General features: G+C 74.3%; 42 protein-coding genes and 3 pseudogenes (2 of these 45 cut by a window edge). 28 read left to right on the forward strand and 17 right to left on the reverse strand.

Going from position 1 to position 48,789, the window contains the following annotated elements; genetic code table 11:
* Together cdgB and RLT57_RS17205 are read left to right on the forward strand one after the other, a co-directional pair.
* Positions 1-661, forward strand: the 3' portion of a protein-coding gene (gene cdgB, locus RLT57_RS17200; protein WP_311298285.1) for a diguanylate cyclase CdgB. It extends 1,010 nt beyond the left edge of the window; the window shows 661 of its 1,671 coding nt (coding positions 1,011-1,671); its start codon lies off the left edge, out of view; the stop codon is at positions 659-661.
* A gap of 259 nt (positions 662-920) precedes the next feature.
* The gene (locus tag RLT57_RS17205) at positions 921-2,072 is read left to right on the forward strand and encodes a threonine aldolase family protein (RefSeq protein WP_311298286.1); all 1,152 of its coding nucleotides are present in this window, start codon (positions 921-923) and stop codon (positions 2,070-2,072) included.
* Positions 2,073-2,292: 220 nt separating this feature from the next.
* Here RLT57_RS17205 and RLT57_RS17210 read toward each other — a convergent pair whose 3' ends face one another.
* Positions 2,293-3,264 carry a quinone oxidoreductase family protein gene (locus RLT57_RS17210; RefSeq protein WP_311298287.1) on the reverse strand — a complete coding sequence of 324 codons (972 nt, stop codon included), beginning with the start codon at positions 3,262-3,264 and terminating at the stop codon, positions 2,293-2,295.
* A 226-nt stretch (positions 3,265-3,490) separates the two neighbouring features.
* Here RLT57_RS17210 and RLT57_RS17215 point away from each other — a divergent pair, with 226 nt between their 5' ends.
* Positions 3,491-3,838 carry an ArsR/SmtB family transcription factor gene (locus RLT57_RS17215; protein ID WP_311298288.1) on the forward strand — a complete coding sequence of 116 codons (348 nt, stop codon included), beginning with the start codon at positions 3,491-3,493 and terminating at the stop codon, positions 3,836-3,838.
* A 3-nt stretch (positions 3,839-3,841) separates the two neighbouring features.
* Here RLT57_RS17215 and RLT57_RS17220 read toward each other — a convergent pair whose 3' ends face one another.
* On the reverse strand, positions 3,842-4,531 hold the full coding sequence (locus tag RLT57_RS17220; protein WP_311298289.1) for a response regulator transcription factor: 690 nt from the start codon (positions 4,529-4,531) through the stop codon (positions 3,842-3,844).
* A 113-nt stretch (positions 4,532-4,644) separates the two neighbouring features.
* On the reverse strand, positions 4,645-5,847 hold the full coding sequence (locus tag RLT57_RS17225) for a sensor histidine kinase (protein WP_311298290.1): 1,203 nt from the start codon (positions 5,845-5,847) through the stop codon (positions 4,645-4,647).
* 294 nt (positions 5,848-6,141) lie between these two features.
* On the opposite strand from RLT57_RS17225, the gene RLT57_RS17230 reads away from it, so the two are divergent.
* The 10 genes from RLT57_RS17230 (at position 6,142) to RLT57_RS17275 (ending at position 14,308) form a co-directional block, all read left to right on the forward strand.
* The gene (locus RLT57_RS17230) at positions 6,142-7,038 is read left to right on the forward strand and encodes a Rossmann-like and DUF2520 domain-containing protein (RefSeq protein ID WP_311298291.1); all 897 of its coding nucleotides are present in this window, start codon (positions 6,142-6,144) and stop codon (positions 7,036-7,038) included.
* A gap of 4 nt (positions 7,039-7,042) precedes the next feature.
* Complete coding sequence (gene panC, locus RLT57_RS17235; protein ID WP_311298292.1) at positions 7,043-7,885, forward strand: pantoate--beta-alanine ligase; 843 nt, start codon at positions 7,043-7,045, stop codon at positions 7,883-7,885.
* A complete protein-coding gene (locus RLT57_RS17240) occupies positions 7,882-9,588 on the forward strand; it encodes an L-aspartate oxidase (RefSeq protein ID WP_311298293.1) in 1,707 nt (568 codons plus the stop codon). Before panC ends, RLT57_RS17240 begins: the two co-directional genes overlap by 4 nt.
* Positions 9,585-10,610, forward strand: a complete 1,026-nt coding sequence (nadC, locus tag RLT57_RS17245; RefSeq protein ID WP_311298294.1) for a carboxylating nicotinate-nucleotide diphosphorylase — start codon at positions 9,585-9,587, stop codon at positions 10,608-10,610. Before RLT57_RS17240 ends, nadC begins: the two co-directional genes overlap by 4 nt.
* A 6-nt stretch (positions 10,611-10,616) precedes the next feature.
* A complete protein-coding gene (locus RLT57_RS17250) occupies positions 10,617-11,411 on the forward strand; it encodes a type III pantothenate kinase (protein WP_311298295.1) in 795 nt (264 codons plus the stop codon).
* Between the two features lie 348 nt (positions 11,412-11,759).
* Positions 11,760-12,482: a hypothetical protein gene (locus tag RLT57_RS17255; protein WP_311298296.1), complete on the forward strand. Its 723-nt coding sequence runs from the start codon at positions 11,760-11,762 to the stop codon at positions 12,480-12,482.
* A 214-nt stretch (positions 12,483-12,696) separates the two neighbouring features.
* Entirely contained in the window at positions 12,697-12,873 is a 177-nt protein-coding gene (locus RLT57_RS17260; protein WP_311298297.1) for a hypothetical protein, read from the forward strand.
* A 48-nt stretch (positions 12,874-12,921) separates the two neighbouring features.
* Positions 12,922-13,317 (forward strand): BlaI/MecI/CopY family transcriptional regulator, encoded by a 396-nt coding sequence (locus tag RLT57_RS17265; protein ID WP_311298298.1) that lies wholly within the window; start codon positions 12,922-12,924, stop codon positions 13,315-13,317.
* 9 nt (positions 13,318-13,326) lie between these two features.
* Positions 13,327-13,845 (forward strand): amino-acid N-acetyltransferase, encoded by a 519-nt coding sequence (locus tag RLT57_RS17270; protein WP_311298299.1) that lies wholly within the window; start codon positions 13,327-13,329, stop codon positions 13,843-13,845.
* A gap of 121 nt (positions 13,846-13,966) precedes the next feature.
* On the forward strand, positions 13,967-14,308 hold the full coding sequence (locus RLT57_RS17275; protein WP_311298300.1) for a histone-like nucleoid-structuring protein Lsr2: 342 nt from the start codon (positions 13,967-13,969) through the stop codon (positions 14,306-14,308).
* Here the strand turns inward: RLT57_RS17275 and RLT57_RS17280 are convergent.
* Entirely contained in the window at positions 14,239-14,823 is a 585-nt protein-coding gene (locus RLT57_RS17280) for an SCO3374 family protein (protein WP_311298301.1), read from the reverse strand. The genes RLT57_RS17275 and RLT57_RS17280 overlap by 70 nt on opposite strands.
* Positions 14,824-15,242: 419 nt before the next feature.
* Between RLT57_RS17280 and RLT57_RS17285 the strand changes: the two genes are divergently transcribed.
* Entirely contained in the window at positions 15,243-17,765 is a 2,523-nt protein-coding gene (locus tag RLT57_RS17285; protein ID WP_311298302.1) for an ATP-dependent Clp protease ATP-binding subunit, read from the forward strand.
* 440 nt (positions 17,766-18,205) lie between these two features.
* Positions 18,206-18,958: a M23 family metallopeptidase gene (locus RLT57_RS17290; protein WP_311298303.1), complete on the forward strand. Its 753-nt coding sequence runs from the start codon at positions 18,206-18,208 to the stop codon at positions 18,956-18,958.
* Positions 18,959-19,061: 103 nt separating this feature from the next.
* On the opposite strand, the gene RLT57_RS17295 is transcribed toward RLT57_RS17290, so the two are convergent.
* Positions 19,062-19,652, reverse strand: coding sequence for a TetR/AcrR family transcriptional regulator (locus RLT57_RS17295; protein WP_311298304.1), 591 nt, complete (start codon positions 19,650-19,652; stop codon positions 19,062-19,064).
* A gap of 245 nt (positions 19,653-19,897) precedes the next feature.
* Here RLT57_RS17295 and RLT57_RS17300 point away from each other — a divergent pair, with 245 nt between their 5' ends.
* Positions 19,898-21,478, forward strand: a complete 1,581-nt coding sequence (locus RLT57_RS17300) for an MDR family MFS transporter (RefSeq protein ID WP_399128858.1) — start codon at positions 19,898-19,900, stop codon at positions 21,476-21,478.
* Between the two features lie 259 nt (positions 21,479-21,737).
* On the opposite strand, the gene RLT57_RS17305 is transcribed toward RLT57_RS17300, so the two are convergent.
* Complete coding sequence (locus tag RLT57_RS17305) at positions 21,738-22,802, reverse strand: M4 family metallopeptidase (protein WP_311298305.1); 1,065 nt, start codon at positions 22,800-22,802, stop codon at positions 21,738-21,740.
* Between the two features lie 319 nt (positions 22,803-23,121).
* Between RLT57_RS17305 and RLT57_RS17310 the strand changes: the two genes are divergently transcribed.
* The gene (locus RLT57_RS17310) at positions 23,122-25,323 is read left to right on the forward strand and encodes a SpoIIE family protein phosphatase (RefSeq protein WP_311298306.1); all 2,202 of its coding nucleotides are present in this window, start codon (positions 23,122-23,124) and stop codon (positions 25,321-25,323) included.
* A gap of 506 nt (positions 25,324-25,829) precedes the next feature.
* Here the strand turns inward: RLT57_RS17310 and cseB are convergent.
* From cseB to RLT57_RS17330, 4 genes and pseudogenes are all read right to left on the reverse strand, one after another.
* A pseudogene (gene cseB, locus RLT57_RS17315) lies at positions 25,830-26,505 on the reverse strand (two-component system response regulator CseB).
* A 73-nt stretch (positions 26,506-26,578) separates the two neighbouring features.
* Complete coding sequence (locus RLT57_RS17320) at positions 26,579-27,388, reverse strand: hypothetical protein (protein ID WP_311298307.1); 810 nt, start codon at positions 27,386-27,388, stop codon at positions 26,579-26,581.
* Positions 27,376-27,810 (reverse strand): annotated as a pseudogene (locus tag RLT57_RS17325) (SigE family RNA polymerase sigma factor); the annotation flags it as partial. The gene RLT57_RS17320 and the pseudogene RLT57_RS17325, both read right to left, overlap by 13 nt.
* A 138-nt stretch (positions 27,811-27,948) precedes the next feature.
* On the reverse strand, positions 27,949-28,890 hold the full coding sequence (locus RLT57_RS17330) for an A/G-specific adenine glycosylase (protein ID WP_311298308.1): 942 nt from the start codon (positions 28,888-28,890) through the stop codon (positions 27,949-27,951).
* A 220-nt stretch (positions 28,891-29,110) separates the two neighbouring features.
* Here RLT57_RS17330 and RLT57_RS17335 point away from each other — a divergent pair, with 220 nt between their 5' ends.
* Positions 29,111-29,995, forward strand: a complete 885-nt coding sequence (locus tag RLT57_RS17335) for a hypothetical protein (protein WP_311300750.1) — start codon at positions 29,111-29,113, stop codon at positions 29,993-29,995.
* A gap of 256 nt (positions 29,996-30,251) precedes the next feature.
* Here RLT57_RS17335 and disA read toward each other — a convergent pair whose 3' ends face one another.
* The gene (gene disA, locus RLT57_RS17340; RefSeq protein WP_399128862.1) at positions 30,252-31,412 is read right to left on the reverse strand and encodes a DNA integrity scanning diadenylate cyclase DisA; all 1,161 of its coding nucleotides are present in this window, start codon (positions 31,410-31,412) and stop codon (positions 30,252-30,254) included.
* A 548-nt stretch (positions 31,413-31,960) separates the two neighbouring features.
* Positions 31,961-33,346: a DNA repair protein RadA gene (gene radA / locus RLT57_RS17345; RefSeq protein WP_311298310.1), complete on the reverse strand. Its 1,386-nt coding sequence runs from the start codon at positions 33,344-33,346 to the stop codon at positions 31,961-31,963.
* A 443-nt stretch (positions 33,347-33,789) separates the two neighbouring features.
* Between radA and RLT57_RS17350 the strand changes: the two genes are divergently transcribed.
* Positions 33,790-35,643 (forward strand): hypothetical protein, encoded by a 1,854-nt coding sequence (locus RLT57_RS17350; protein ID WP_311298311.1) that lies wholly within the window; start codon positions 33,790-33,792, stop codon positions 35,641-35,643.
* Between the two features lie 193 nt (positions 35,644-35,836).
* Here RLT57_RS17350 and RLT57_RS17355 read toward each other — a convergent pair whose 3' ends face one another.
* Positions 35,837-36,652 carry a hypothetical protein gene (locus RLT57_RS17355; protein ID WP_311298312.1) on the reverse strand — a complete coding sequence of 272 codons (816 nt, stop codon included), beginning with the start codon at positions 36,650-36,652 and terminating at the stop codon, positions 35,837-35,839.
* A 330-nt stretch (positions 36,653-36,982) separates the two neighbouring features.
* Between RLT57_RS17355 and RLT57_RS17360 the strand changes: the two are divergent.
* From RLT57_RS17360 to RLT57_RS17385, 6 genes and pseudogenes are all read left to right on the forward strand, one after another.
* Positions 36,983-37,903: pseudogene (locus RLT57_RS17360) on the forward strand (Ppx/GppA family phosphatase); the annotation flags it as partial.
* Between the two features lie 292 nt (positions 37,904-38,195).
* Entirely contained in the window at positions 38,196-39,056 is an 861-nt protein-coding gene (locus RLT57_RS17365) for a sugar phosphate isomerase/epimerase family protein (RefSeq protein ID WP_311298313.1), read from the forward strand.
* A gap of 110 nt (positions 39,057-39,166) precedes the next feature.
* Positions 39,167-39,832 carry a TetR family transcriptional regulator gene (locus RLT57_RS17370; protein WP_311298314.1) on the forward strand — a complete coding sequence of 222 codons (666 nt, stop codon included), beginning with the start codon at positions 39,167-39,169 and terminating at the stop codon, positions 39,830-39,832.
* 372 nt (positions 39,833-40,204) lie between these two features.
* A complete protein-coding gene (ilvD, locus tag RLT57_RS17375; protein WP_311298315.1) occupies positions 40,205-42,058 on the forward strand; it encodes a dihydroxy-acid dehydratase in 1,854 nt (617 codons plus the stop codon).
* 467 nt (positions 42,059-42,525) lie between these two features.
* Positions 42,526-43,449, forward strand: coding sequence for a universal stress protein (locus RLT57_RS17380; RefSeq protein ID WP_311298316.1), 924 nt, complete (start codon positions 42,526-42,528; stop codon positions 43,447-43,449).
* Positions 43,450-43,664: 215 nt separating this feature from the next.
* Positions 43,665-44,087, forward strand: a complete 423-nt coding sequence (locus RLT57_RS17385) for an SSI family serine proteinase inhibitor (protein ID WP_311298317.1) — start codon at positions 43,665-43,667, stop codon at positions 44,085-44,087.
* A 99-nt stretch (positions 44,088-44,186) separates the two neighbouring features.
* Here RLT57_RS17385 and RLT57_RS17390 read toward each other — a convergent pair whose 3' ends face one another.
* Both RLT57_RS17390 and RLT57_RS17395 read right to left on the reverse strand, forming a co-directional pair.
* Positions 44,187-44,807, reverse strand: coding sequence for a GOLPH3/VPS74 family protein (locus tag RLT57_RS17390; RefSeq protein ID WP_311298318.1), 621 nt, complete (start codon positions 44,805-44,807; stop codon positions 44,187-44,189).
* On the reverse strand, positions 44,804-45,172 hold the full coding sequence (locus RLT57_RS17395; RefSeq protein WP_311298319.1) for an ArsR/SmtB family transcription factor: 369 nt from the start codon (positions 45,170-45,172) through the stop codon (positions 44,804-44,806). Before RLT57_RS17395 ends, RLT57_RS17390 begins: the two co-directional genes overlap by 4 nt.
* 115 nt (positions 45,173-45,287) lie before the next feature.
* On the opposite strand from RLT57_RS17395, the gene RLT57_RS17400 reads away from it, so the two are divergent.
* Both RLT57_RS17400 and RLT57_RS17405 read left to right on the forward strand, forming a co-directional pair.
* The gene (locus tag RLT57_RS17400) at positions 45,288-45,785 is read left to right on the forward strand and encodes an EamA/RhaT family transporter (protein ID WP_399129870.1); all 498 of its coding nucleotides are present in this window, start codon (positions 45,288-45,290) and stop codon (positions 45,783-45,785) included.
* Between the two features lie 108 nt (positions 45,786-45,893).
* A complete protein-coding gene (locus tag RLT57_RS17405; RefSeq protein ID WP_311298321.1) occupies positions 45,894-46,154 on the forward strand; it encodes a GlsB/YeaQ/YmgE family stress response membrane protein in 261 nt (86 codons plus the stop codon).
* A gap of 122 nt (positions 46,155-46,276) precedes the next feature.
* Here RLT57_RS17405 and RLT57_RS17410 read toward each other — a convergent pair whose 3' ends face one another.
* Positions 46,277-46,717, reverse strand: coding sequence for a hypothetical protein (locus RLT57_RS17410; protein WP_311298322.1), 441 nt, complete (start codon positions 46,715-46,717; stop codon positions 46,277-46,279).
* 312 nt (positions 46,718-47,029) lie between these two features.
* On the opposite strand from RLT57_RS17410, the gene proC reads away from it, so the two are divergent.
* Complete coding sequence (proC, locus tag RLT57_RS17415) at positions 47,030-47,863, forward strand: pyrroline-5-carboxylate reductase (RefSeq protein ID WP_311298323.1); 834 nt, start codon at positions 47,030-47,032, stop codon at positions 47,861-47,863.
* Between the two features lie 270 nt (positions 47,864-48,133).
* On the opposite strand, the gene trpS is transcribed toward proC, so the two are convergent.
* On the reverse strand, positions 48,134-48,789 hold the 3' portion of the coding sequence (gene trpS / locus RLT57_RS17420) for a tryptophan--tRNA ligase (RefSeq protein ID WP_311300751.1). It continues 343 nt past the right edge of the window; 656 of the gene's 999 nt are visible here — the last part of the coding sequence; its start codon lies beyond the right edge, outside the window; it ends in the stop codon at positions 48,134-48,136.

The raw sequence follows: 48,789 nt of genomic DNA on the forward strand, positions 1-48,789 counted from the left end.
CCACGACTCGCTGACGGGTCTGCCCAACAGCGCGGAGCTGCGGTCCCGGCTGTCGTCCCGGCTGTGCTCCCGCCCGCACGACCGGGACGCCGGTGAAACGGCGGTGCCGGCCGCGCAGACCGGGGGGGTCGACGAGTTCGCGTTCAGCTACGGCTACGGGCCCGACGAACTCGCCGCGCCGCTCGACACGCTGGACTCCCATACACACACGGTGGCGCCGGACGAGTCCGACGAGGAGGGTGCGAGCAAGGGGCTCGCCGTCCTCTTCTGCGACCTCGACGGCTTCAAGTCCATCAACGACCGCTTCGGGCACCACACGGGCGACGCCGTCCTCATCGAGGTCGCCCGCCGGCTGACCGCCGCGGTCCGCGACGGCGACACGGTGGCGCGGCTCGGCGGTGACGAGTTCGTGGTTCTCGCCGACCATCTCGCCCCGGCCGACGCGGCCGACCTCGCGGTCCGGCTGCGCAACGCGATCATCCCGCCCATCCGCGTCGACGGCCGCGCGGTCCGCGTGGGCGCCAGCTTCGGCATCGGCTGGGCCGGCTGCGGCATGACCGCGGAGGAGATCCTGCACAGCGCCGACCAGCGCATGTACGTCGAAAAACGCAGCAGGTCGGCGTCCGCCGGCCCCCGCAACAACCACCGCCGGGCGGGCTAGGGTCGGTCGTCAGGATCTGCGGGGGCGGTGTGGCGGGATCCGGTGCGTCGCGGCCGCACGGCGCGGGAGGGGGCGGCGTGGCGTCTCGCCGGCCGAGGAGGACCCGGCAGGTGCGCGGTGCCGCGGCCCGCGACACCGCGCAGATCCACCCGGCAAGCCCCAGGCCCTCGGGCACCCCGCGCCCGGCGCCACAGCACGGCACGGCGGCGCCGGGGGACCCGGTGGCGGCGGGCGGGAGGGCGCGGGGGACGATCGGGGGATGGACGAGGGCGAGAAGGCGCGGCGGCAGGCGGCCGTTCGGGCGTGCGGGCCGGTGCTGACGGGCCGCTGGTCCGACACGGTGCGGGAGCGGGCCGGGTGGCTGGCCGCGGTCGCCGAGGAGCTCACGGAGGCGGACGAGGCACCGGACGTCTACGGCGACGGTGTGGTCCGCCGGCTGGAGGAGGAGGTCGCGCGGCTGCTCGGAGTCGCGGACGCCGCGTTCTTCCCGACGGGCACGATGGCCCAGCAGGTCGCGCTGCGGGCGTGGGCCGGGCGGACCGGCAACCACGTGGTCGCCCTGCACCCGCTGGCGCACCCCGAGGTGCACGAGCGGGGGGCGCTGCAGGCGGTGACGGGCCTGCGCACGGTGTACCCGACCCGGGAGCCCCGGCTCGCCACCGCAGAGGAGATACGGGGCTTCGAGGAGCCGTTCGGCACGCTGATGCTGGAACTCCCGCTGCGCGACGCCGGTTTCGTCCTGCCGACCTGGGACGAGCTGACGGAGACCGTCGCTGCGGCCCGCGGACGGGACGCCGTGGTGCACTTCGACGGCGCCCGGCTGTGGGAGTCCGCGCCGCACTTCGGCCGGTCGCTGCCCGAGATCGCCGCCCTCGCCGACAGCGTCTACGTCAGCTTCTACAAGTCGCTGCGCGGCCTATCCGGCGCCGCGCTGGGCGGCTCCGCCGAGCTGGTCGCGGAGGCCAAGGCCTGGCGGCACCGCTACGGCGGCCTGGTCCACCAGCAGTTCCCGGCGGCACTGGCCGCCCTCGCCGGCCTGCGGGACGAACTGCCGCGGCTGCCCTCGTACGTGGCGCACGCCGGACCCGTGGCCCGCGCTCTGCGCGAGGGCCTCGCCGCGGGGGGCCTGGACCGGCCCCGGATCCACCCGGCGGAGCCGCACACCCACCAGTTCCAGCTGTGGCTGCCCTACCCCGCCGCCGTACTCGACGAGGCGTCGCTGCGGCAGGCCGAGCAGACCCGGACCAGCCTCTTCGGCCGCGGGCGGTTCGCCGGGTCCGCCCTGCCGGGGATGTCGATGATCGAGGTGACGGTCTCGGCCGACGCGCTGGAGTGGACCGAGCAGGACGTGCGGGAGGCCGCCGCGTCCTTCGCCCGCCTCGTCACGGCCGTCGAGGCGGCGCCCGCCTGACACCGGCCCCGCGGACCGCCCGGCCCCGGAGTCCGGACCGGGCCGGACTCCGGGGCGTGTCCAGTCCCCGCCGGTCGGCGCCGGCCCGTACATACCCGTACCGACTCGCGCCGGCCCGTACATACCCGCGCCGACCCGCGCCGGCCCGTACATACCCGTGCCGGCCCGTTCCGGCGCCGGCCCCCCTCACGCCGGGCCCGCCCCCGGCCCGCCTCCTCGCTCAGACCCGCAGCAGCAGCTTGCCCGTGCCCGCCCGGGACTCGACCAGCCGGTGCGCCGCCGCCGCGTCCGCCAGCGCGAACTCCCCGCTCACCGGCAGCTCGACACCGCCCTCGGTGACGGTGTGGAACGCCCGCTCGGCGATCCCGCGCAGCCGCCGCGGGTCGGACGCTGCCATGCCGAGGATGGAGAACCTGGCGACGGAGATCCCGTGCGGGTACACGTCACCGGGACGGGTCGGACACGGTTCGGCGGCGCAGGCGTTGCCGAAGGACACCAGCCGGCCGAAGCAGGCGAGGACCGACAGCGTACGGCGGAACGTCTTGCCGCCCACCGGGTCCAGCGCGATGTCCACGCCCCGGCCGCCGGTCGCCTCGCGGACGTCCGCGTCGAAGCCGTCCGCCGTGAACACCTGGTCGTAGCCGGACTTGAGCGCGTGCTCGGCCTTGTCGAGCGAGGACACCACCCCGTAGACCGCCGACGCGCCGCCCATCCGGGCGAGCTGGCCGGCGACGGTGCCGACGCTGCCGACGGCGTTGTGGACCAGTACGGTGTCGCCCTCCCGCAGCCGGGCCACCTCGTGGAGCAGCGCGTAAGCGGTGGGCAGCGTGTTCGGCAGGGTCGCCCCGGTCCGCAGCGACAGCCCGTCGGGGACCGCGAAGACGGCGGCGGCGGGGGCGACGACCACTTCGGCGTAGCCGCCGCCGCTGATGAAGGCGGCCACCTCCTGGCCCGGGGTGAAGCCGGTGACGCCCTCGCCGACCGCCCGGATCAGCCCGGAGACCTCAAGGCCGGGCCGGAACGGCAGGGCCCGCACCTGGTAGCCGTCTGCGCGGGCCCGGACGTCGACGATGCTCACCCCGGCGTAGGCGACGCCTATGGTGACCTCCCCGGGTCCCGGCTCCGGCAGCGGTACGTCTACGCTCTTCAGTACTTCGGGACCGCCGAGCTCTTCGAAGACGATGGCGTGCATGTGGTGCTCCCCGTTGGCTGCTGCCCTGTTGCGCCGCTCGGGCCGTTCCGGCTGGTCCGGGCTGGTCCGGTCAACTCTGTTCAAAGAGAAACTAAGTTCAATGGAAACCGAACACCCGAGACTGTATGGTTTCGATCGAACGCTGTGCAATGAGTAATTTCCCCACAAGAAGCTGCAAGCGCTTGCGGCCCCACCGACCGCCCGCCCCAGCCCACGGGAGGACGTCATGACCCCGCCCCGCGCGCACCGGTCCGCCCCCGAGCACACCCACCCCGACGACGTGCCCCTGCTGACCGTGCTGGCGGCACTCGCCGATCCGGTACGGGTCCAACTCGTCCGCGATCTGGCCGGCTCGGCGGACTGGGAGCGTTCCTGCGGCTCGTTCGACGTCCCCGTCGGCAAGGCCGCGCTGAGCCACCACCTGAACACCCTGCGCGCGGCCGGCCTGGTCGAGCAGCGTGACATCGGGTCCAAGCGCCTCAACCGGCTGCGGCGGGCGGAGTTCGACGCGCGCTTCCCCGGACTGCTGGCGCTGGTCCTGGCGGACCGCCCGGCGGCCAAGGCGGCCTCCTGAGGGTCAGAACGGCCCGCCGCCCGCCCTGATCAGCCCCGACTCGTACGCCAGCACCACCGCCTGCACCCGGTCGCGCAGGCTCAGCTTGGTGAGGATGCGGCCCACGTGCGTCTTCACGGTCGCCTCCGACAGCACCAGCTTGCGGGCGATCTCGCCGTTCGACAGACCCTGCGCGACCAGCAGCAGCACCTCCCGCTCCCGCTCGGTGAGGCGGTCGATCTCCTTGTAGCGGTCCTCGGTCCCGGCATTCGGCAGCATCGGCGTGAAGCGGTCCAGCAGCCGCCGGGTGGTGGACGGGGCGACCACCGCGTCGCCGCTGTGCACGGCCCGGATCGCGGTCAGCAGCTCGTCCGGCGGCACGTCCTTGAGCATGAAGCCGCTCGCGCCCGCCTTGAGCCCGGTGAAGGCGTATTCGTCCAGGTCGAAGGTGGTCAGGATCAGCACCCGGGGGTCGCCGTCCTCGGGGGTGCGGTCGCCGCCGCAGATCCGCCGGGTCGCCTCCACCCCGTCCATCCGGGGCATCCGGACGTCCATCAGCACCACGTCCACCCGGGTGGACCGCAGCATCTCCAGCGCCTGCGCGCCGTCGCCCGCCTCGGCCACGACCTCCATGTCCGGCTGGGCGGCCAGCACCATCCGGAAGCCGGTACGCAGCAGTGCCTGGTCGTCGACGAGCATGACGCGGATCGCCATCTTCTGGGGAACCCCTCTGGTCGGGTCTGCAACGGTCCGGCCGGATCGGTGGGAAGCGGTCCGGCCGGCCGGGTCCGGGGCGGGCGCGGGTGTCGCGGGTGTCGCGGGGGCGTTCATCGGGCCGCCTTCAGCGGCAGGACCGCGCTGATCCGGAAGCCGCCGCCGGGGCGCGGGCCGGCGTCCAGGGTGCCGCCGACCATGCCGATGCGCTCCCGCATGCCGATCAGGCCCTGGCCGAGGCCGTCCCGGCCGCCCCGCTCGTACAGCTCGTGCCTGGCGCCGCGCCCGTCGTCCTCGATCAGCAGGTCCAGCGCGGCGTCGCCGAAGCCCAGCAGGACGTTGGCGCTGGCCCCGTCGCCGCCGTGCTTGCGGACGTTGGTCAGCGCCTCCTGCACGATGCGGTACGCGGTCAGCTCGACGCCGCTGGACAGCGGGCGGGCGTCGCCGGCCACCTCGAACCGTACGGGCAGGCCGGCGCCGCGCACCTGGTCGATCAGATCGCCGAGCTGGTCCACCCCGGGCTGCGGCACGTACTCGCCGCCCGCGTCGTCCCCGGCCCGGAGCAGGCCGAGCAGCCGGCGCATCTCGGCGAGGGCCTGCCGGCCGGTGGCGGAGATGGTGGCCAGTGCCTGCTTGGCCTGGTCGGGCGCGGCGTCCAGCACGTAGGCGGCGCCGTCGGCCTGGACCACCATCACCGAGACGTTGTGCGCGACGACGTCGTGCAGTTCCCGGGCGATCCGGGCCCGCTCGGCGGCGACGGCGGCCTTGGACTGCGCCTCGCGCTCCCGGTGCAGCCGCGCGTTGCGCTCCTCCAGCTCGGCGTAGTACGCGCGCCGGGTGCGCAGCCGGTCGCCGACGACCCAGGACAGCGCGAAGATCACGGCCAGGAAGAAGGTCTGGAGCAGGGTCGTCCAGATGGTGGAGTACTGGTCGTGCGGCGGCCAGCGGACCATCGCCACCGGGGCGGCGGCCAGACCCGCGGTGAGCGCGAGGCGGGAGGACCAGCGGCGGCCGTTCGACGCGCAGGTGTAGATGATCGCCAGGAAGGCGGCGTCGCCGGGGTTGGTCCTGACGTTCAGCGCGAGCTGGACCAGGCCGGTGCCGATCGCCACCAGCAGCATCCGTTCCGGGGCCCGGCGGCGCAGCGCCACGACGGTGGCCAGCGCGAACGACAGCGGTACGGCGGCGACCTGGGTCGCCGTGCTCAGACCCTGGTCCGCGACCACCCACACGGCGCACACGGCCAGCAGGACGACGGCCCAGAAGCTGTCGACCCACGTCGGGTGTCGCCGGAAGAAGTCGTAGACGCGCTGCACATCACCCAGCGTAGGCACGGGAGCCCGTCCCGGGGTCACCCCGCAGGGCGATCCCGCCTCGTCCCCAAGTCGGACGCCTCCCCTCCCCTCCCCTTCCCGGGAACCGGCCGCCGGGGCGGACCCGGTCCAGGGCCGCCCCCTCCGTCCCGGCGCCCCTTGTCCCCCCGGGCGCCCCCGCCCCGGTCCGGCCGCCCGGCCCGCCCGGGGCGGGGGACGTGCGCGGGGTCACCCTTGTCCGCCACAGTTGGCGGCAACGGGTTCGCGTAGGATTGACGAGAAGGCGTCGCGGGAGGCGTGGTGGTCGTGGAGGAGAAGCCGGCGAGGCTGGCGGTGGGGGTCGTGGGCGCCGGGCGGGTCGGGCCGGCGGTGGCCGCCGCGCTGCGCAATGCCGGCCACCGGGTGGTGGCCGCGTCCGGGGTGTCGGAGGCGTCGCGGCGGCGGGCCGGGACACTGCTGCCCGGGGTGCCGCTGATGGAGCCCGCGGCCGTCCTGCGGCGCAGCGACCTCGTCCTGCTGACCGTGCCGGACGACGCGCTGCCCGCTCTGGTCAACGGCCTGGCGGAGACCGGCGCCGTACGGCCGGGCCAGCTCGTCGTGCACACCTCCGGCCGCTACGGCGCCGCCGTCCTGAACCCCGCGCTGCGCGCCGGCGGCCTGCCGCTGGCGCTGCACCCGGCGATGACCTTCACCGGCACGCCCGTCGACGTCCAGCGCCTGGTCGGCTGCTCGTTCGGGGTCACTGCGCCGGGCGAGCTGCGGATGGCCGCCGAGGCGCTGGTCATCGAGATGGGCGGCGAGCCGGAGTGGATCGAGGAGGCCGCCCGCCCGCTCTACCACGCGGGCCTGGCCATCGGCGCCAACCACCTCGTCACCCTGGTGGCGCAGTCCATGGACCTGCTCAGGGCCGCCGGGGTCACCGAACCCGGCCGGATGCTCGGCCCGCTGCTCGGCGCCGCCCTCGACAACGCGCTGCGCTCCGGGGACGCCGCGCTGACCGGCCCGGTCGCCCGCGGCGACGCCGGCACCGTCACCGCCCACCTGCGGGAACTGCGGGCGCACGCCCCGGAGGCCGTCGCCTCCTACGTGGCGATGGCCCGCGCCACCGCGGACCGCGCGCTGGCCAACGGCATGCTGAAAGCGGAGTACGCGGCGGCGCTGCTCGGCGCCCTCGCCGACGATGGGACCCGATGAGCCGATGACGGAACTGGTGCACCACACCCGCGACCTCGCCCCCGCCGCGGCCGTGGTCATGACCATGGGCGCCCTCCACGAGGGCCACGCCGCGCTCATCCGGTCCGCCCGCGCCCGCGCGGGCGGCGGCCTGGTCACCGTCACCGTCTTCGTCAACCCGCTCCAGTTCGGGCCGAACGAGGACCTGGACCGCTACCCGCGCACCCTGGACGCCGACGTGGAACTCGCCGAGCAGGCCGGCGCCGACCTGGTCTTCGCCCCCGACGCGGCCGAGGTCTACCCGGGCGGACAGCCCCTGGTACGGGTCTCCGCCGGCCCGATGGGCGAGCGCTACGAGGGCGCCTCCCGGCCCGGCCACTTCGACGGCATGCTCACCGTCGTCGCCAAGCTGCTGCACCTCACCCGGCCGGGAGCCGCGTTCTTCGGCCAGAAGGACGCCCAGCAGCTCGCGCTGATCCGCCGGATGGTCACCGACCTGAACTTCCCCGCCGAGATCGTCGCCGTACCGACGGTACGGGAGCCCGACGGCCTGGCGCTGTCCAGCCGCAACCGCTATCTCGACGCCGAGGACCGCGCCCACGCCGTGGGCCTGTCCCGCGCGCTGTTCGCCGGCCGCGACGCGCTGGCGGGCGGCCCGGCGGCGGTCCGCGAGGCCGCCGCCGCGTCCCTGGCCGGCGCGAGCGGCCTGGCCGTCGACTACCTCGCGCTCATCGACCCCGCCGGCTTCACCGAAGCCGCGCCCGACCACACCGGCCCCGCCGTCCTCGCCGTCGCCGCCGCGGTCGGCGGCACCCGGCTGATCGACAACGTCCCACTGGAGTTCCCCGCACCCGGAGCCGCCCGATGACCAGTACCGGCATACGCCTGCACGCACCCGCGCCCGGCTGGGCGACCGCATCGGACGTGGTCGTGGTCGGCTCCGGAGTGGCGGGCCTGACCGTCGCGCTGCGCTGCGCGGCGGCCGGCGCGCAGGTCACCGTGGTGACCAAGGCGCAGCTGGACGACGGCTCCACCCGCTGGGCGCAGGGCGGGATCGCCGCCGCGCTCGGCGAGGGCGACACCCCGGAGCAGCACCTCGCCGACACCCTCGTCGCGGGCGCGGGACTGTGCGACCGGGACGCGGTACGCGCGCTGGTCACCGAGGGCCCGGACGCCGTCCGCCACCTGATCGCGACCGGCGCGCACTTCGACACCGGCGAGGACGGCGACATCCTGCTCACCCGCGAGGGCGGCCACCACCGCCGCCGGATCGCCCACGCGGGTGGTGACGCGACCGGCGCCGAGGTCTCCCGGGCGCTGATCGACGCGGTCCGGGCGGCCCGTATCGACGTCGTCGAGAACGCCCTCGTCCTGGACCTGCTGACCGACACCGAGGGCCGTACCGCCGGCGTCACCCTGCACGTGATGGGCGCCGGGCAGCGCGACGGCGTCGGCTCGGTCCGGGCCCGCGCGGTGGTGCTCGCCACCGGCGGCATGGGCCAGGTGTTCTCCGCCACCACCAACCCGGCCGTCTCCACCGGCGACGGCGTCGCGCTGGCGCTGCGCGCCGGGGCCGAGGTGAGCGACCTGGAGTTCGTGCAGTTCCACCCGACCGTGCTGTGGCTCGGCGCGGACGCCGAGGGCCAGCAGCCCCTGGTGTCGGAGGCGGTACGCGGCGAGGGCGCCCACCTGGTGGACGCCGACGGCGTGCGCTTCATGACCGGGCAGCACGAGCTGGCCGAACTGGCGCCGCGCGACATCGTGGCCAAGGCCATCATGCGGCGGATGCGGGAGACCGGCGCCGAGCACATGTTCCTCGACGCCCGGCACTTCGGCGCGGACATGTGGGAGCACCGCTTCCCGACGATCCTGGCCGCCTGCCGGGCGCACGGCATCGACCCGGTGACCCGTCCCGTCCCGGTCGCGCCCGCCGCCCACTACGCCTCCGGCGGGGTCGTCACGGACCTGCGCGGCCGAACCACCGTGCCCGGCCTGTACGCGTGCGGCGAGGTGGCCTGCACAGGCGTGCACGGCGCCAACCGGCTCGCCTCCAACTCGCTGCTGGAGGGCCTGGTCTTCGCCGAGCGGATCGCCGCCGACGTGCTCGCCGAGCGCCCGGCGCCCGGCGAGCCGGTCATCCCCGGCCCGGTGGCCGGCCCGCTGCTCGCCTCGGAGGCGCGGTTCGAGGTGCAGCGGATCATGACCGCGGGCGCCGGCGTGCTGCGCAGCGCGGACAGCCTGTCGGCCGCGGCCGGGGCGCTGGAGCGGCTGCACACCGCGGCGGCGGAGACGTACGACCGGGACGGCAAGACCGCCGAGCCGTGCGTGGAGACCTGGGAGGCCACCAACCTGGGCCTGGTCGCCCGGGTGCTGGTGGCCGCGGCCCGGCGCCGGGAGGAGACCCGCGGCTGCCACTGGCGCGAGGACCGCCCGGACCGTGACGACCAGCGGTGGGGCCGTCACCTGGTGGTACGGCTGACCCCCGGGCGCACCCTCGCCGTCCGTACCACCGACGGCCCCGGATTCGGGGATGATGGGGCCGCCGCCCCGAAAGTGAAGGAGCTTCAGTGACCACCCCCGACCGCCCTGGGCTTGTCTCCCTCCCCCTGCCGCAGTTCGGCCCACCCGCGGAAGCCGCCGGCGGCTGCGGTGCCGGCTGCGGCTGCGGTGACGCCCATGACGTGTACGACCTGGACCCGCTGGAGTGCGGCCTGGACCCCGACCTCGCGGAGCTGCTGGCGGCGGCGGGCCTGGACCCGGTCCAGGTGGAGGACGTCGCGCACCTGGCGATCGAGGAGGACCTCGACCAGGGCGTGGACGTCACCACGGTGGCGACCGTTCCCGAGGACGCCGTCGCGGTCGGCGACTTCACCGCCCGCCAGGCCGGTACGGTCGCGGGCCTGCGGGTCGCCGAGGCGGTGCTGTCGGTGGTGTGCACCGCCGAGTTCGAGGTCGAGCGGCACGTCGAGGACGGCGACCGGGTGGCCGCCGGGCAGAAGCTGCTCACCGTGCGCTCGCTGACCCGCGATCTGCTGACCGCCGAGCGCAGCGCGCTCAACCTGCTGTGCCGGCTGTCCGGCATCGCCACCGCCACCCGGGCCTGGGCCGACGTCCTGGAGGGCACGGGCACGCAGGTCCGCGACACCCGCAAGACCACCCCGGGCCTGCGGGCGCTGGAGAAGTACGCGGTCCGCTGCGGCGGCGGCGTCAACCACCGCATGTCGCTGTCCGACGCGGCGCTGGTCAAGGACAACCACGTGATCGCGGCCGGCGGCGTCGCCCAGGCGTTCAAGCTGGTCCGCGAGGAGTTCCCGGACGTGGCCATCGAGGTCGAGGTGGACACCCTGCCGCAGGTGCGGGAGGTGCTGGAGGCGGGCGCCGACCTGATCCTGCTGGACAACTTCACCCCGGAGCAGACCGCGCAGGCGGTGGCGGCCGTGGCCGGCCGGGCCGTCCTGGAGTCCTCCGGGCGGCTCACCCTGGACACCGCCCGCGCCTACGCCGAGACCGGCGTGGACTACCTGGCGGTGGGGGCGCTCACCCACTCCGCCCCGATCCTGGACATCGGCCTCGACCTGCGAGCGGAAGAGTAGACGCGGATGCTGCTCACCATCGACGTCGGCAACACCCACACGGTCCTCGGACTGTTCGACGGCGAGGAGATCGTCGAGCACTGGCGGATCTCCACCGACCCGCGGCGTACCGCCGACGAGCTGGCGGTGCTGCTCCGGGGCCTGATGGGCATGCATCCGCTGCTCGGCGACCTCGGGGACGGCATCGACGGGATCGCGATCTGCTCCACCGTGCCGTCGGTGCTGCACGAGCTGCGCGAGGTGACCCGCCGCTACTACGGCGACGTGCCCGCGGTGCTGGTCGAGCCGGGGGTGAAGACCGGGGTGCCGATCCTGGTCGACCACCCCAAGGAGGTCGGCTCGGACCGGATCATCAACTCGCTGGCCGCGGTGCACCTGTACGGCGGGCCGTGCATCGTGGTCGACTTCGGTACCGCCACCACCTTCGACGCGGTGTCGGCGCGCGGCGAGTACGTGGGCGGCGCCATCGCGCCGGGCATCGAGATCTCGGTGGACGCGCTGGGCGTGCGCGGGGCGCAGCTGCGGAAGATCGAGCTGGCCCGGCCGCGCAGCGTCATCGGCAAGAACACGATCGAGGCGATGCAGTCCGGCATCCTCTACGGCTTCGCCGGCCAGGCGGACGGCATCGCCGAACGGATGGCCCGCGAACTGGCCGACGACCCCGACGACGTCACGGTCATCGCCACCGGCGGCCTGGCCCCCCTGGTCCTGGGCGAGGCGTCGCTGATCGACGAACACGAGCCGTGGCTGACCCTGATCGGCCTCCGCCTGGTCTACGAGCGCAACGTCTCGACCTCCTGACCCCGCCCGCCCCGGCGGCGGCACCCGGTGACCGCCCTCCTCGGCCGCCGCCGCGGCGGGGCGCGGGATGTGCCCGGCGGCGGCACCGCCCTCTGGGTCCCGGGGCGGAGGCGGCGGGCTGACACCCCGGTCGGCCGATGTGCGGCCCCGTGCGCGATGTCCCCGGCCCCGTTCCCGCGCCGACGTCCTGGCGTGGGGGTCCGGGGGTCGCCGCCTCCCGCTGCCGCCGGGGCGGGCGCGGGTTCGGCACCGCGTGAGCGGGCGGCGGCCGGTCGGCCGGCGGAGCCCGACGCTCCCGGACTCGGGGGGTTACGGGGAGTTTGTCGGCTTAGCACTTAAAGTCCATGCATGCCCACGCCACACGGAACCCGAGGCGGCATGGCGTTCAGCGCCGAGGAACTGCGCGTGGTGCGGCGCGCTCTCGCGGAGGTGCTGCACCCGAGCCGGAGCGCCGCCGTACCAGCGGTGCCCCGCCCCGCCGAGTACGTCAAGGACTGTCTGCGGCTCGCGGCGGCCATCGCCGAGGCCGAGTGGGAGGCGGAACGGCTGAGCGCCTTCCTGCTGGCCGAGCTGCGCCGGTACCGGGACGCCCTGCCCGGCGGCTCGGCCGGCTACCTGGAGCGGCTCGACGCCGCCCTCGCCGACGGCTACGTCCCCGGCCCCGACGACCTCGCCGCCCTGCGCCGGCTGCGCTCGACCGCCTGCGCCGCCCCCGAGCACCTGCGCCGCACCGCCCTGCTGCGCCGCTGCGAAACCCTCGCGGAGAACGACGTACGACCGCGTCTGGAGGTCCACATGCCCGCGCCGCGCCGCCTGCTGACCCTGCTGCCCGCCCGCCCGTCGCCCGCTCAGCCCTCCCTCGCCGACGAGCCCCGGCCGAAGCCCGAGGGGGAGCCGGCCGAGCAGCCGCGGCCCCCGCGCGCCCCGAGGCCGCCGCAGACCCCGCAGACCCCGCCGAACCCGGCGGACCCGGCGGACCCGGGCCGCCGCACCCCCACCCCCGCGGAGATCTGGCCGCCGCACCGCCGTCGTCCTGCACCCGGCAGACCGGACCAGGCCCGTAGCGCCTGAGGGGGCGTCCGAGGGGGCGTCTGAGGCCGCGGTGAACACGTTCAGGTGACACCGCGTGCGCCAGGCGTGTGGTCCGGGCCGCCCGGCCCCGGGCCGCACCCCGCCGCCGCGCACCACCCCCGCACCACACCCGCGTCGCGGCCTTGTGCCGCCCGCCGCCCCGGCCGGGAGGCCGCGCAAGGGCGCTGCGCGGGCCGCGGCTACGCTGCACCGTATGGACTACGTATCCGCGATCGTGCCGCCGCTGGTGATGGCGGTCCTCTTCATCGGGGTCATCGTGACGATGATCAAGAACCAGGGCGGGGCCAACAAGGCCAAGGAGGACGCCGCCGTCGACGCCGCGTTCGCCCGCGCCGAAGCGGCGGAGCGGGCCGCGGGCGAGGAGCGCTGAAAGTCCCTATCAGGGCATTTATGGTCATCCGGCCGTAGTATCTCCCGTGTGGTGCGACCGCTGGGAGAGCTCGAAGACGTCGTGATGACCCGTGTGTGGGAGTGGAACCGCCCGGTCACGGTTCGTGAGGTACTGGAGGACCTGGCGCAGGACCGTTCCATCGCCTACACAACGGTGATGACCGTAATGGACAACCTGCGGCAGAAGGGGTGGCTGCGCCGCTCCGCCGAAGGCCGTGCTTATCGCTATGAGGCGGTATCCACGCGAGCCGCATACTCGGCCGCACTGATGAACGAGGGCTGGGCCGCGAGCGACAACCGGGCCGAGGCGCTGGTCCACTTCTTCGGCATGATGACCCCGGAACAGCGGGAAGCCGTGCGGGACGCATTGCGCATCATCCAGTCCGTGGACCCCTCCGGCGAGGCGGAGCCCGAAGGGCGATAGCGTCCGCCCATGCCGTTGAAGTCGAATGAGGTCACCATCCGCCGCGCCCGCACCGGCGATGTCCGCGCCCTACGGCGCCTGCTGGACTCCTATGTCCGCGACGGCATCCTGCTGGACAAGCCGACCGTGACGCTTTATGAGGACATCCAGGAGTTCTGGGTGGCGGAACGCGACGAGGACGCCGCCGTGGTCGCCTGCGGCGCGCTGCACGTGATGTGGGAGGACCTGGCCGAGGTCAGGACGCTGGCGGTGGACCCCTCGCTGCGCGGCGTGGGCGTCGGGCACGCGGTGCTGGGCAAGTTGCTACAGACCGCGCGCTGGCTCGGAGTCCGGCGCATTTTCTGCCTCACCTTCGAAGTGGACTTCTTCGCCAAGCACGGCTTCGTGGAGATCGGCGAGACCCCGGTGGACGGCGATGTGTTCGGCGAGCTGCTGCGTTCCAATGACGAGGGCGTCGCCGAGTTCCTCGACCTGGAGCGAGTGAAACCGAACACCTTGGGCAACAGCCGCATGCTGCTGCAACTCTGAGTGATCCGGTTTGTCCGGATCGCGCTACCCCGGGCCGGTCTCTTCGCGCAAGGGGTTTGTGTTTTCCGCGGAAAGGCGCTTTGCTTTTACCGTTAATCCGTTTTCGATGAAAGGGAAGCCGGTGGCACAGAAGGTTCAGGTCCTTCTTGTTGACGACCTCGACGGGGGCGAGGCGGACGAGACCGTGACGTTCGCACTCGACGGTGTGACGTACGAGATCGACCTCACGACAGAAAATGCCGACAAGCTCCGCGGGCTGCTCAACCCGTACACGGACAGTGGCCGCCGCACCGGTGGCCGCGCCGGTCGGAGCCGTACCAAGGCCCCCCGCAGCGCCGGAGGCGCCTCCGGGCCGGACACCGCGAAGATCCGGGCATGGGCCAAGGAGAAGGGCTACGAGGTCAACGACCGCGGCCGGGTCCCGGCGACCATCCGCGAGGCGTACGAGAAGGCCCACGGCTGATCCTGGCGGCCCGCGCGCAACGTGATCCGATGGCAGGCCGTCGCCAGGGCGGCCACCAACGCCGCCAGTCCGATGGGCACCCCCGATCCATCGGCCTCGCCCGTGGTACTCGGCGCGGGCACGGTCGCCTCCACATCGAATCCCGGCCGAGGAGGCCGCAGCCACACCGGTGCCGACCGGTCGTACGCGGCCTCCCGGCGGGCCCACTCCGGGTGGGCCGGCGCCCGCATCCCCTGTCCGGCGCCCAAGGCGGTCAGATCCAGCGGGATGCCGCCCCACTCCAGCCACTCCAGCAGCCCCGGCAGCGCCTCCGCGGAGCCGGCGGCTACCAGCAGCCGGATCCGGTGGCCGTCCAGTGCCACCGGGCCCAGCTGGTCCGGCCGGGAGAACCGGCTCAGCATGGCGAACCCGGCCTCGGCCGGTACCTCCAGTGCGTCGAACCGCACCCCTGTGACCAGCCCCGGGGGCGGCCCGTCGGCGACCGGCCAGCCCAGCTCGTGCTCGTACCAACCCATGCCGTATGCAACTGCCGCCCGGAGCAGGGGTTACGTGCCGTTCTGGGTGACATGTGCGAAGTGACGGGAAAGCGGCGCCCCGGCGAACGGCTTTGTTCGCCCGTAGCGCACTCGAAGTGGCGCCGCGGTGTGGAATACCCGCGGCTGAGGGTAAGAAGTACCTAGTGACAAGGGCTGGTGTTCGGGCAGGTGGGGCGGGCGTTCGCCACGGGCGTACTGGATAAAACGCTGTTCGCCTGGCCTGCGGGAACATCGTCTCGCACCATCGAGGTTGTGGGAGTGACGTCAGCCGGTAGCGCAGCTTCCCTCGCGCGAGCGGGGGTGATACGCGAGCGGCGCCGCTGTGCGGGACTAGCATGCGGAAGGACTGGGAGGGGACCGACCCCTCACTGCCCGACCGCTCTGAGGAGCGATTAACGATGTTCGAGAGGTTCACCGACCGTGCGCGGCGGGTTGTCGTCCTGGCTCAGGAAGAAGCCCGGATGCTCAACCACAACTACATCGGCACCGAGCACATCCTCCTGGGCCTGATCCACGAGGGTGAGGGTGTCGCCGCTAAGGCCCTGGAGAGCCTCGGGATTTCGCTCGAGGCGGTCCGTCAGCAGGTCGAGGAGATCATCGGTCAGGGGCAGCAGGCCCCGTCCGGTCACATCCCCTTCACCCCCCGGGCCAAGAAGGTGCTGGAGCTGTCGCTCCGCGAGGCCCTTCAGCTCGGCCACAACTACATCGGCACCGAGCACATCCTGCTCGGCCTGATCCGCGAGGGCGAGGGCGTCGCCGCCCAGGTCCTGGTGAAGCTGGGCGCCGACCTCAACCGCGTCAGGCAGCAGGTCATCCAGCTGCTGTCCGGATACTCCACGGGCAAGGAGTCGGCCACGGCCGGCGGGCCGGCCGAGGGCACCCCCTCGACCTCGCTCGTCCTGGACCAGTTCGGCCGCAACCTCACCCAGGCCGCCCGGGAGACCAAGCTCGACCCGGTCATCGGGCGCGAGAAGGAGATCGAGCGGGTCATGCAGGTGCTGTCCCGCCGCACCAAGAACAACCCGGTGCTGATCGGTGAGCCCGGCGTCGGCAAGACCGCCGTCGTCGAGGGACTGGCCCAGGCGATCGTCAAGGGCGAGGTGCCCGAGACGCTCAAGGACAAGCAGCTGTACACGCTCGACCTGGGCGCACTGGTCGCCGGCTCCCGTTACCGCGGTGACTTCGAGGAGCGCCTGAAGAAGGTGCTCAAGGAGATCCGCACCCGCGGCGACATCATCCTGTTCATCGACGAGCTGCACACCCTGGTGGGCGCCGGCGCCGCCGAGGGCGCCATCGACGCCGCCTCCATCCTGAAGCCGATGCTGGCCCGCGGCGAGCTGCAGACCATCGGTGCCACCACGCTCGACGAGTACCGCAAGTACCTGGAGAAGGACGCGGCCCTGGAGCGCCGCTTCCAGCCCATCCAGGTCGCGGAGCCGTCGCTGCCGCACACCATCGAGATCCTCAAGGGCCTGCGGGACCGCTACGAGGCGCACCACCGGGTGTCCATCACCGATGAGGCCCTGGTGCAGGCGGCCACGCTGGCCGACCGCTACATCTCGGACCGCTTCCTGCCGGACAAGGCGATCGACCTGATCGACGAGGCCGGCTCCCGGATGCGGATCCGCCGGATGACCGCGCCGCCGGACCTGCGGGAGTTCGACGAGAAGATCGCCGAGGTGCGGCGCGAGAAGGAGTCCGCGATCGACTCGCAGGACTTCGAGAAGGCCGCGTCCCTGCGGGACAACGAGAAGCAGCTGCTCGCCGCGAAGACCAAGCGGGAGAAGGAGTGGAAGGCCGGCGACATGGACGTCGTCGCGGAGGTCGACGGCGAGCTGATCGCCGAGGTCCTGGCCACCGCCACCGGGATCCCGGTCTTCAAGCTCACCGAGGAGGAGTCCTCCCGGCTGCTGCGGATGGAGGACGAGCTGCACCGGCGCGTCATCGGCCAGCGCGACGCCGTCAAGGCGCTCTCCAAGGCCATCCGCCGCACCCGCGCGGGTCTGAAGGACCCCAAGCGCCCCGGTGGCTCGTTCATCTTCGCCGGCCCGTCCGGCGTGGGTAAGACCGAGCTGTCCAAGGCGCTCGCCGAGTTCCTGTTCGGCGACGAGGACGCGCTGATCTCCCTCGACATGTCGGAGTTCAGCGAGAAGCACACCGTCTCGCGGCTCTTCGGCTCCCCGCCCGGCTACGTCGGGTACGAGGAGGGCGGCCAGCTCACCGAGAAGGTGCGCCGCAAGCCGTTCTCCGTCGTGCTCTTCGACGAGGTCGAGAAGGCCCACCCGGACATCTTCAACAGCCTGTTGCAGATCCTGGAGGACGGTCGGCTGACCGACTCCCAGGGCCGCGTGGTGGACTTCAAGAACACGGTGATCATCATGACCACCAACCTCGGCACCCGGGACATCTCCAAGGGCTTCAACCTGGGCTTCGCCGCCCAGGGCGACACCAAGTCCAACTACGAGCGGATGAAGGCCAAGGTCAGCGACGAGCTGAAGCAGCACTTCCGCCCGGAGTTCCTCAACCGCGTGGACGACGTGATCGTCTTCCCGCAGCTCACCGAGGCGGACATCCTGCAGATCGTCGACCTGATGATCGGCCGGGTGGACGAGCGGCTCCGCGACCGCGACATGGGCATCGAGCTCAGCACCGAGGCGAAGGTGCTGCTCTCCAAGCGCGGCTACGACCCGGTGCTGGGCGCGCGTCCGCTGCGGCGCACGATCCAGCGGGAGATCGAGGACTCGCTGTCGGAGAAGATCCTCTTCGGCGAGCTGCGCCCCGGCCACATCGTGGTGGTGGACGCCGAGGGCGAGGGCGAGACCGCGAAGTTCACCTTCCGCGGCGAGGAGAAGGTCACGGTGGCGGACGCCCCGCCCGTCGAGACCGCCGGCGGCCCGCCGAACCTCTCCAAGGAGGCGTGACCCTCCGGGGTGCGCTGATCGGCTGACAGCGGTCGGCCCCGGGTTCCCAGGAACCCGGGGCCGACCGCTTTTCCGTGCCCGCCGCCGCGCTGCCGGGGCCCGCCGAAGCGCCGCCCGGTGATGTGCCGCACGTGAGCCACGCCACGTACTAAGGGAAATAGGGGAGGGGCCGCGGCGCCCGGTCCGCCCGGCGGCGCAGGGCGGCGGACGGCGGGGCGCGAGGGCCCGCAGGCCCGGCGCGGGCGATACGCCGAAGAGGGCAATTCGGGCGTAAAGGAATGTTTCGCCGGGCTGGGAACGGGTGGTGCCGGACGCCCCGGCTACGACCCGGCCTCGTAAAGGGGGTGCTTGTCACCGCTCCGGGGGCGGGTTACCAAGGGATGGCAACGGACCGCAGCCGGAACCGCTGCACCCCCCATTCCCTGTGAGGTTGTTTCTCCATGCGCAAGATCTCGACGATGAAGAACCGCACCCCGAAGTCCGTCACGCGCGGCCGGGTCGCCGTGGTGACCGGAGGACTGGTCGCGGCGATCGCGCTGGGCTCGACGGCGGCCATGGCCGCCGGCGCACACCACCCCGAGGGCTTCCTCGCCACGGGGGCGACCAGCGGCATATCCGCGAGCGTGCACCAGCAGGCCACCGGCCAGCAGGCCGCTGCCGACAAGGCCGGCGTCGTGGCCGCCAAGGCGAAGGCCGCGAAGCAGGCCGCCGACAAGCGCGCCGGGCAGGCGGCCAAGGCCGCCGCGGACGCCAGGAAGCGGGCGCAGGCCGACGGCAGGGCGCGAAGCGCCTCCTGGGTGAGCCCGACCACCGGGTACGTCCTGGGCGCGGGTTACGCGCAGGCCGGTCCGCACTGGGCGCACACCCACTCCGGGCAGGACTTCGTGGTGAACAGCGGTACCACCGTGCGCGCCGCGCACACCGGCACCGTGGTGACGGCCGGCTGGGGCGGCGCCTACGGCAACAACATCGTGATCAAGCACGCGGACCGCACGTACTCGCAGTACGGGCACCTGTCGCACATCGGCGTCTCGGTCGGCCAGCACGTGGCCACCGGCCAGAAGATCGGCGTGTCCGGCTCGACCGGCAACTCGACCGGCCCGCACCTGCACTTCGAGATCCGCACCACGCCGTACTACGGCTCCTCCGTCGAGCCGCTGCACTTCCTGCGCGCGCACGGCGTGCACCCGTAAGGACGGGCGCCCGAGGGACGTACACCCGAGGGACGTACACCCGAGGGACGTACACCCGAAGGACGTACACCCGTAAGGAGTCGTCGCGAGCCCGCGGCCGGATTCACCCGGTCAGGGCACCCGACTCCGCCTGGGCGACAAGATCGAGGGCGACTTCGAGGACGGCCGCGCGCTTCTCCTCGGGGTCGCCCTCGATGCCCTGCATGGCGAAGATCCCGGCGTGCATCGTGACCAGCGCGGTCATGCACCGCACCTGCGCCGACATCGAGGCCCCCGGGGTCTTGATCAGCTCGCCCAGTCTGCCCAGCCGGACCTTGATCGGCTCGCCGATGGCCAGGTCGCGGACGCTGGCCTGGTTCTCCTGGAGGAACCGGAAGAGCGCGGACGCCGACCCGCTCCACAGCGCCTCGCTGTAGCGGCGCAGCACCTCCTGCTTGGTGGCCAGGGTGTGCGGCTGCGACTCGGCCCACACGATCAGCTCGTCGACCGGCCTGACCAGGTCGTCGACGATGCTGACCAGGATGTCTTCCTTGGTCTTGAAGTGGTAGTACAGCGCGGCCTTGGTGACGTCCAGCCGCTCGGCGATCTCCCGGAGCGAGGTCTTCTCGTATCCCTGCTCGGCGAAGAGCTCCAGTGCGACGTCCTGGATGCGGCGCCTGGTGTCGTTCCGGCGTGGATGGTGCGGTGTGGCCATGGCGTCGCTCTCCTGCTGCACTACGCGTCACGCCGTGTACACAGCGGGACATGATGTCAGGCCAACGGTACGGCCTGCCTGCGACCTTACGCACTTACTTGACGCCCGGCTAGTAAAGAACGTAACTTGATTTCCGTAGATAACTAGTCGGGCGGCAAGTAAGGGGCGGTGGGGAGGAGCCGGCCAGGCCGGCCCACTCCGGACGACCGCTGGACCACCGCCCTCCCCCGGGGAGGTAACCGGTCATGAGCCAGACCGAAACGCCGTTAAAGACGCCGGACGGCGTCGCGCGCGCCGACGGCAAGGAGCCGCGTCAGCGCAGTGTCCGCGTGGTCATGGTGGGCCTGATGATCGCGATGCTGCTGGCGATGCTCGACAACATGATCGTCGGCACCGCGATGCCGACCATCGTCGGCGAACTCGGCGGCCTGGACCACCTCTCCTGGGTGGTCACCGCCTACACCCTGGCCACCGCCGCCTCCACCCCGGTCTGGGGAAAGCTCGGCGACATGTACGGCCGCAAGGGCATCTTCCTCACCTCGATCGTGCTGTTCCTCGCCGGCTCGGCGATGTCCGGTGCCTCCCAGTCGATGGACCAGCTGATCACCTTCCGGGCCATCCAGGGCCTGGGCGCGGGCGGTCTGATGGTCGGCGTGATGGCGATCATCGGCGAGATGATCCCGCCCCGCGAGCGCGGCAAGTACCAGGGCCTGATCGCCGGCGTGATGGCCGTCGCGATGATCGGCGGCCCCCTGGTCGGCGGCTCCATCACCGACAACTGGGGCTGGCGCTGGAGCTTCTACATCAACCTGCCGATCGGCGCGGTCGCGCTGGCGATGGTCACCATCGTGCTGCACCTGCCGAAGAAGCGCGGTCAGGCCCGGATCGACTACCTGGGCGCGGCGCTGCTGACGGTCGCCATCACCTCGCTGGTGCTGCTCACCACCTGGGGCGGCACCCAGTACGCGTGGGGCTCCGTGCAGATCATCGGACTGCTGGTACTGGGCCTGGCCGCGCTGGCCGCGTTCCTGTGGGCCGAGACCCGCGCCGCCGAGCCGGTGATGCCGCTGCGCATCTTCCGCAACGGCAACTTCTCGCTGATCTCCCTGATCGGCTTCCTGGTCGGCTTCACCATGTTCGGCGCGATGACGTTCCTGCCGCTCTACCAGCAGACCGTCCAGGGCGCCTCCGCCACCAACTCCGGGCTGCTGCTGCTCCCGTTGCTGCTGGCGATGATGGTGGTCTCCATGGTCGCGGGCCGCTTCACCACCTCGACCGGGAAGTACAAGATCTTCCCGATCGTCGGCGGCGGCCTGATGACCGTCGGCCTCTACCTGCTGTCCACGATGGACGTGCACACCTCGCGGTTCACCTCGGGTCTGTTCATGGCGGTCCTCGGCGCCGGTATGGGCTGCATCATGCAGACCACCATGCTGGTGGCGCAGAACAGCGTGGAGATGAAGGACATGGGCGTCGGCTCCTCCTCCGCCACGCTGTTCCGCACCATCGGCGGCTCGTTCGGTGTCTCGCTGTTCGGCGCGCTCTTCGCCCACAAGGTGCAGGACGGCATGTCCGGCAAGGGCTCGACGGCCACCTCCGGCGGCGCGCAGCTCGACCCGGCGACCATCGCGAAGTTCCCGCCGGCCCTGAAGGACGCCTACTTCCACGCGGTCGCCTCGGGCACCCACGTGGTGTTCTTCTGGGGCGCGCTGGTCAGTGTCCTCGGCTTTCTCGCGGCCTGGTTCCTGGTCGAGACGCCGCTGCGGGGCGCGGCGGGCAAGAGCACGGAGCAGGAGGACGCGCCGCTCCTGGCGGACGCGGTCTGAGCGGGCGCGGTCTGAGCGGGCGCGGGCGGGCCCGGCAGGAGCTCGCCGGGCCCGCCCGGGCCGGGCCGGCGGGGGTCCGGAGCGGTCCGGACCCCCGCCGGCCCGGCGGGCTCCCGCCGGGTCACGCGCTCCGGGCCGGCGGGTGCGACGCGGCGGGCCGCCGCCGGTCGTACGCCGCCCCGGCCGGCAGGGCCCCGGGCCCCCGTAAGCGGTACCCGGCGGCAGCTCCGGAGGCGGTACCCGGCCGCGGCCCGTCACGTCATGCCACGTCGACGCCCGTCCAGGCCGCGCCGACCGCCGCGTACTCGGCGCTGCCCTTCCCGTACAGGTCGCCGGCCGCGCTGAGGGTGGCGGCCCGCGCGGAGTGGTAGGTGGCGTCGGAGGCCAGGTACACGGTCAGCGCCCGGTACCAGATCGCCGCCGCCGCGGCGCGGCCGATCCCGGTTACCGAGGAACCGTCGGCGGTCGGGCTGGCGTAGGAGATGCCGTTGATCACCTTGCGGCCGCTGCCCTCGGCGAGCAGGTAGAAGAAGTGGTCGCCCACCCCGGACCCGGCGCCGGGGTCCATGCCGGCCACCGCGGGCGACCAGAAGTCCGGCGAGCTGCCGTCCCGGGACGGCCGGTCCAGGTAGCGCACCGGCGTCCCGTCCCCGAACAGGTCGGCCTTCTCGCCGATGAAGTAGTCGGGCACGTCGGCGGGGAGGTTCGCGGAGAACTCCACCAGGGTCGCGAAAATGTCCGAGGTGGCCTCGTTGAGGGCGCCCGCCTCCCCGGTGAAGCCGAGCCCGGCGGTGGCGCTCGTCAGGCCGTGCGCGAGCTCGTGCGCGCCGATGTCCAGCTCGGTGACCGGGCGGGTGTTGCCGGCGCCGTCCCCGTACGTCACGCAGCCGCAGGCGTCGCTCCAGAAGGCGTTGCCGTAGTTCGAGCCGTAGTGCACGACGCTGCGGATCGGGCGGCCGTCGTTGGCCAGTCCGACCCGGCTGAAGGTCAGCTTCAGGTAGTCCCACATCGCCACGGCGGTGAACTGCGCGTCCACCGCCGCGCTCTGCCGGTTCGTGGCCAGCCCGTTGCCCCACACGTTGTCGGCGTCGGTCACGATGCCGGCGCGGGCGTCGCTGGTGCTGGTGTTGCCGCGGGTCGGGTCCTGCAGGAGGTACGTGGCAGCGGACCTCGTCGTGGTCAGCGGCACCTGCCCGACGTACACCCCCGTCCCCGAGCCCACCGCGGGCGGGTCGGCGCTGGCCGACCCGGTCCCCGCCGCCAGGCTCGCGGTCAGCGCGAGCGCGACGGTGAGCACGGCTCGCGCGGTGCGTTTGCGATGCATGCGGTGTCCCTTCGGGTTCCTTCGCAGGAGACGGAGAGCTGCCCGGAGCATGCCCCTCCACTTCCCTATTGTCAGGATCCTGCCAAGGATTGGCGCATCGCCGCCGCCTTTTGGCGCGCCCGCGGCGCCCGCGTACACCAATCCGCGCGCCCCGCGTACGGCCGGACCGCCCGCAGCCCGGCCCGCGCGGCCGTACCGCCCGGCCGACGGAGCGGACCCGGAGCCGTGCCCGCACCCCCCGGTCAGTGGACAATAGGCATTTATGGTGACATAGGCTGTCCAGGAGGACAGGGATGCGTGGACCGATGGGACGCAGGTGATGGCCGACTCCACAGGGGCACCGGGACCCGCCCAGGTCGGTGCCGCCGTCGCGGTGATCGACGGCGAGGGAATCATCCTGGGCTGGACGTACGGCGCCGAGCGGCTGCTCGGCCACCGCGCCGAGGACGTGGTCGGCCGCTCCGGCACGGCACTGCTGACGCAGGCGGACACCACCCCCGGCCTGTCGGCGTGGGTCGCGCGGGCCCGGATCCGGGAGCCCTGGTCGCAAACGCTGGACATCCGGCACAAGGACGGGCGGACCGTCCCGGCGCTGATCCAGGCGGCCCCGCTGTCCGGCGCGGGCCGGACCGACTGGTTCGTGACCGCCACCGACCTGCCGGGCGCGTCCCCCTGGCCGCCGGCCCGCAGCTCGCTGACGGCGGCGCTGCTCGCCCGCTCGCCGGTCGGGCTGTCCGTCTGGGGCATGGACCTGAGGTGCATCTGGCTGAACAGCGCCGCCGAGCAGCAGGACGGCATCCTGCGCCGGGACCGGCTGGGGCGCCGGATGACCGAGGTGCAGCCCGGCTACGAGGGCAGGACCATCGAGGCGGCGATGCGCGGCGTGATCGAGACCGGCGTCCCGGTGATCGAGCGGGAGTACCGGTGGACCGCGCCGGGCGACACCGACGAGCGGGTGCTGTCCTCCTCCTACTTCCGCCTCGACGGCGCCGACGGCAAGCCGATCGGCGTGTGCAACGTGGCCACCGACATCAGCAAATCCCTCGCCCGCCAGCACCTCCTCATGCTCGGCCAGGCCGGCGCCCGCATCGGCACCACGCTCGACGTCCGCAGGACCGCCCAGGAGCTGACCGAGGTCGCGGTGCCGCTGCTGGCCGACTACGTCACGGTCGACCTCGCCGAGTGGGTCCCGCTCGGCGAGGAGCCCGGCCCGCGGCCCGTGCCCCGCGACACCGACAGTCTTGTGCTGCGCCGGGCCGGCATGACCTCCGTGCACGCCGGGCTGCCGAGCTCCCTGTGGGACCTCGGGGAGACCGTCTTCATCCCGCCGTCGTCGCCCTTCACCGAGACCCTGTCGACCGGCAGGTCCCACTTCGAACCGGTACTGGACAGCGGCCCCGGCAGCTGGCTGGCCCGGGACCCGGCCCGCGCCAGGGCCGTGCGGGTCGCCGGGATGCACTCGCTGATCATCGCCCCCGTACAGGCGCGCGGCACGGTCCTCGGCGTGACCTCGTTCATCCGCACCACCAACCGGACGCCGTTCTCCCGCGACGACCTGCTGCTGGTCGAGGAACTCGTCGGACGGGCCGCGCTGAGTCTGGACAACGCCCGCCGCTACACCCGGGAGCGCGCCGCCTCCCTCGCCCTCCAGCGCAACCTGCTGCCGCAGTACCTCTCGGGCGGCGGCGCGGTCGAGGTCGCCTCCCGCTACCTGCCGGCCGACACACACGAAGGCGTGGGCGGCGACTGGTTCGACGTCATTCCGCTGCCCGGCAAGCGCGTCGGCCTGGTGGTCGGCGACGTCGTCGGGCACGGCATCAACGCCGCCGCCCGGATGGGCCAGTTCCGTACCGTCGTCCGCACTCTCGCCGACCTCGACCTGCCCCCCGACGCGCTGCTGTCCCGGCTCGACCGGCTGGTCGTCCGGCTCGCCGAGCAGAACGGCGGCGACGAGGGCCTAGCGGCCCCCTCCATGGGCGGTACGTGCGCGTACGTCGTCTACGACGCCACCACCCGGATCTGCACCATGGCCTGCGCCGGGCACCCGCCGCCCGCCGTGCTCTACCCGGACGGCACCGTCACCTTCCCGGACCTGCCGGTCGGGGCGCCGATCGGCATCGGCCTGACGGCGTACGACACCGTCACGATGGAACTCCCCGAGGGAAGCGTCATCGCGCTGTACACCGACGGCCTCATCGAGACCAGGGAGGCCGACCTCGACGACGGCATGCGCCGGCTGGGCGCTGCCCTCCGCGGCAGGTCGGGTTCGTCCCTGGAGGAGATCTGCGCGGCGACCATCGGCACGCCGGTCGGGCGGGAACGGTGGAACGGGCGGGACGCGCGGCGGAACCCCGGGCGGGGCGCCGGACGGGACCCCGGGAGTTGCACGGGGAGCGGTTCCGGTGACGGCCCCGGGAGCGGCCCCGCCCCGCTCGGCATGCTGACCGGCCGCTCCGCCGAGGACGACGTCGCCCTGCTGCTGGCCCGCACCCTGGTGGCCCGCCCAAGCGGGGGGGCCTAGAAGACTGCTGAAAATCTTGGTGAGGGGCTGTTCGGCCGGAGGCCGGGCGGCCCCTTTCGTTATGGGGTGGCTGGGGGCAGGTGCCAGGTGGTGTTGGTCCGGGTGAGTCCGAGGGTGATGGGTCAGCGGAGGTTGAGGGCGGCGGCGCGGTGGTGGAGCCGGATGTTGTTGGCGATGACGCCGTGGTAGGGAACCCGTCGGCTGCGGTGCCGGCGCATCGCCGCACGGCGCCGGCACGTACCTCCGCCGTGGCCTCGGCGCTGTGCCCGGCGTGCCGGGACGGACTTCCCGCGTCTCCCGCCGGCGTACGCGCCGCCGGCTCCAAGCGGTACCGGTCCTGCCGCGGGCAAGACCGCGACGCCACAAAGAGCGGCCGGGCGGCAGCAGTTCGGCCGCGGTGGCCAGGCCGGTGACCGGGGTGCGCAGCTCGTGCGCGATGGCCGCGCTGATCTTCCAGCGCAGCCCGCTGCGGAAGAAGCCGCGCGGCGACGGGGCGGAGGGGGACATCAGGCCCTCAGCTTGTAGCCGAAGCCGCGGACCGTCTCCAGCCGGTCCTGGCCGATCTTCGCCCGCAGCCGATGCACATGAACGTCCACCACCCGGGTGTCGCCGCCCCACCCGTAGTCCCACACCCGCTCCAGCAGCCGCTCGCGCGACAGTACGGTGCCGGGCGCGCCCGCGAACTCCAGCAGCAGCCGCATCTCGGTCGGGGTCAGTGCCAGGCGCTCCCCGCCGCGGGTGACCTCCATGCCTCCGGGTCGATCGCGATGTCGCCGAAGGACAGCGGCGCGCTCCCGGCCGCCTCCTCGGACTCCTCGGGCGCGCGGTCGCCCGGAACCTGCGCAGCACCGCCCGGATCCGGGCCACCAGCACGGCGGTGTCGAACGGCTTGGTCACGTAGTCGTCCGCGCCGGCCTCCAGGCCCAGCACGACGTCGATGGAGTCGGCCCGCGCGGACAGCATGATCACCGGGACCGTCGACTCGTCCCTGATCCGGCGGCACGGGCTGACCCCGTCCAGGCCCGGCACCATCACGTCGAGCAGCGCCAGGTCCGGCCGGTCCCCGCGGAAGGCGGCCAGTCCGGTGATGCCGTCGGGGGCGGCGGTCACCTGGAAGCCGTCGCGTTCCAGCGCGAGGGTGGTCGCCTCGCGGATCACGTCGTCGTCCTCGACGAAAAGGATGTGGGTGCCGTGGGTGCCGTGGGTGCCGTGGGTGCCGCGGGGGACACGGGGGACGTGGGCGGCGGCCACGGGGTCAGTGTCCCCCCACGGCGGGGGTGGCCGGGCCGGTGACCGTTCCGCCGGCCCGGCCGGGCGGCACCGCGCCGGCCGTCCTCGTCTGTGTCCCCGTCCATGTCCCTGTCTGCGTCCCCGTCTGCGTCTGCGGCTGGGTTCCCGTCCGCGGGGCGGGCGCGGGCAGCCCCGGATCGAGTGGGGCGGAACTGGGCAGCGGCATCGGCGCGGTGAAGGTCGGCTCGGGGGAGGCGGTCGGCGACGGTGCCCCGTAGCCGGTGAAGGAGCGGGCGGTCTGCACGAAGTGGCCGGTGCGCCAGGTGTACGTCGCCGATTCCTCGCCGGTCGGGTACGCCACCGGGTCGTCGCTGGGGAACACCTCGTGCACCACCTCCAACCGCCCGTCGTCCACGCTGCCGTACACCGGGCCGTGCTCGTCGGCGAAGACGCAGCGGTACTTGCCGCCGACCATCCGGTACACGTAGGCCGCGATGCCGAGCCGGTCCCCGCAGGTGGTGACGTTGACCACCAGCTCGGGGCCGTCGCCCGCGGTGAGGTCGCCGGCGTCGGTGTCCATCGGGTAGCCGTCGTCGCCGCACGGCGCCAGGTCCCGGCGGACGCCCGCGCTGACCCCGGTGTCCCGGCGGACCATCCCGGCCAGCGCGCCCGGGTCCGAGACGATGGCGGGGACCGCGGCGGGCCGGGTCTTCATGCTGACGCTCGGCGCCGGGCCCTCCCGGCGGGCGCCGGTCGCGTCGGTACCGCAGCCCGCGACCGCCACGCACGCGCCGAGCAGCGCGGACGCCGTGGCGACGGGGGCTATGCCGCGCACGCGTCCTCCTTGCGTGTGTAGCCGTAACCGCCGTGCTCCAGCTCGTGCCGCAGCCCGGCCAGCGCGCGGTGCAGGGTGCTCTTCACCGTACCCGCGGACATCCCGAGGGCGCGGGCGGTCTCCTCCGTGGTCAGCTGGCTGTAGTGGCGCATCACCACGACCTGCCGCTGCTTGGGCGCGAGCACCCGGAGCACGTCGCGCAGCATCTCCCGATCGGCGCGCTGCTCGGCGCCGTCGTCGACGCTGGCGTCCGGCAGCTCGCCGGTCGGCACCTCGTCCAGCTTGCGGCTGCGCCACCACTCGGTCCTGGTGTTGATCATCACCCGGCGCGTGTACGCGTCGGCCAGGGCTTTGCCGGCGATGTCGTCCCAGCGCGGATACGTCCGCACCAGCGCGGTCTGCACCAGGTCCTGGGCGCCGGGGCGGCCGGGGCCGAGCGCCGCGCCGGGCACTCGGGACCTCGGGCCGGGCGGGACGGCGGGGACCGCCGCGTCAGCCGGTCGGCCGAGCCGGGCGGTCGGGTACGTCAATCGGGCTGCCGGGTCAGCCGGTCGGACAGGTCAGCCGGGCAGCCGGAACGTGTCGCCGGCCAGCGGCTCCACCAGGCCGTCCGCGACCAGTCCGTCCAGCGCCCGCGCCCGCTGCGCCGGCTCGTGCCACACCGCGTCCAGCGCCGCCTTCGGCACCGGCCCGGCCGACGCCCGCAGGACGGCCAGCAGCCGGCCGCGGACCTGCCGGTCGGTGCCGGCGTACGTCTGGCCCTTGCGCGGCGGGCCGTCGTGCGCGGGCGAGCCCGCCAGCCGCCACGCGCAGCGCGCCGCCACCGGACAGGCTTCGCACGCCGGCGAGCGGGCCCCGCACACCAGGGCGCCCAGCTCCATGGTGGCCGCCGCCCAACGCGCCGCGGTCGTCTCGTCGGGGGGCAGCAGACTGCCCGCGGTACGGCGTTCCGCGGCCGTCGTCGCGTTCGGCGGGTACTCCACACCGGTCACCACCCGGGCGAACACCCGCCGCACATTGGTGTCCAGCACGATGTGCCGCCGCCCGTAGGCGAACGACGCCACGGCCGCCGCGGTGTACTCGCCGACCCCCGGCAGCGCCAGCAACTCCGCGTGCTCGCGCGGGACCTCGCCGCCGTGCTGGTGCGCTATGGCGGTGGCCGCCGCGTGCAGGCGCAGCGCCCGGCGCGGGTAGCCCAGCCGGCCCCAGGCGCGTACCGCCTCGCCGGGGGACTCCGCGGCCAGGTCGGCCGGTCGCGGCCAGCGGACCAGCCACTCCGCGTGCACCGGCAGCACCCGGCTGACCGGGGTCTGCTGGAGCATGAACTCGCTGACCATCACCGACCAGGCGCCCGCGTCCGGGCGGCGCCACGGCAGGTCCCGGGCGTGCTCGTCGAACCAGTCGATCACCAGGCCGTGCAGCTCGGCCAGGGCGGGGGCGCCGAGGGGGGCGCCGAGGGGGGCGGCGGAGGGTGCGGGGATGTCGCGGAAATCTGTGCTCATGACGGCTCGATCCTCGCACATGTGCGGGAGGTGACCGGAACGGACAGCGAGGGACGGTGACGCACGGCGACCGCCCCGGCGGGTCGGGCGGCTCGCGCGGACGGCGGTCGCGCGGGTGCCGCGGACGGGTAAACGTGATGATCGGCAAAGACCGTAAGACGAGCGGCGGGTGATGCGGCGACAGGCGGGTGATCTCCCCTAGAGTTCGTCCGTGGGCTCAATGCGCAATCCCGTCGGACCTCTGCCTTCCTCCATCTACTGGCGGCGGCGAGCCGTTGCGCTGTGCCTGCTCGCGCTGGCGGCCGTGGTCGTGCTGTGGTGGCTCAACTCCGGTGGCGGAGGCGGCGGAAGCGGCGACGGCAAGGGCTCCGGCGCGCCCGGCGACTCGCACACCCCGGTGGCCACGATCACCGCGGGCCCGGCGCCCTCGGGCACCCACATCAGCGGGCGGCCGGGCGGCCGGGACACCGCGCCCGGCGACGGCGGCTCCAACGGCGGTTCGGGCGACGGCGGCGGCTCGGCCGCCCCGAGCGCCTCCGGCGACGCGGGTTCGACCGCGGGTTCGACCGCGGGCTCGGGTTCCGGCTCGACCCCGGGTGACACGGCCGGTGCCACCGGGGGCGGCGGTTCGGACCAGGGCGCCGCGGGCGGCTCCCCGGACGGCGGGTCGGGTACCGGCGGTGAGGTGCCCGCCGACCCCGCGCTCCCCGACTGCGCCCCCGGCTCGGTGCGGCTGTCGCTGGTCGGCGCGCAGAACTCCTACGCCCCCGGCGAGGCCCCGACCTTCCGGCTGCGGGCCGCCAACTCCGGCGGTGTCACCTGCAAGATGGACTTCGGTCCGGCCCAGGCGGTGTTCACCATCACCAAGGCCACCGACAGCAGCCACGTCTGGGCCTCGAACGACTGCCCTAGCCGCGGTTCGTACCTGCTCCAGGTGCCCGCGCACGGCACCGCCACGTACACCCTGCGCTGGAACGCCGAGACCAGCTCGCCGAAGTGCGCCAAGCCCAAGGGCCAGGCCGCGGCTCCGGGCACCTACCTGGTGCAGGCGGCGGTGCCGGGCTACGGCAGCAAGCAGGTGTCCTTCGTGCTCTCGGCGGACTGACCCGGGCCCGATCGCACCTGGCCCGCACCTGACCTGGGTCCGATGCGCATCTGACCCGCACCCGCCCGGCCCCGGTCCGCGCCCGACCTGACCGCGTCGACCCTGGGCCGACCGGCGGGCCGGTGCCGGACCCGGCCTCGGGGTGGTCCTGGACGGGCGGACGTGACCTCGGGGCGGTCCGGACACGCCTCCGACCGCGCCGGGACCGGTCCCGGACGCACCCTGCGACCGGCTGCGGGCCGAGGTCGGGCCGACCTCAGACGTACCGCTCCAGGATCGAGGACTCCGCCAGCCGGGACAGGCCCTCCCGCACCGAGCGGGCCCGCGCCTCGCCGACCCCGTCCACCGCCTGGAGATCGTCCACGCTCGCCGCGAGCAGTTTCTGCAGCCCGCCGAAGTGGTCGACCAGCCGCTCGATGACGGCGTTGGGCAGCCGCGGCACCTTCGCCAGCAGCCGGTAACCGCGCGGCGAGACCGCGGAGTCCAGCGACTCGGGGGACCCGGTGTACCCCAACGCCCGCGCCACCGTGGTGAGTTCGATCAGCTCACTCTGCGGCAGCGTGTCCAGCTCAGCCAGCGCCTCCGGCACCGTGCGGCTGCGCTTGGCGGTCGGCTCGGGCACGTAGTCCCTTGCCACCAGGTCCCGTTCGGGCTCCACGCCGGCGATCAGCTCATCCAGCTGGAGCGACAGCAGCCGGCCGTCGGTGCCCAACTCGATGACGTACTCGGCGATCTCGGTGGCGATCCGGCGGACCATCTCCAGCCGCTGGGCGACCGCGGTGACGTCCCGTACCGTCACCAGGTCCTCGATCTCCAGCGCGGACAGGGTGCCCGCCACCTCGTCGAGCCGCAGTTTGTACCGCTCCAGGGTGGCCAGCGCCTGGTTGGCCCGGGACAGGATCGCCGCCGAGTCCTCCAGCACCCGGCGCTGCCCGTCCACGTAGAGCGCGATCAGCCGCATCGACTGACTGACCGAGACCACGGGGAAGTTGACCTGCCGGCTGACCCGGTCCGCGGTGCGGTGCCGGGTGCCGGTCTCCTCGGTGGGGATCCTCGGATCGGGCACCAGCTGCACACCGGCCCGCAGGATCTTGGTGATGTCCTTGTCGATGATCAGCGCGCCGTCCAGCTTGCACAGCTCGCGCAGCCGGGTCGCGGTGAACTCCACGTCCAGCACGAAGCCGCCGGTGCACAGCGACTCGACCGTCTTGTCCATGCCCAGCACGATGAGGCCGCCCGTGTTGCCGCGGACGATCCGCTCCAGGCCGTCGCGCAGGGCGGTACCGGGCGCGACCGCGCTGAGCGAGGCGCGCATCAGCCCGCCGTCGGCACCCGAAGTTCCACCGGACCTGCCGGCAGAGTCCCCCGCTGACTTACGGGCTGGGGCGGTGCCCCCTGCCCGGTCGTTGGCTGCCACTCTGAGATCCTCCGGTAGCTACGGTGCCCGTCGCCGACGCGGCTAGAGGCGAGACCAGGGCAAAGTTTACGTCGTTCGTGCTGTGAGGCGCGGAGAAGAGGACTCCCGCCGGGGCGGCGGGGGTTGCCCGCGAGGCCGCCGGGACGCCCGGAACCGGCCGCTCGCGCGGCTGCCGCGCCGACGGTTCGGCCCGGCGGCGCGGTCGCGCGGACACCCGGAGCGGGCTGGTGACGAGCCCGGCACGACAGGACGCACGGACCCGCGCGGGTCATGCGCCCCGGGATCGAGGGTTTCGCTACCGTGTCACCGCCGACCGTACCCGAACGTTGTTTCGGCCCCGCTCCCCCCACGGGCGCGGCGCGGGGCGCTCCGCGCGGGCGGTCCCGGGTGCGGCGGGGTGCGGGTCGGCGGTCGGGCTCACGGGCGCGGCACGCCCGGACCCGCCGCGGTCGGCCAGTGGCCGCGGCCACTGGACGTAAGGGATCGCGGGTCCGCGGCCCGCCGGCCCGACCGGGTTCGCGGCCCGCCGCGACCCGGGACCCGCGGCGCTACGAGCGCGGCGCGCGGTTGGGGAGGGCCCGCAGCGCGTCGCCGATGTCCGCGACCTCGATCACCTTCATGCCCTGCGGGACCTTGCCCGGGTCCGGGGGGACGAGGGCGTGGGTGAAGCCGAGGCGGTGCGCCTCGGAGAGCCGGCGCTGCACCCCGGTGACCCGCCGCACCTCGCCGGCCAGTCCCACCTCGCCGACCGCGACCAGGTTCTTCGGCAGGGGCGTGTCGATCGCCGCGCTGGCCAGCGCCAGCGCCACCGCGAGGTCCGCGGCCGGCTCGGTGAGCTTCACCCCGCCCACCGTCGCCGTGTAGATGTCCTGCTTGCCGATCGACTTGATCCGCCCGCGCTGCTCCAGCACCGCGAGCATCATCGAGACCCGGGACGTCTCCAGGCCCGAGGTGGTGCGGCGCGGTGAGGGGATCTGGGTGTCCACGGTCAGCGCCTGCACCTCGGCGACCAGCGGGCGGCGGCCCTCCAAAGTGACGGTCAGACAGGTTCCGGGCACCGGCTCGTCGCGCCGGGTCAGGAACAGCCCCGAGGGGTCGGTCAGCCCGGTGATGCCCTCGTCGTGCAGTTCGAAGCAGCCCACCTCGTCGGTGGCCCCGTACCGGTTCTTCACCCCGCGGATCAGCCGCAGCCGGGCGTGCCGGTCGCCCTCGAAGCTCAGCACCACGTCCACCAGGTGCTCCAGCAGCCGCGGGCCCGCGATGGCGCCGTCCTTGGTGACGTGGCCCACCAGCAGTGTGGACATCCCGCGCTCCTTGGACGCCCGGATCAGCGCGCCCGCGACCTCCCGGATCTGCGCCATGCCGCCGGGGGCGCCCTCGATCTCCGGGGACGCCACGGTCTGCACCGAGTCCAGCACCAGCAGCGCCGGCTTCACGTCGTCCAGGTGGCCGAGGACCGCGGACAGGTCCGTCTCGGCGGCCAGATACAGGTGGTCGGCGAGCGCGCCGATCCGGTCGGCGCGCAGCCGCACCTGGGAGGCGGACTCCTCGGCGGTGACGTAGAGCGTCGGGAACCGCGCCGAGGACGCCTTCGCCGCGACGTCCAGCAGCAGCGTGGACTTGCCGACGCCCGGTTCGCCGGCCAGCAGGACGACGGCGCCGGGGACCAGCCCGCCGCCCAGCACCCGGTCCAGCTCCGGCACGCCGGTCGAACGCGCGGTGGCCTGCCGCCCGTCCACCTCGCTGATCCGCTGGGCGGCGGTGGTGACCCGGCCGGCCGCGGTGGTACGGACCGCGGGCGCACCGCCGTACGCCTCGATCGTGCCCCACGCCTGGCACTCGCCGCACCGGCCGAGCCACTTGACGGTGGTCCAGCCGCACTCGGTGCAGCGGTAGGCGGGGCGGTCCTTCGAAGCGGGCTTGCGGGTGGCCATGCGGCTCACCGTAGCGGCCGGGTACGACACCGCGGGCCGTTCGGCGGGTCCGTACCGGATCGTTCGGCGGGTCCGTACCGGGCGGGGGGCGGCCCGCCGCCGCTCCGGCCGTGATCCGCCGAGCCGCACACCGTGCTGCCGCCGAGCCGCACCGGGTGCTGCCCGCCGAGCGTCGTCCCCCGAGCCGGGCGCTGAGCCGGGTGCGGAGCCGTCCGGTGACGGTCCCGCCGAGCCGTTCGTCGGCGGTCCGGCGGGCGGTCCGGCGGGCGGTCCGGCGGGGGGCGGGACGGGACGCGCTGCGGGACGAATCGCCAGCCTGCTCGCGTATTCAGCCGTGCGGGTGGACGTACTGTCCCCTTATGGGGCAGATCACTACCCATAAGGATTAATGTCAGCCCGGAACGTCGAGCCGGAGGCTGCCGCGGGCCTACCGTCACCCGGTGATGAGCAGGCAGGAGAGCCCCACGCAGAGTACTGGCGCCCACCGCAGGCACCGGGCGCCCGGCGGGCGGGAACGCGGCGCCCGCGAGGGCGGGCGCGACGCGGCCCGCGAACCCGCCGGCGGCACCGCGGGCCGCGGCGGGAGCGAGCCGGTGGACGGGGCCGGGGGCGACGCCGCGGCCGGCACCGACGCCGTTTCCGCGGCCGGGACCGGGACCGGGACCGGAAGTGCGGCGAGCCGCGGCGGTGGGCCCGACAAGGAGCGCGGCGCCCACGGCCGGGGGCGGCGGCCCCGGGGCCCGCTGCCCATGCAGCCGCCCGCGCACTACGAGCCGTATCTCGACGGCCTGTTCACGTACTGCCTGTCCCTCCTGTGCGAGCACACCGCCGCCACCGCGGCCGTCGGCGAGGTGCTGGCGCTCGCCGAACGCCAGCGGACCAGGCTGCGCGAGCCCTCCCTGCGGCGCCCCTGGCTCTACGCGCTCGCCCGCTGGGCCTGCCTGCGGCGGCTCGCCGCGGTCCCCGGCGCCGTGCCGCTCGGCGCCGACCCCGAGGCCGAGCGCCGCCGCGCCCAACTGGCCGCGCTGGCCTGGCCCGAGGCGGCCGGCACCACCCCCGAGCAGCGCGAGGCCCTCGAACTGGCGGTACGGCACCAGCTGTCCCCCCGCGAGGTCGCCCACGTCCTCGGCCTCGACACCGAGACGGCCCGCGCCCTGCTGGCCCGAGCCGCCTGCGCGGTGGAGCGCACCCGTACCGCGCTCGCGGTGGTGGACACCGGCTGCTGCCCGGCGGTCGCCCGACGCGCCGCGGACGCCGGGGCGTCGCTCGGTACGGTGCTGCGCGGTGAGCTGGTGCGGCACGTGGACGACTGCGCGGTGTGCCGCCGCACGGCGGAACGGGTGGTGGCGGCGGGGCCCTGGCCGGGCGCGCCGGGGGCGGCCGGCTTCCCGGAGCCCGCCGGGTCGACGGGGGTGCTGGTCCTGATCGAGCTGTCCCGCCCGGCGGCGTACGCGGCGCTGCTGCGGGCCATGGACGCGGGCCTGGGCCGGTCCCGGGACGCCACTCCGCGCTTCGACCGGCGCGGCTTCCCGCTCGACCTCCAGGACCGCGCGGCCCGGCGGACGCAGCTGCGGCACCGGGCGGTGACGAGCACCGTGGTCGCGGCGGTGGTCGCCGCGCCGGTGCTCGCGCTATGGGCCGCCTACCAGGCGGCGCCGCTGGGGGAGGGGCACGGCACGGACCGCGCGGCGAGCGAGCGGGACGGTCTCGACGGCGTCCCCTACGAGAAGGCGGGCAGCTCCCGCCCGGCCGCCGGCTCCGCCTCCTCGGGCGCCTCCGCGGCCGCCGGCACCCCCGCGGTCGCGGTCTCCTCGCCGTCCGCGGCGCCCCCCGCCGACGGCTCCGGCTACCTCACGGTCACCGCCCACGCGGGCCACCGGCACACCCTGGTCACCCTCACGGCGAGCGGCGGCACCCCGGTCCGGTGGGGGGCGGTCACCGCCGCGTACTGGCTGCGGCTCTCCGACCGCGGCGGCACCCTGCGCCCCGGCGAGTCGGTCACCGTCGCGATCGGGATCGACCGCTCGCTCGAACCGTCCGGCCCCTGGACCGCGCGGATCTCCTTCACCCCCGGCCGGGCCGGCGTCGTCCTGCGCGGCTCCGCCGCCCGTCCCGTCCCGCCCCCCGGCTCCACCGCCCCGACCCCGCCCGAGAGCGGCCCCGCCGCGTCCCCGGCCGCGCCGCCGCCGACACCGCCCGCCGCGACCCCGCCCCCGGACAGCCCTTCCCCCGCCGCGCCCGCCTCACCGCCGCCGACCCCGGCCCCTTCGGCCACCCCGGCTCCGACGGCCTCCTGACGGCGGCGGAAAGGCGCGCGCGATCGGCCGGTGGCGGCGCGGTCGGGCCGGTGGCGCGCGGAACCCCCGCCGGGAGCGGGACGGCGGGCGCGGGCCGCCGGGAGGACGTGCGGCGCGGCCCGCGCGGTCCCGCTTCCGGGGGACGCTGCGGCCGTTCCGCTCCGGGAGGGCGCTGCGGCCGGTCCCGACGGGCTCAGCCGCGGGCCGGGTCCGCCGGGTGGGGGGCCACCAGGGGCAGGCCCGGCGCGGCGGCCACGCGGGCGTCGCAGAAGGCGACGAGCTCCGCGTAGGCGGCCGAGCCCATCAGCTCGGTCAGCTCCGGCCGGTAGGTCACGTACACCGGTTCCCCGGCGCCGTGCGCCGAGGCGGCGGAGGTGCACCACCAGTGCAGGTCGTGGCCGCCGGGGCCCCACCCGCGGCGGTCGTACTCGCTGATCGACACGACCAGGACGCGGCTCTCGTCCGGCCGGTCCACCCAGTCGAAGGTGCGCCGGATCGGCAGCTGCCAGCACACGTCCGGCTTGGTCTCCAGCGGCTCGCGGCCCTCCCGCAGCGCCAGCGCGTGCAGCGCGCAGCCCTGGCCGCCGGCGAAGCCGGCCCGGTTGGCGAAGACGCAGGCGCCGTCCACGACCCGGGTCTGCCGCTCGCCGTCCTCGTTCTCCTCCGCCCAGAAGCCGCCGCGGCCGGACCCGAGGGCGTGGAACTGCCAGGTCTCCGGCGTGAGTCGGGTCACATGCGAGGCGACCCGCTTCTCGTCGTCGTCATCGGCGAAGTGCGCGCCGAGTGAACAGCACCCGTTGTCGCCCTGGCCGGCCACGATCCCCTGGCAGCCGTTGCCGAAGACGCACCCCCAGCGCGAGGTCAGCCAGGTGAGGTCGCACCGGAAGACCTGCTCCGCGTCCGCGGGGTCGACGAACTCCACCCACGCCCGCGGGAAGTCCAGCTCCGCCTCGTCGCGCTGCTTGCCACTGCCGTCACTGCCACCCTTGCGGGCCTTCGCCTTCGCCACGGGCCAAGCGTATGCCGTACGACCGGAATGCGCCGAATGCCGCAACCCGGCGTGTATCCGTGGCCGTCGGCCACCCTGCCGGCCACCTGACCGGCCACCTGACCGGCCACCTGACCGGTCGCCTTCCCGCCCGCCCCCGCCGCCCGCTCCCTCAACCGCGCCCCACCGCCCTTCGCCGCCCGCTGCCGGACAGCCGCCCCCACCGCCGCCCCCCCCGATCACCCCCGCCGCCCCCCGATCACCCCCTTCACCCCCTCCGGACGGCCGCCGCCGGCCCCCGCTCGCCCATCCGCCCGGCAGGCGCCGCCCCGGTCGCGCTAGCGTCAGCTCATGCGACTCGGAGTGCTCGACGTGGGATCCAACACCGTCCACCTGTTGGTGATGGACGCGCACCCCGGCGCCCGCCCGCTCCCCGCCTATTCGCACAAGACGGAGCTGCGGCTCGCCGAGCTGCTCGACGGGCGCGGCGCGATCAGCGCGGCAGGCGTGGACCGGCTGGTGGCCACCGTCGCGGACGCGATGCGGGTCGCCGAGGACAAGGGCGTCGAGGACGTGCTGCCGTTCGCCACCTCGGCGGTCCGGGAGGCGGCCAACGGCGAGACGGTGCTGGCCCGCGTCGAGGCCGAGACCGGGGTCCGGCTGACCGTGCTGTCCGGCGAGGACGAGTCCCGGCTGACCTTCCTCGCGGTACGCCGCTGGTTCGGCTGGTCGGCCGGCCGCCTGCTGGTGCTGGACATCGGCGGCGGCTCGCTGGAGGTCGGCTTCGGCATGGACGAGTACCCGGCCGCCGCGGTGTCGCTGCCGCTGGGCGCCGGCCGGCTGACCGCCGGATGGCTGCCCGGCGACCCGCCCAAGCACCACGACGTACGGAGCCTGCGCCGCCATGTCCGGGCCGAGATCGGCCGTACGGTCGCGGAGTTCGCCCGGCTGGGCAGCCCCGACCTGGCCGTCGGCACCTCGAAGACGTTCCGCCAGCTGGCCAGGATCGCGGGCGCGGCCCGCAGCGCGGACGGCCTGTACGTGCAGCGGACGCTGCGGCGGGCCGACCTGGAGGAGTGGGTGCCGCGGCTGGCCGACATGACCGCGGCCCGCCGCGCCGCGCTCCCGGGTGTGTCCGAGGGCCGCGCCCGCCAGCTACTGGCCGGCGCGCTGGTCGCCGAGGGCGCGATGGACCTCTTCGGCGTGTCCGAGCTGGACATCTGTCCCTGGGCGCTGCGTGAGGGCGTGATCCTCCGCAAGCTGGACGTCATGGTGGCCGAGCCGCAGCAGCCGGCGCCGCGGGCGGTGGCCGCCACCGCACCCCCGGCGCCCGGGGCCCCGCCGGTGACGCCGTCCGCGCCGTCCGCGCCGTCCGCGCCGGCGCCGGCCGTGCCCGACGCCCCGCCCGGGGTGCAGGACACCGCGCTGGAGCCCGACGGCCCGGGGGCCGCGCTCGCCCGCGGCCCGATCCGCCGCCGGCGCCGCGACCGCTGAGGCCGCCGGGGCCGCCGGGCCCGGTGCCAGCCGGGACGCTTACGGCGGGCGCGGCCGTACGCTGTCTTTCGTGGAGGAACGACGGACCCCCCAGCGCAAGGGCGGACCGGACGCCGGGCGTCCGCTCCGGGTACCGGACGCCAAGGTCGCACTGTCCACCGCGTCGGTGTATCCGGAGTCCACCGCGACCGCCTTCGAGATCGCCGCCCGGCTCGGCTACGACGGAGTCGAGGTGATGGTGTGGACCGACCCGGTGAGCCAGGACGTGGACGCCCTGCGCCGCCTCTCGGACTACCACGGCATCCCGGTCCTCGCCGTCCACGCCCCCTGTCTGCTGATCACCCAGCGGGTGTGGTCCACCGACCCCTGGGTCAAGCTCCAGCGGGCCGAGCGGGCCGCGCACCGGCTCGGCGCGTCCACGGTCGTCGTCCACCCGCCGTTCCGCTGGCAGCGCGGCTACGCCCGTGACTTCGTGACCGGTATCTGGCGGATGGCCGAGGAGACCGACGTGCGGTTCGCGGTCGAGAACATGTACCCCTGGCGGTACCGGGACCGCGAGATGCTCGCCTACGCCCCCGACTGGGACGTCTCCAACGACGACTACCGCCACTTCACGGTGGACCTGTCGCACACCGCGACCTCCCGCGTCGGCGCGCTGGCCATGGTGCAGCGGATGGGCGACCGCCTCGCGCACGTGCACCTCGCTGACGGAGGCGGCTCGGCGAAGGACGAGCACCTGGTGCCGGGGCGCGGCAACCAGCCCTGTGCGGAGCTGCTGGAGTCGCTGGCCGGATCCGGTTTCGACGGCCACATCGTGGTCGAGGTCAACACCCGGCGGGCGATGTCCGCGGCCGAGCGGGAGACCGACCTGGCGGAGGCGCTGGCCTTCACCCGGCTGCATCTGGCCGCGGCCGCGGGAGTGGGCCGGTGACGCCCGGCAGACCGGGCCCGCCGGGCCCGCCCGGCACCTCCGGCACACCGCCCGGCCCACCCTCCGCTCCAGCCGCGGGCGCGCCCTCCGCCGCATCCGCCGCCCCGGCCGTGGGCGCGGCCCGCCGCCGGGGCCGGCCGGCCGGGCCGCCGAGCGGCGCCACCAAGGACCGTATCCTCGCCGCCGCCCGCGAGGAGTTCTCCGCCCACGGCTACGACCGGACCTCGGTCCGTTCCATCGGCCGGGCCGCGGGTGTGGACTCCGCCCTGGTCCACCACTACTTCGGCAGCAAGGAGCAGATCTTCGCCGCCGCCGTCGAGGTCGCCTTCGCCCCCGCCCTCGACTGCCCCGAGGCGGTGACCGCCGTCCCCGGCGGCGCGCCCGGGGCGGTCGGGGGGAACGGGCTTCCCGGCGGCACGGACGGTGTGGGGGAGCGGGTCGCCCGCTTCATGCTGCGCAGCTGGGAGAACCCGGCGACCCGCGAGCCGCTGCTGGCGATCGTCCGCTCCGCGGTGACCAACGAGGCGGCGGCGACCGTCTTACGCGGCCTGGTCAGCCGTACGGTGCTGGCGCGCGTGGCCGGCGAGCTGACCGTCCCGGACCCGGAGTTCCGCGTCCAGCTCGCGGCGACCCAGCTGATCGGCATGGTCACCCTGCGGTACGTGATCAAACTGGAACCGCTGGCCTCGGCCGACCCCGAGCAGCTGGTCCACCTGATGTCCCCGCCCCTGCACCACTACCTGACGGCCCCCGGGATCACGCCCCACCTGCCGTAGCCGTGGCGGGTGGGGTGGGGCGGGTCGGGGTCGGGGTCGGGGTCGGGGTCGGGGGCGGCCGTACAGCGGGCGGCCGGCGCGGCCGTACGCTGGGCGGCGGGCCGTGCGGGCCGTGCGGGCCGCCGAACGGGCGAACGGACACCCCTGCCGTACGCGCCGGCCCCGTAGCACAGGGTGTGGACCGGCCGTCCCGTATCGCGGACCGTGCGTCCGGATCCTGGGCGACGGGCGTACCCTCGTCAGCACGCTCGCATGCCTGCCGAAACACCGTGTGCCCGCGTACCCGCACGCGGCCGGGCCGGCGGAACGGCACCGGCGGCGGGCCGATCGTATGAACGCGAGTGAACCCAAGGGACCCAAGGGAGTGGACCCGTGCCCGAGCTGAGGTCACGTACCGTCACCCACGGCCGCAACATGGCGGGCGCCCGCGCGCTGATGCGCGCCTCCGGCGTCGCCAACTCCGACATCGGCAAGCCGATCGTCGCGGTCGCCAACAGCTTCACCGAGTTCGTACCCGGCCACACCCACCTCCAGCCGGTCGGCCGGATCGTCTCCGAGGCGATCCACGCCGCGGGCGCAATCGCGCGCGAGTTCAACACGATCGCGGTCGACGACGGCATCGCCATGGGCCACGGCGGCATGCTCTACTCGCTGCCCTCCCGGGACCTGATCGCGGACTCGGTGGAGTACATGGTCGAGGCGCACTGCGCCGACGCCCTGATCTGCATCTCCAACTGCGACAAGATCACCCCGGGCATGCTGATGGCCGCGCTGCGGCTGAACATCCCGACGGTCTTCGTCTCCGGCGGCCCGATGGAGGCCGGCCGGGCCACGCTGGTCGACGGCACCGTCCGCAAGCTCGACCTGATCAACGCGATCTCCGACGCGGTCGACGAGTCGGTCTCCGACGCGGACATCCTCCGGATCGAGGAGAACGCCTGCCCGACCTGCGGCTCGTGTTCCGGCATGTTCACCGCCAACTCGATGAACTGCCTCACCGAGGCGATCGGCCTGGCCCTGCCCGGCAACGGCTCGGTGCTCGCCACCCACACCGCCCGCAAGGCCCTGTACGAGCGGGCCGGCGCCACCGTCGTGGACCTCGCCAAGCGGTACTACGAGCAGGACGACGCGTCGGTGCTGCCCCGGTCCATCGCCACCCACGCGGCCTTCGAGAACGCCATGGCGCTGGACATCTCCATGGGCGGGTCCACCAACACGATCCTGCACCTGCTGGCGGCCGCGCAGGAGGCCGAGGTGCCCTACGGCCTGACCGAGATGGACAAGGTGTCCCGCCGGGTGCCGTGCCTGGCCAAGGTGGCGCCCAACGTCGCGCCCGGCGGCACGTACTACATGGAGGACGTGCACCGGGCGGGCGGCATCCCGGCGATCCTCGGCGAGCTCTACCGCGGCGGCCTGCTCAACGAGGACGTGCACACCGTCCACTCGCCGTCCGTCAAGCAGTGGCTCGACACCTGGGACGTGCGTGGCGGCTCCGCCTCCGCCGAGGCGCTGGAGCTCTTCCACGCCGCTCCCGGCTGTGTCCGCTCCGCCGAGGCGTTCTCCCAGTCCGAGCGGTGGCAGTCGCTGGACACCGACGCGGCCGGCGGCTGCATCCGGGACATCGACCACGCCTACTCCAAGGACGGCGGCCTCGCCGTCCTGCGCGGCAACCTCGCCGTCGACGGCGCGGTGGTCAAGACCGCGGGCGTCGACGAGTCCATCTGGACCTTCGAGGGCCCGGCGGTCGTCTGCGAGTCCCAGGAGGAGGCCGTCGACAAGATCCTCCGCAAGGAGATCACCGCGGGCGACGTCGTCGTCATCCGCTACGAGGGCCCGCGCGGCGGCCCCGGTATGCAGGAGATGCTCTACCCCACGTCGTTCCTCAAGGGCCGCGGCCTCGGCAAGGTCTGCGCCCTGGTCACCGACGGCCGCTTCTCCGGCGGCACCTCGGGCCTGTCCATCGGCCACGCCTCCCCGGAGGCGGCCTCCGGCGGCACCATCGCGCTGGTCGAGGACGGCGACCGGATCCGGATCGACATCCCCAACCGCTCGATGGAGCTTCTGGTCCCCGACGCCGAACTCGACGCCCGCCGCACGGCCCTGAACGGCGTCTACGCCCCCAAGCCCCGCGACCGCAAGGTCTCCGCGGCCCTGCGCGCCTACGCCGCCATGGCCACCAGCGCCGACAAGGGCGCCGTCCGCGACGTCAGCAAACTCGAACGCTGACCCCTCCGCTCCGCCCGCCCCCGCTCCGGCCACCCGCCGGGCGGGGGCGTCCGCGTGCCGCTCCCCGGCTCGGAGGCGGTCGATCTGCGGCAGATCCACCACGACCGGGTACGGGACCTTGGGCTGGAGCTGGTCCCGGTGGATCCCGGTGGATCCCGGTGGATCCCGGTCACCGCGGACACCACGGACGCCGGGTCCAACCGGGACTCCGGTGCCGCTGCCCGGTGCGGCCTCGGCGGTCATGTCGCCCCCTGGGCGGAATTGTGGCGGTTCCCGTCACCTTACCCACGGCGTATCCCGGCACCTCCACCCTTTCGGCTGATCCCGGTGCGGCGGGCGGTGACCGCGGGGACCGTCGTCCCGTGCTGGCGGGGGCCGTTCGGCCGCCGGGGCGGGACCTTGGGCCCCTGCTGGCGGGGTGGGTCGGGGGCGGAGGCTGAGGGCAGGACGAAAAGGAGGTCCACGTCATGCTTCCCCTGATCACCGTAGGTTTGGACGACTCCCGCGAGAGTCGCGCGGCTGCCGAGTGGGCGGCACGTGAAGCGCTCCGGACCGGCAAGGAGCTGCGGCTGCTGCACGTCTGGGACTGGCAGCCGGTCCACGGAGTGGCGGCCCCCTTGGTCATCCCGCTTCCCGACAGCCCGCAGCCGAACCCGCACTGGGCCGAGCGGATACCGCGCGAGGCCGCCGCCGAACTGCGCCACCGCCACCCCGGGCTGGCCGTGACCGCGGACCAGGTCAAGGACCCGCCGGTCGACGCCCTGCTGGGGGCCGCAGCCGAGAGCGAGCTGCTGGTCCTGGGCTCGCGCGCGCTGGGCTCGCTGGCCGGGCACCTGGTCGGCTCGGTGGCCCTGGGTGTCCTGGCCCGCGCCGCCGGCCCGGTGGTCCTGGTCCGCGCCGAGGCGGTCGAGGCCGACGAGCACCTCGCCGACCCCGACGGGCAGCCGTCCGTCCTGACCCGGTTCCGCGACGTGGTGGTCGGCCTCGACCTGGCCCGGCCCAGCGGCGAGGTACTGGAGTTCGCCTTCGACGCGGCCGCCCGTCGGCTCACCGGCCTGCGGGTGATCCACACCCGGGACTTCCCGGTGGACTACGGATACGGCACCGGCGCGCTCGACGTGAACCTGGACGCCGAACTGGCCGCCGAGCAGCGCCGCGCCCTGGACGCGGCGCTGGCCCCCTGGCGGGAGAAGTACCCGGACGTCGCCGTGACCGCGGAGGCGGTGGTGGGCTCGGCCGGCCGGCACCTGACCGACGCCGCGTTCGACGCGAGCCTGCTCGTCGTCGGCCGCCGCAACCGGGCCGCGCGGCTGGGCACGCACATCGGCTCCGTCACGCACGCGGTCCTGCACCACAGCCCGGCCCCGGTCGCCGTCATCCCGCACGACTGACCGCCCGCCGGGACGGGCCGGCCGACCGCGTACCCCCTCCGTACGGGGGGGCCGCCCGCCGAACCCGCGGCGCCTGCCGCGCCCGCAGCGCGCGACAGGCCCGCCCGCGCCCGCCGCCCCGATCCGCCCACGCCCCCGACCGCGTGGCGGCTTGCGGGGAGGCGGGCGCGGGCGGTGGGCTGGGGCCGTCCCGACCGCGCCCTAGGAGTGCTGCCGTGCCCAGCTGCCGAGTCACCGCCCGCCTCGCCGTCCTCGCCGTCCTCGCCGTCCTCACCCTCGGCGTCCCGGCTCTGCCCGGCCTCGCCACGACAGGACCGGGACCGGCCGCGGCCGCCGCGGACCGGTGGCCGGGCCCGGGACTGCGGCTGACCGTCGGCGGCACCCGCACCGCGCTGCTGTACTGCGAACCCGCGCCCCACGGACCACACCCCTTCGCCGGCCCGGCCTGCGTCGACCTCACCGTGGCCCGCGGCGACTTCGACGCGCTCCCCGGCCGTCCGGCCGTCTGCCACGAGGACTACGCGCCCGTGACCGCCACCGCCGACGGCCGGTTCGCGGACCGCCGGGTCCACTGGCGCAAGAAGTTCGCCAACCCCTGCGTCCTGCGGGCCGCCACCGGCCCGGTGTTCGCCCTCTGAGCGCCGGGCGCCGACCCCGGGCCAAGCACCGAACCCCCTACCCGCGCGGGCCCGCGAACACCCCGGACCCGCGGCGCCCCCGCCCTCAGTTCCCCGCCCTCAGTACCCCCGGCGGTAGTTCGTCACGGCCGCGTCGTCCAGTTTCCGCGCCCGCCGGCCGCGCTCGTCGTCCAGTTCGCCCACCGCGGTGGTGACCGCGGCCAGTACGGCCGAAGCCGCGTCGTCGTCCACGTCGGGGTAGTCGCCGGCGCGGCGGTCGCGGATGCCGACGGCGGCGGCGAGCGCGGCGAGCACCGGCTCGTCGGCGGCCCAGCGGTTGGCCGCGCGGGTGCGGGCGGGGGAGTCGACCAGCACCTTCCGGCTGGACCGGAACACGCCCCAGCGCCGGGACCGCTGCCGGGTGAGCTGCCCCTCCGCCTCGAAGGCCGCCAGATACGTGGCGGCCAGACCACGGCCCCGGCGCCACAGCCAGTCGGTGACCGGCTCCCGGGGCTCCCCGTCGGCCAGCGCCGCGGCGGCGGCGCCCAGCAGGGGGTCGTCCACCGTGAATCCGGACGGCTCGGGCACCAGCCGCGACCGCAGCAGCCGGACGGCTCCCGCCCGCAGCAGGTCGATCAGCTCGGCCCCCGCCAGCGCGAGGGACAGGTCACCCCGCTCCACCGGCCGTGTGGACGGCATGTCCATGGCCACGATCAGGAGGTCCCGCGGTGTGGTCGTCAACGGGTCACCGCCGGGTTCGCGGCGTCCGGGGCGAGCCGCACATGCGCGCCCACCTCGTCACGGTCGGCCGCCCCGAGCACCGCGTCGAGCAGCTGCGGGAAACGCGCCGCCACGTCGGCCCGGCGCAGCCGGACGTAGCAGCGCGTGCCCTCCTCGCGGGTTTGGGTGAGGCCGGCCGCCCGCAGCACCTTCAGATGGTGGCTCAGCGTCGATTTCGCCACGGGCACCCGCAGCTCGCCCCATCCGCGCTCGGCCCCGTCCGCCAGCAGCCGGACCAGGCCCACCCGGGTCGGGTCGCTGAGCGCGGCCATGACGTCGGTGAGCTCCAGCTGCGCGGTCTCGGGGTGCGGCTCGGCGTACCTCATACCTCTCAGCATAGCCGTTCGATGTTTCACGAACATCGACCCAGTCCGATGCATCCTTACCGACAACCCGCGCGAACGCTCGCATACCACTGGAAAACCTCCCATCCGGGTCATAATCGGCGATGTGAACGACACCAAAGCAGTCGTGCCGCCCCCGCCCGGCGAGCCCCGGCCGGAACCGATCCGCTTCTTCGGCACCACCTGGGTACAGCACGACCGCGGCTACGGCTGGCGACGCGCCGCAGCCACCACCGGCTCCCTGCTCGCCACCGCGGCGGGCGTCCTCGCGCTGGGCTTCGGCATCCACGGACTGACCGGCTTCGGCTTCCTCCTCACCGCGCTGACCGTCGCCGGGTTCGCCGCCGGCAGCGTCCTCGCCTTCCGCCGTACCTGGCAGGGCTACACCGGACACCCCCCGGCCGACTCCGACCCGGTGAAACCCACCTCCAGCCTGTACGCGCTCGGCTTCGTCGGCACCCTGCTCGCGTACTTCCTGCGCAGCCTCACCGAGGCGCCGGGCGAGCGCCACCACCGCACGGCGTACGAAACGGCCCGCGCCGAGCACCTCCGCCGCCGCGCGGCCCGCTCCGGCAATCCGGCCAACCACGCCTGAACAACCGGCCGGGAGCGACTGAGGCGATCGTGTGCATGCCGGGTTCGGGCCGGGGCAGACGGAGGTCAGGTTCCTGATGACGGGGACATGGGGAGAAACGGAGACGTCATGACCATCCTGTGGGCCATCATCGCGGGCCTGATCATCGGTCTGCTGGCGAAGCTCGTCGTACCGGGGCGCAACCCCATCCCGCTGTGGGCCACGGTCCTCATCGGTATCGTCGGCGGGCTCCTCGGCAACGGCCTGGCCGGCGTACTCAACGTCGCGGACACCAACGGCATCGACTGGATCAGGCACCTTCTCCAGATCGGTGTCGCGGCGGTCCTGATCGCCGTCGTCACCCCGCTGTGGAGCAGGCGTCGAGTCTGACCCGGGGGTGCTCAGCGTGAAGACGCGCGCCTCAGTGCCGCCGTCCGGACCACCGGCCGGCGGCACCGGCGTGTCAGGGGCTCCCGGGTCCGCTCAGCGCCGGGACGCGGGTCCGCTCAGGCTCAGCGCCGGGACGCCGCCACCGAACCCACGACTCCCACCACCGCCGCCACCACGGCCCCGTGCCACAGCCCGGACCAGACCGTGCTGAGAAGGCCCTGGCCGGCCAGCAGCTGACGGACCACCAGGTCGGTGACGAACATCCCGGCCGCCGGCAGCGCCGCCACGTGCCAGGGGTGCGAGCGTGCCCAGCGCCGGATCCGGTGGTCCCGGCCCGCGCCGCGCCCCGAGTTGCCGAGCACCGACCCGACCCCGCCGACGCAGAAGAACAGCAGCGCGGCCAGCGAGACCGCCCCGCTCAGCACGCCGAGCCCGAAGTGCCCGTGCACCAGGTGCAGCGCCACCCGCACACCGCCGCCGAGCGCGCCGACGACCGCCGCCGGCCGCCACGGTCCCAGGGACACCGACGCCACGGCCAAGTGCCGCTGTTCCGCGCCCGACACGACTGTTCCTCGGGATGAACGACTCATACCGCCAACGGTCCTTCGCCCCCCCCCGTGAACGCCATAGGGGATGACCCTGACCCGTCCCCCACCCCGTGGAGCGCCGCCCCCGGGCCGTACGGCGCCGGTCGCGCGGGCCCGGCCCGGGGTTCGATCCGGGGTTCGATCCGGGGTCCGATCCGCCCCGCGACCGGCGGCCCCGGCCGGACGCGCCGGCCGTTCCGGCAGGCGGACGCGTACCTCCCGGGCACCCCGCCCCTGCGAGGATGGCCGGGAACCCCCTCCGCCCGTACCGCTTGAGGTGAGCCGCCCATGACGACCCCGCACACGACCCCGTCCCGCCGGCAGACCGTCGCCGTCCTCGGCGCCGGAAAAATCGGCGAGGCGCTGCTCTCCGGCATGATCCGGGCCGGCTGGGCGCCCGCCGACCTGCTCGTCACCGCCCGCCGCGGGGAGCGCGGCGCGGAACTGCGCGAGCGCTACGGCGTCGAGCCCGTCGGCAACGCCGAGGCCGCGAAGGCCGCTGACACCCTCATCCTCGCCGTCAAGCCGCAGGACATGGGCGCCCTCCTGGACGAGCTGGCCCCCCACCTCGCCGCCGACCGCCTGGTGATCAGCGCCGCCGCCGGCATCCCCACCACGTTCTTCGAACAGCGCCTGCCGGACGGCATCGCGGTGGTCCGGGTTATGCCCAACACCCCGGTCCTGGTCGACGAGGGCATGTCGGTGATCTCCGCCGGCCGGTACGCCGACGAGACCCACCTCGCCCGTACCGAGGCCATCTTCCAGCCGGTCGGCAAGACCCTCCGCGTCCCGGAGAAGCACCAGGACGCCGCCACCGCGCTGTCCGGCTCCGGGCCCGCCTACTTCTACTACCTGGTCGAGGCCATGACCGACGCCGGCATCCTGCTCGGCCTCCCGCGCGCCCAGGCCCACGACCTCATCGTCCAGTCCGCGATCGGCGCCGCCGTCATGCTCCGCGACAGCGGCGAACACCCCGTCAAGCTCCGCGAGGCCGTCACCTCCCCGGCCGGCACCACCATCAACGCCATCCGCGAACTGGAGAACCACGGCGTACGCGCCGCCCTCCTCGCCGCCCTCGAAGCGGCCCGCGACCGCAGCCGAGAACTGGCCTCCGGCAACTAGGAACTGTCGGGTGGATCTCCGCGGCGTCGCGGGTCCCGGCCCGCACACCTGCCGCGTTTTCGTCGGTCGGCGGCACACCACGTCGCCTCCCTCCCCGGCCTCGCGGCCGCACGCACCGGACCCCGCTCCGCCACCCACGAAGATCCCCACGACAGACCCCAGGGCGCCCCTTTCCCCGGACCACCCCCCGACCACCCCCCCGACCACCCCCGGCCCGTTCGGCCTGCGCCGGGGGCCCGACCACCGCCAGGCCCCGGCCCGCGTACGCCTTCAGACAGGCGGCAGCAGCCCGATCGCCGCGTAGGCGGCGTCGACCGTCGGCCGCGCCAGCGCCCGGGCCCGCGCCGCCCCCTCCCGCAGCACCGCGTCCACGTACCCCGGGTCCGCGCTCAGCTCCGCGTGCCGGGCCCGCAACGGCCGCAGCAGCTCCACCACCGCCTCCGCGACCGCCGCCTTCAGCGCGCCGTCCCCGTTGTACGCCGCCGCCAGCTTCTCCGGCGCCGCGCCCGTACAGGCCGACAGGATCTCCAGCAGATGCGCCACCCCCGGCCGCGTCCCCGGTTCGTACGACACCCCGGGCCCGCTGTCCGTCACCGCCCGCCGCGCCTTCCGGGCGACCGTCTCCGGCTCGTCCAGCAGATAGACGATCCCCGCCGTCGCCTCATGGGACTTGCCCATCTTGACCAGCGGGTCGCGCAGATCCATCACCCGCGCCGCCACCGCCGGCCGCGTCGCCCGCGGTACGACGAAGGTCCGCCCGTACCGCTGGTTGAACCGCTCCGCCAGCTCACGCGTCAGCTCCACGTGCTGCGTCTGGTCCTCCCCGACCGGCACCTCGTCCGCCCGGTACGCCAGGATGTCGGCCGCCATCAGCACCGGGTACGTCAGCAGCGACAGCCGCACGCTCTGACCGGCCGCCCGCGCCC

The organism is Streptomyces sp. ITFR-21 (assembly GCF_031844685.1).
In the GTDB taxonomy this organism is placed as follows: domain Bacteria; phylum Actinomycetota; class Actinomycetes; order Streptomycetales; family Streptomycetaceae; genus Actinacidiphila.

Coding starts and splice junctions, on each gene's coding strand:
- RLT57_RS17290 (WP_311298303.1), top strand. CDS start 18,206: ATGCGCAAGATCTCGACGATGAAGAACCGCACCCCGAAGTCCGTCACG.
- radA (WP_311298310.1), bottom strand. CDS start 33,346: ATGGCCACCCGCAAGCCCGCTTCGAAGGACCGCCCCGCCTACCGCTGC.
- RLT57_RS17380 (WP_311298316.1), top strand. CDS start 42,526: ATGCTTCCCCTGATCACCGTAGGTTTGGACGACTCCCGCGAGAGTCGC.
- RLT57_RS17335 (WP_311300750.1), top strand. CDS start 29,111: ATGCGCAATCCCGTCGGACCTCTGCCTTCCTCCATCTACTGGCGGCGG.
- RLT57_RS17280 (WP_311298301.1), bottom strand. CDS start 14,823: ATGGGTTGGTACGAGCACGAGCTGGGCTGGCCGGTCGCCGACGGGCCG.
- RLT57_RS17305 (WP_311298305.1), bottom strand. CDS start 22,802: ATGCATCGCAAACGCACCGCGCGAGCCGTGCTCACCGTCGCGCTCGCG.
- RLT57_RS17250 (WP_311298295.1), top strand. CDS start 10,617: ATGCTGCTCACCATCGACGTCGGCAACACCCACACGGTCCTCGGACTG.
- RLT57_RS17210 (WP_311298287.1), bottom strand. CDS start 3,264: ATGCACGCCATCGTCTTCGAAGAGCTCGGCGGTCCCGAAGTACTGAAG.
- RLT57_RS17255 (WP_311298296.1), top strand. CDS start 11,760: ATGCCCACGCCACACGGAACCCGAGGCGGCATGGCGTTCAGCGCCGAG.
- RLT57_RS17220 (WP_311298289.1), bottom strand. CDS start 4,531: ATGGCGATCCGCGTCATGCTCGTCGACGACCAGGCACTGCTGCGTACC.
- RLT57_RS17205 (WP_311298286.1), top strand. CDS start 921: ATGGACGAGGGCGAGAAGGCGCGGCGGCAGGCGGCCGTTCGGGCGTGC.
- RLT57_RS17285 (WP_311298302.1), top strand. CDS start 15,243: ATGTTCGAGAGGTTCACCGACCGTGCGCGGCGGGTTGTCGTCCTGGCT.
- RLT57_RS17350 (WP_311298311.1), top strand. CDS start 33,790: ATGAGCAGGCAGGAGAGCCCCACGCAGAGTACTGGCGCCCACCGCAGG.
- RLT57_RS17215 (WP_311298288.1), top strand. CDS start 3,491: ATGACCCCGCCCCGCGCGCACCGGTCCGCCCCCGAGCACACCCACCCC.
- RLT57_RS17300 (WP_399128858.1), top strand. CDS start 19,898: ATGAGCCAGACCGAAACGCCGTTAAAGACGCCGGACGGCGTCGCGCGC.
- RLT57_RS17405 (WP_311298321.1), top strand. CDS start 45,894: ATGACCATCCTGTGGGCCATCATCGCGGGCCTGATCATCGGTCTGCTG.
- RLT57_RS17330 (WP_311298308.1), bottom strand. CDS start 28,890: ATGAGCACAGATTTCCGCGACATCCCCGCACCCTCCGCCGCCCCCCTC.
- proC (WP_311298323.1), top strand. CDS start 47,030: ATGACGACCCCGCACACGACCCCGTCCCGCCGGCAGACCGTCGCCGTC.
- RLT57_RS17310 (WP_311298306.1), top strand. CDS start 23,122: ATGGCCGACTCCACAGGGGCACCGGGACCCGCCCAGGTCGGTGCCGCC.
- RLT57_RS17395 (WP_311298319.1), bottom strand. CDS start 45,172: ATGAGGTACGCCGAGCCGCACCCCGAGACCGCGCAGCTGGAGCTCACC.
- RLT57_RS17260 (WP_311298297.1), top strand. CDS start 12,697: ATGGACTACGTATCCGCGATCGTGCCGCCGCTGGTGATGGCGGTCCTC.
- RLT57_RS17295 (WP_311298304.1), bottom strand. CDS start 19,652: ATGGCCACACCGCACCATCCACGCCGGAACGACACCAGGCGCCGCATC.
- RLT57_RS17240 (WP_311298293.1), top strand. CDS start 7,882: ATGACCAGTACCGGCATACGCCTGCACGCACCCGCGCCCGGCTGGGCG.
- RLT57_RS17270 (WP_311298299.1), top strand. CDS start 13,327: ATGCCGTTGAAGTCGAATGAGGTCACCATCCGCCGCGCCCGCACCGGC.
- panC (WP_311298292.1), top strand. CDS start 7,043: ATGACGGAACTGGTGCACCACACCCGCGACCTCGCCCCCGCCGCGGCC.